This is a genomic window from Kribbella yunnanensis, from assembly GCF_039529655.1.
Lineage (GTDB): Bacteria > Actinomycetota > Actinomycetes > Propionibacteriales > Kribbellaceae > Kribbella > Kribbella yunnanensis.
The window spans coordinates 156248-213918 of sequence record NZ_BAAANF010000027.1 but is presented as its reverse complement, the minus strand read 5'-3'; the positions used below and the strand labels follow the sequence as shown (position 1 = coordinate 213918).

Genomic DNA, 57671 nt, shown 5'->3' with positions numbered 1-57671 from the left:
GCACATCGAGCTGGTCAGCGTCCTCGTCACCATCCCCGACCGCCCCGGCCAGCTGGCCCGCCTCTTCAACGACGCCGCCGCCTCGGGCGCCAACGTCGAAGACCTCCGCATCGACCACAGCCCCGGCCGCCCCGTCGGCGAAGTCGAACTCCTCGTCAAACCCGGCTCCGACGACCAACTAACCCAAACCCTCACCGACCGCGGCTGGGTCGTCCACCGCTAGATGGCCGCGGACCCGCGCCTCGAGCTGGTGGCCGAAGTCAACCACCACATGGGCAGCGGCCTACGGCTCGTCGGGATCGCCGACCACGGCCAGTCGGGCGGCGCGGCCTTTGTCGAGTGGCCTGACGGGCGACCCGGGGTGGTGACCCGTTCGTCGCTTCCAATGGCAGACCTGGCCCGAACGGCGGAGGTGCTGGGCGCGGCGCGGTCTGCGGGGGTACTCGTTCCCCGGCACGAGGCATTCGTCGAACTCACCGATGGCGTCGCAGTTGTCCAAGAGCGCCTGCCGGGCCGACCTGCTCGCCGTACCGACGTCGAAGTGATCGATGCTCTGCTCGCGGTGACCGACGAATTCGTCGGCTTGCTCGCGGAGCGAACCGACGTACCGCCCCCATCGCCCCACCTGTACGAGAGTGGGCTGGAGCAACACAGCCCACGAAGCCGACGGCTGCTGAGGCGGATCCACGAGCTCGGCGACTACGAAATGACCGGAACAGATCTGGTGCATCCGGACTTCACCGTGCCCAACGTCCTGTTCGATGACCACGGTCAGCTCAGCGGCGTCGTGGACTGGAACCTCGGTGCCTTTCGCGGCGATCGGCACTGGGCGTTGGTCAAGCTCCGCTTCGATCTCGCGTGGGCCGCGGCCCAACCGGGAGACGAGCAGCCGGACACTCGACCAGAAGCGATAGAGCGACTGGACCGCGCGCTCGAAACACGCCTCGAGCCGGAGGTGCTGCTGGCGTACTGGGCGCACTGGACCCTTACCCAGCTGCACTGGGCGGTCCTCCACGACGACACCGCAGTGATCGACCTGCATCTCGAACTCGGCGAGAGCCGGCTGCTCGAGTGGCGCTAAGGACAGGACATGTCGGCTACGTACATGCCCCCGCACGCCTGGGCATCGGCTGAAGTCCGCTGATTTGGCCAATACCTCCTGTCCTTCGGGCGCTGTGAAGCAGGCGTGGCGGGATTCAGCCTCGGCGGCGGATATTCTCGGGGCATGATCATCGCTGTGGACGGGCCGAGCGGGTCCGGTAAGTCGAGTACCGCTCGGGGCGTGGCCGACCGGCTGGGACTGCGGTTCCTGGATACCGGGGCGACGTACCGGGCGGTGACGTGGTCGGCGATCGAGCACGGGTTGGATCTGGATGACACCGCGGCGGTTGCGCAGCGGGCGCGGGAGTTGCGGCTCGAGCTCAGCACCGATCCGCTGAACCAGTTCGTGATCGCGGACGGGACCGACGTGACCGCGGCGATCCGGGAGCCGCGAATCAGTGAGCGGGTCAGCAAGATCGCGACCAACCTGGATGTCCGCAAGGAGCTGATCCGGCGGCAGCGCGAGATCATCGACGAGGCTCAGCCGAGCGGCGGGATCGTGGTCGAGGGGCGCGATATCGCGACCGTGGTCGCGACCGACGCTGAGTTGAAGGTGTTGCTGACCGCGGACCAGGAGGCCCGACTGGCCCGCCGGGGTGCTGAACTGGCGGTGGGGTCGGTGACCGCGGAGCAGTTGCGCGACCAGATCGTACGGCGGGACGCGGACGACTCGACGGTGGCCGACTTCCAGGTCGCGTCGGACGGCGCGGTCACCATCGACTCCACCGATCTGTCCCTGGAGGAGGTCATCGACGTGATCAGCCGGCTCGCCAAGGAGGCCAGTCCCCGGAGCCATGACAGCTGAGCTGACGAGGCAGCGGGAGCTGCCGTTCACGGGGGATCTGCCGAAGCTGCCGTATCGGCTCGCTGTGCCGGTGCGGGCGGTGGCGAGCCGGTATTTCGCGCGGAAGTACGACCTGCGGGTGCACCACGAGGAGCTGTTCCCGCGGCGTGGGCCGGTGCTGATGACGCCGAACCATCTGAGCCTGCTCGACGGGCCGTTGCTCGGCGCGATCGCACCTCGGATGCTGCATCAGCTCGGCAAGATCGAGGCGTTCGGCGGCCTGCAGGGGCTGTTCCTGCGCCGGATCGGCCAGATCCCGATCGACCGTACGTCGTACGACCCGCTCGCGATCCGGCAGTCGATCAAAGTTCTGCGCGACGGCCGGGTGCTGAACATCTACCCCGAGGGCACCCGCGGCACGGGCGACTTCACCCGGATCCGGCTCGGTACGGCGTACCTGGCGATGGTCACCGGGGCTCCGATCCTGCCCGTGGCGCTGCTCGGGACCAGGCTGCCGCACGGTGACGTGGAGGGTTTTCCGCCATCCGGGAGCCGCGTCGACGTGGTGTACGGCGAACCGTTCACGATCGACCGCGTATCCTTTCCTAGGCGGCACTCCGACGTACGGGCGGTTGCCGACCAGATCGGCGACATGCTGCGTGCCCACATCAAGGCCGCCGTCGCAGCCACCGGTCACCCACTCCCGGGTGCGCCAGACAAGAAGGACCCTGATGACTGACCTGCCCTTCGGCTTCGCCGAAGCCGACGAGCCGACGCACGACGTAGAGACTGCGTTTGATTTTGAAGACGCCGGTCCGCTGCCCGTGCTCGCCATCGTCGGCCGGCCGAATGTGGGCAAGTCCACGCTCGTCAACCGCATCATCGGCCGCCGCGAGGCCGTCGTCGAGGACACCCCGGGCGTCACCCGGGACCGCGTCTCGTACGACGCCGACTGGGCCGGCCGGAGCTTCACCGTCGTCGACACCGGCGGCTGGGACCCGGACGCGGTCGGGATGGCCGCGCTGGTGGCCGCCCAGGCCGAGGTCGCGATCAACGCCGCCGACGCGGTGCTGTTCGTGGTCGACGCGACCGTCGGGATCACCGACGCCGACGAGGCCGTCGTCCGCGTGCTGCGCAAGTCCGGCAAGCCGGTCGTGCTCGCGGCCAACAAGGTCGACGACCAGCGGGTCGAGTCCGAGGCGATGAACCTGTGGGGTCTCGGCATCGGCGAGCCGTTCCCGATCTCGGCCATGCACGGCCGGGGGACCGGTGACATGCTCGACGCCGTCCTGGCCGCGCTGCCCGAGGCGCCGCCGGAGCGCGACCCCGCCACCGGCGGTCCGCGCCGGATCGCGATCGTCGGCAAGCCGAACGTCGGCAAGTCCTCGCTGCTGAACAAGGTCGCCAAGGAGGACCGGGTCGTCGTCAGCGACGTCGCCGGTACGACGGTCGACCCGGTCGACGAGCTGATCACGCTGGTCGGCAAGGAGTGGCGGTTCATCGACACCGCCGGTATCCGCCGCAAGGTCAAGAACGTCCAAGGCCACGAGTACTACGCCTCGTTGCGGACCAACGCCGCGATCGAGCGGGCCGAGGTCGTCGTCGTGGTCGTCGACGCGTCCGAGCCGATGACCGAGCAGGACATCCGGATCATGAACGCGGTCGAGGAGGCCGGTAAGGCCCTCGTCATCGCCTACAACAAGTGGGACCTGGTCGACGAGGACCGGCGGTACTACCTGGAGAAGGAGATCGACCGGGACCTGGTCCAGTTCCGCTGGGCGCCGCGGGTGAACATCAGCGCGCTGACCGGCCGGCACATGGAGAAGCTGGTCCCCGCGATCGAGGCTGCGCTCGAGGGCTGGCAGACCCGGGTTCCGACGGGGCAGCTGAACGCGTTCCTCGGTCGGCTGGTCGCGGCCCACCCGCACCCGGTGCGGTCCGGCAAGCAGCCGAAGATCCTGTTCGGTACCCAGGCGACCACGATGCCGCCGACCTTCGCGATCTTCACCTCCGGCGCGATCGAGCCGTCGTACCAGCGGTTCATCGAGCGTCGGCTGCGCGAGGACTTCGGGTTCGTCGGTAGTCCGGTGCACGTCCAGATCCGGGCCCGCAAGAAGCAGAAGCGCTGACCGAAGGGCCCTTTCGACTGCCCTGGAACAGATAGCGGCGCGGTCCGGCTTCCGGCAATGTGCGTGTCTCCGACACGCTCTCCGGAGGCCGCCCCGTGCGTATCGCGTTCACGTCTGCCCTGGTGGCGGCCCTGCTGGCCGCGCCGCTCACCGCCGTACCCACCGCTGCCGCGGCTGATCCACCCGGCGTGACCCGCTCATACGAGGTCGAGGCCGTCGGTGGTGTCCCGTCCGGCTGTACGACGCCCGCCGGTAAGGGCGCCGCGGTCGTCAGCGCAGAACGCGGCGTGAACGCGAGTGAGCGCTCTCTCGTGGTCAACGACGTGTCGGCCTCGTCGCACACGGTGATCACCTGCCCGCTGGATCCGGCGCCGAGCACCTCGCTGTCGTTCGCGACGTACCCGGCCAGCGTGCCCAACGGGTTCCTGATCAGCCTCCTCGGCCGCTGGCAGGGCGGCGCGTCCGGCGTGATCTACCACCTGAACGTCCAGTCCAACGGCGCGATGCAGTGGTACGACGGCACCCGTTGGTCGCCGTTGGCGCCGGCCGGAACCGTGCAGCTCGCGACCTGGAACACCTTCCGGATCGACGGGGGAGCGCTCTCTGCCCAGATCTTCGTCAACGACTCCTTGGCCGGTACGGCGAATCGCGCCGGGACCGGGGGAGTCCTCGACCTGACCGGCTACCAGTTCGCCAGCAACGGCACGGTCCCGCAGGGCGACAAGGTCTTCTTCGACGACGTCCGCACCACGGCCGGCCGCGGATTCGAGTCCGAACCGGTCGACGCCGTACCGACCGGGTGCAGCACACCCGCCGGGAAAGCCGCGGCCGTGGTCAGCGCGTTGCGCGGGAACACCGGAGAGCGCTCTCTACGGATCAACGACCGGGCCACCGACCGGCAGACCGTGATCTCGTGCCCGGTGGTTCCGCAGCGCGGGATCGATCTGCGGCTCGCGGTCTACCCGGTCGCACTCGCGCAGGGGTTCCAGATCTCACTGCAAGGTCACATGGAAGGGTTTACCGACCAGCGACTCGTCTTCCACATCGCAGTCGGCGCCGACGGAAGCCTGCGCTGGTACGACGGCTCGTACTGGACGACCGTGAGCCCGGCCGGCGCCGTACGGATCGGGGCATGGAATCAGATCGCCGTGAAGGTTGCCGCGGACCAGGAAGAAGCGCAGGTGTCGGTGAACGGCGTTCGGCAGTCGGTCGGTGGGCCGATCGGAATGCGACGGGTCACCGACCTCACCACGTTCGAAGTGTCCAGCAACGGGACCGTGCCGACCGGCGACGAGCTCTTCGTCGACGACATCTCCGCGCTGCCGGCTCCCGACGTACCGGCGCCCGGGCCGGTCACGGTCGGCGCTGCCGTCACCGTCGACTCCGTGACCAACGACCTGCTGCAGATGCCGCACTCGGCGGTCAACACCGGCTCCGAGGCGCTCGTGACGTACGGCGCCCACCCGGACGTGACCGCAAGCAACGGCACCCGCATCGCCACGTCAGCCGACCACGGCACCACCTGGCGCCCTGAGCCAAGCCGGAACCCGATGCCGAACGAACAGTCGTACGCGCTGTCCAAGCTGCGCAACGGCGACCTGCTCGCGGTCATGTACCACACGTTCATGCGCACCGGGAACCGCAGTGCCGACGTGGAAACCAAGCTCTCGCACGACGGCGGCAAGACCTGGGGCCCGGTTCGCATCGGCGCGATGACGACGCCGGTGAACATGAAACCGATCAGCTCCACCAGCAGCCGACCCGGCCGCACGATGGGCGGCTTCGTCCTCGTCCACAGCGTCGTCGAAGACCCCGACGGCACCCTCTACCAATCCGGCTACGGCTACTACGACGGCGACGCCCGCTACCGCCAGCTCCTGCTCCGCTCCACCGACGGCGGCCTCAACTGGACGACCCAATCCACCATCGCCTACAGCGCCACCATCAACGGCGAAGGCTTCTGCGAAGCGGGCCTCGCCCGCACCTCCGACGGCGCCCTGATCGCCATCATGCGCACCGGCTCCTACCTGGTCATGTACCAGTCCCGCTCCACCGACAACGGCAAGACCTGGTCAACCCCCACCCCCATGGCCGCCACCAACGGCGTACCGATGACCGGCGTCTACCCGAGCCTCGTCCTCCTCCCCGACAACCGCCTCCTCCTGTACTACGGCCGCCCCGGCCAGTCCCTGGCCGTCTCCACCGACGGCACCGGCACCACCTGGTCCCCACCCACCTACGTCGACTACCGCAACTCAGCCAACGGCTCCCTCATCCAAACCGGCCCCACCACAGTCCTGACCTTCGGCGACCGAGGCGCCAACTGGAACCTCAACAAACCCCCCACCTCCACCATCTGGTCCCGAACCATCACCCTCCCACCCCGGTAAAAAGCACTCCCCGGAATGGGGTAAGGTTCTTCCTGTTCGGCTCCCTTGGAGCCGAACTGCGGGCTGTGGCCTAGTGGTTAGGGCGCTAGTCTGGGGGACTAGAGGTCGCGAGTTCAAATCTCGCCAGCCCGACATTGAGGAGCACCGATTTTTGTCGGTGCTCCTCTTTAGTTTTAGCTCCATGAAAATCCTGGGGGATCGACGCAGCTGGACCGACGACGACCTTCGTTCGGCGGTGCAGAACAACCATTCCTGGCGCGGAGTCGCACGAGCAGTCGGACTCAAGAGCGCATCTGCGGGCGCTATCCGAACCGTGCAGAGACACGCCACTCGCCTTGAGCTGGAGACTTCGCATTTCACCGGACAACGCCGATGGTCGGATCGTCAGTTGCGGGAGGCCGTCGCCGCGGCAAGCACCTGGGCGGGTGTACTGGCCGCCCTCGATGTGATCGACAGCGGCGAGAACCGAGTGCGCGTCAAGGGTCATGCGGTTCGGCTCGGCGTGGACTACGCCCATCTCAAGGCGCCGTGCGAACTTGGCCAGGCTGACCAGGTGTTCGAGGAGCCGGTGCGGTTGGAATCCCTCCGGTACGCGGCTTCCGCGGTGGCCATGGCCTGGTTCACGCTGCGCGGCTGCGCTGTCGCATTGCCCATCGAGCCCCAGAAGTACGACCTGCTGGTCACCACGGCAAAGGGCACCCAGCGTGTCCAGGTCAAGACGTGCTCTGCCCGAAATAGCAGGGGTTACTGGGATGTCGGCATTGGGCGCCGTCCGTACACGCTCGACAAGACTGCGAGCAAGATGCCCTACGACCCCGACGCGATCGACATGTTCTTCATCCTGCTCGGAGACGGCAGCATCTACGTCATCCCCAGTCTGGTGCTCGCTGGGCGAAAGTCGATCTCGGCCGACAACTACGCGCCGTACCGGGTGGGGGATGCGTCGAGCTTGTTGCGGTGAGGTCAGCCGGCGCAGATGACGGAGACGCCGCGGTCGGCTTGCTGGGGCCAGCCGGCCCAGACGGTGAAGGCTGAGTAGGTCGGATCCGCGGGGTAGGGGCGGGAGGCCGAGGTGGCCATCAGGCCGGGGCCGTAGCCGCCGCCGCTGATCGGGATGGTTCCGGGCTGGGGGCAGCGGACCGTGATGTCCATGCCTTCGGAGGTGGGTGTCGTCGACGTCGTGACGGTTCGGTTGACGGTGCCGTTGGCACAGATGGCGTGGGTGTTGACGATGCGGGTGACAGGGTCGTTGTTCAGGTAGCCGGCGTTCCAGCCGCTGCGGCCGCCGATCGTGTTGTGGAACACCGTTGATCGCTTGAGGATGACATTCAGGTCGGAGGCCGAGGCGCCGCCGCCGACGACCTCACCGGTGCTGCAGAAAGCGATCCGCGTGCTGTCCACTCCAGCTGTCACCGGGGCGTTCTCGGTCTGGATGTTGTAGTCGGTCAGGCCCGGGACGCAGATTGCTCCGACGTTGTAGTGCATGCCGTAGTCGCGCGACCGGACGGCTCCCCGCCATCCGCTCCCGTCGCCGTGCGGATAACTCGAGTGCAGTTCCGCTCCGCCGCCGACCCAGCCGCCGGTCACCTTCGTCCCGGGCGGGCACCACGCCGACTGGGCCGCGAACTGGTTGGGCCCCAGTTCGAACGTGTCGGACAGGACGTAGATGATCCGGTCCGACGAGGCCGGTACGGCGGCGACCGCCGTACCGGCTGTGAGCAGGAGCGCGGCCAGGACGGTCAGTACTCCACGAATGACGCGCATCAGGTTCTCCTCCGGAAGGCTGGTGGGAGCCCGACCGTAGGAGTGCTGCCTTTCACGGCTGTCTCATGCGCGTCTCGCTGGATCAGTGCACGTCGACCAGTTCCCGCTGCTCGGGCTTGTCCTCGACGCGCAACGACTCGCCCTCGATGTCGACGTTCGGGGTGATGCGGTCGAGCCACTTCGGGAACCACCAGGCCGCCTTGCCGAGGAGGCTGAGGACGGCCGGGACCAGCGTCATGCGGACGATGAAGGCGTCGATCAGTACGCCGATGGTGAGGCCGAAGCCGATGGCTTTGATGATGGGGTCGTGGACGAGGATGAAGCCGGCGAAGACCGAGGCCATGATGAGGGCGGCGGCGGTGACGACGCGAGCGCCGTGGCCTAGGCCTTCGACGGTGGCGGGGGTGGCGGGTTTGCCGTGCACGAACTCTTCGCGGACGCGGGAGACGATGAAGACCTCATAGTCCATCGCGAGGCCGAACAGGATGCCCATCATGATGATCGGCAGGAAGCTCACCATCGGGCCCGGGTTGTCGATGCCGAACAGGCTCGCGAGGTGGCCCTGCTGGAAGACCGCGACGGTGATGCCGAAGGTCGCGCCGATCGTGAGGACGAAGCCGAGGGTCGCCTTGAGCGGGACCAGGATCGAGCGGAAGGCGAGCAGCAGGAGCAGGAACGACAGACCGACGATCAGCAGGAGATAGATCGGCAAGGCGTCGGCGAGCTTCTGCGAGACGTCCACCCCGACGGCCGTGTTGCCGGTCACCGAGATCGTCGCGCCGTTCTTGGCGAGCGGCTCGACCGTGGCGCGGACGTTCTTCACCAAGTCGCTGGTCGCCTCGGAGGCGGGGCCGCTCTTCGGGATGATCTGCAGCAGTTGCGTCTTCCCGTCCGGGCTGGCCGCTGCGGGCTGCGCCGCGATCACATCCGGCAGACTCGGAACCTTCGCCAGCACCTGCTGCACCAGCGCACCGGACTGCTGCGGGTCGTTGCTCTTCACAACAACAATCAGCGGACCGTTCGCGCCCGGGCCGAAGGCCTCGGCGGTGAGGTCGTACGCGACCCGCTGGTGACTGCCGGCCGCGGCCGAAGCGCCGTCGGGCAGCGCGAGCCGCATGTCCTTGGCCGGGATCGCGAGCAGCCCCAGTCCAATGATGCCGAGAGCAACGATCGGCACGCGGAAGCGCGTCACGAACCGGCCCCACCGGAAGCCGAAGCCCTCAGTCGGCGCGACCGCGGCCGGTGCCTTGCGGAGCTTGCGCGGCAGCACCCGGTTGCCGACGAAGCCGAGCATGGCGGGCAGCAGCGTGAGGGCGACCAGTACGGCGGTCAGTACGGTCGCGGCGGCCGCGATTCCCATCGCGGTCAGGAACGGTACGCCGACCACCGACAACCCGGCCAGTGCGATCACCACGGTCGCCCCGGCGAACAGTACGGCGGAACCTGCGGTCGCGGTCGCCCGCGCCACGGACTCCTCGGCATCCATCCCTTCAGCGAGCTGACTGCGGTGTCGCGAGCTGATGAACAACGCGTAGTCGATCCCCACCGCGAGTCCCAGCATCAGCGCCAGGATCGGCCCGGTCGACGACACATCGGTGAACGCGGTCACGATGAACAGACCGGCCATCCCAGCCAGTACGCCGAGAAGTGCGGTCAGCAACGTCATTCCAGCCGCGACCAGCGAGCCGAAGGTGATCACCAGCACGAGCGCGGCGACGACGACCCCGATGACCTCGGTCGCGCCGATTTCCGGCACGCTACCGACGACCTGGCCGCCCGGCACGACCTGCAGCTCACTCGTGCTGAGTCCGGACAGACCGTCGTACCCCTCGGTGCTTGCCTTCGACAACTCGTCGGCCGGCTTGGCGAACTGGACGCTGATCAGGCCGGTCCGTCCGTCGGGGCTGATCGCCTTGCTGGTGAACGGGTCGATCGCGGCGATCACCTCGGGCACCTGCGCGGCCTTGGCGACGGTCGCGCCGACCGCTGCCTTCACCGCCGGGTCGGCCAGCGTCTTGCCGTCCGGTGCCTTGACCACGACGGTCGCCGACGCGCCACTCGCGGCCGGCAGGTCGGTCTTGAGGGCGTCGAGCGCGCGCTGCGACTCGGTGCCGGGGATCGAGAACGTGTTCGTCGTCGAGCCGCCGAGGGCCAGCGCACCGACGCCGAGCGCGACGATGATCACCGCCCAGATCGAGGCGACCAGGCGCCTGCGCTGGTAGGAGAACCGGCCGAGCCGGTAGAGGAGGTTGGCCATCGGAAAGGCATCCGTTCTGACGTGCGGGCAGAAGCCGGCCGCCCCTCATGACGGCAGGCCGGTGAAACAAAACCTTGGTCGGATCAGCTGGGTCTGAGCAGCCGGCGCAATCCGATATCGCAGAGCCGGCGCATCTCCTCGTCGGACCGCTCACCGGGATGCCGGCACTCGCCGAGCAACCCGTTGATCGCGAACCCGGCCAGGTCCAGCTCCAGCGGCTCATCGGAGCCGGCCAGGAACTCCTTCATCCGGATGCCGTCGGCAACGAGTTGCGCGACCTCCGGCATCTCCTCGATGACCGGGATCAGCTCCTGCAGTACGTCGATGACTCCGCGGTACTGAACAGCCATGTCGGTGAACCGGCCGATCGTGTACTCCTGCGCCTCGTCGCGCTCCATCTGAGCGGCGGCGGCAACGAGCTCCGCCAAATCGGCTCCCGCGGGCTCCAGGACAGCCGCAAGCACCGCCGGCTTGCCGTTGAAGTGGTAGAGCACGGTCGCCTTGGAACACCCGGCGGCCGTCGCGATGTCCTGCAGCGACACCGCGCTGTACCCCCGGCCCTGGAACAGCCGCATCGCCTGCCGCACGATCTCGTGCCGGGTGCGCTCACGGGCCGGAGTGGTCATACCCATAGCTTGCCTGACCGATCGGCCAGTTTTCAACCGATCGGTCAGGATTGTGCGCGGCGTCATACTTCAGGCATGCCGCAGATCACCGTTGAGTACTCAGAGTCCCTCGCCGACGCGTTCGACCGCCGTGGCTTCGCGCTCGCCTTTCACCCGGCCGCGGCCGACCTGATCGGCAGCTCGGTCCCCGGCTTCAAGACCCGCTTCGTGAAGCTGGACGATGCCGTGATCGGCGCCGGCGACGCCGCCGAGGCGATGATTCACGTCGGCATCGCCCTTCTGCCCGGCCGCGACGCAGCCCTCAAGGACCGCCTCGGCGAACTCACCCTCGCCACCGTTGCCGACCACCTCAAGCCCACGCCCGACCTCAACACCCAACTCACCGTCGAGATCCGCGACCTGGCGACGTACCACAAACTGGCCCGATAGCCTGGCGGGCACCACGCGCTGCCGCGCTGACCGCCGCGTTTGCCGCAGAAGCCGACCTGGCGGGGCGCGAGCCGGCCGTCGATGTGCTGGACCGAGACGAGCTTGTCGACCGGGACGTGCTGGTCGACGCGGCCGCCGAAGTCGATCTTGCCGCTCTCTCCGTCCAGGGCGGACTTGCCGTGGATCGCGCTCAGGCCGTGCCAGACGGCGGCTGGGGTGAGCGGGAGCCCGGGGGCCGAGTCCTGGAGCTGGCCGATCGCTTTCAGGAACAGGTTGACCGCGTCGAAGGCGAGGGCGGCATGGCCGTCGAGTGAGGAGTTCTTGACCTTCTCGCACTCCTCCGGGAACAGCTCCCGCAGCGTGCTGTAGAGATCGCTCGCGCTGTCGCAGGACGCCGTACCGGGAGTGAAGTCAAGGAACTCGAACGGCACGCGGGGGAACGTCGTCCGCTGCTGCGGGTCCGCGGCGAAGCGGGCGACGTCGTCGCCGCCCAGGATCCGCGGTGGCGTCGAGCCGCAGACGTCGTTCGCTCCCTCGAGCACCTTCGCGAAGTCCTCCGAGCGCCCGGCGAAGAACATCAGGCCGGGATATCCACAGGCCGCCTCGCCGACGCTGCGCGCACCGACCCCGGTCAGCCCGGCCGGCGCCGGCGACGGTACGAGCGGCACGTCCTGTACGGCGAACCCGGCCGACCTGAAGGAGGTGTCGGCGTCCGCGCGGAGGTTCTTGCTGTATTCGTCGGTCGGGTCGGAGGAGTAGACCACGCGCACCGAGCGCTGGATCAAACGCTGCTTCGCGAGATGTTCGGCGTACGCCGCAGCTATGGCGGCCTCACGGCGGTTCTGCGGTCCCACCTGGTAGTACAGCGGTGACTGATCAGCCAGTACGTCGGCCGACAGCGTGGTGGCGACCATCGGCAGCCCGATCCGGGTGATCGCATGAATCGTGGTGATCGTCGCCTGCCGGCTCTGGTCCAGCCCGGTGACACCGACGATCGTCGGGTCGTCACGCATCAGCTCTGCGACCAGGTCGACGACCGTCGGACCGAAGCGCATCCCGGAGCCCGCACTGGCCGGGAGGATGCGCAGTACCGGATCGGTCTCGCCGTTCTTGTCCAGCTGCCGCCGCTGCGCACTCGCCACGCCCTGCAGAGCCTCCCGCGCGTACTGGCGACCGCCGCCACCGAGCAACGCGGAGATGTGGACCAGCGTGACCACCGGGCGCCGCGGTGAGTCCTGGTGAATCTGTTCGGCCTCTGCGTTCAGCTTGGCGATCGTGGCGAGCGTTCGTCGCACGTCCTCATCCGGGATGCCGAACGCGTAGCCGTGCGGTGCGATCCCCACGCACTCGCCGGTGACCTCTCGCCGCAGGGTGTGCGCGTCCGGATCGGACCTGCTGAGATCGCAGTGCGCGCGCTTCCAGTCGCTGCTGCTGTCGAGAGCGACCAGTCCGCCACAGCCGGCCAGTACGGCGACCAGGGCGAAGGCGCCGACCGTGACGCCGCGCCTGCTCCAGCGGGGTGCGTCCGGGACTTCGAATCGCTGCGCTGCCTCGACCTGCTGCACGAGTGCGTTGAAACCCGTGCTGCCGACCGTGAGTGGGTTGCGGATCTGCAGCGGAAGGTACCAGTCGTCAGCTCGGCGACGCCGCCCGGCCTTCTCGAACTGCACCCACCAGAACTTGTACGCCCGCTCCGGATCCGGCTGCGCCACCGGTCCGCGGTACCGGGTGGCCGGCGTACTCGCGACCAGCAGCAGGGGATCGAACAGCCCGGTCTCGTTGCGGACGTCGATCAGCGACCGGATGAATGCGTTCCCGCAGTTGTCCTCGGTCACACCCTTCAGAAACGCGACACAGTACGTCGTACGACGCCACGCACGCCGTCGCCAGAACCTGCGGCGGTAGGCGGAGCGCAGGTCGGCCAGGAAGGCGTTGATCATCAGCTTGCTGATTTGGTCGGGGTTCTCGCGCTCCTTGCGCGGTTGCGCCAGCCGGAGCGCGAATCCGGCGAACGTGCCTGGGTCGCCCGGTGCCATGTAGGGCTGGCGCAGCAGCCAGCGGTACTCCGGCCCGAGCAGGCGCCATGCCCGGAACCAGGCGGCCGGGAAGACGTAGAACGCCAGCACCTTCGCCCACCACGGGATCTTCGCGTTCGCCAGCACCTCACTGCCCGGACTGCGCAGCGCCTCCCACAACCGGCCGCGCAGCACCTCCCGGTCCCGCAGCCGCTGCATCAGGCGCCGCTCGTGTGGGTCGTCCAGCCCCTGCCGGGTGTGGGATGACTCGAGCAGCCAGTTGACCAGACCGAACCGGCGGAACTCCACCCTGGTGTCGGGTGGGTTCCTGGGGGAGGAGAACTCCTGTGCGAGCTCGACCAGCATCCGCCGGTACGTCTCGGCCCGCGCCCAGCCGATCCCGTCCGTCATCAGGTCGCGGCGCTGCGACCGCACCTTGTCGCTGACGCGCGACACCACGACTGTCTCGTGCGGAACACGCAGCGGCCGGGCCTGGGTCAGGAAGCGCCCCAGGTCGTCCGCGAGCGCCTCCTGATCGTCACCGACCAGGACAACGACCGGCAGCCCGTCCCGGTCCTTGACCTCCGCCGGCGCTTCCCCCTTACCCGGCCGCGCGACCAGCTTGCCGAGCAACTCGAACAGTTCGTCGCACTTCTCGAACACAGCTGTAGGCATGGTCTCCCCACTGACGCCTCTTTACAGCCCTGGCCGAAAAGAATGCGTCACGCTGCGCGATCAGTCCAGCACTTGGCAGCTACCAGCCACGCGCCCGCCACTCCGGCAGGCTCGGGCGCTCGGTGCCGAGGGTGGTGTCGGCACCGTGGCCGGGGTAGACCCAGGTCTCGTCGGGGAGGGTGCCGAACAGTTTGGTGTCGACGTCGTTGATCAGGGACTCGAAACGCTGCGGGTCCTTCTCGGTGTTGCCGACACCGCCGGGGAACAGGCAGTCGCCGGTGAAGACGTGCGGGGCGCCGTCCGGGTCGTCGTACACGAGGGCGATGGAGCCAGGCGTGTGGCCGTCCAGGTGGATGACGCGCAGGCGGCAGTCGCCGACGGAGATCTGGTCGCCCTCGTCGGCGAGCTGGTCGGTCGGTACGTCGATGCCTTCGGCGTCGAACCGGCCGGCGACAGTCGTGGCACCGGTGCGGGCGACGACCTCGGCCAGCGCCTGCCAGTGGTCGCCGTGGCGGTGGGTGGTGACGATCCGGGCCAGCCCGCCGTCGCCGATCAGGGTCAGCAGGGTGCTCGCGTCGTTCGCGGCGTCGATCAGGACCTGTTCGTCGGTCTGCCGGCAGCGCAGCAGGTAGGCGTTGTTGTTCATCGGGCCGACCGCGACCTTGGTGATCATCAGCTTGGCCAGCTCGTGGGTCTGGGCGGGGCCGCCGACCTCGACGTTCCCGTGGTACTCCGGCATGCGCCATCTCCCTGGATTCTCATCGGTGATGACTCGATCCTCGCACCTGCACCGATTTGCACGACAGTGCCGATTTGCGCGGGACGGCGGTTTCGATCGAATATACTTTCGAAACGGCTGCTCCGCTCGGCGGCCGGAAGTTTTTGTCGGTGGGCCTCGTTAGCATCACGGGGCATACCCGGACAACCCACGAGAACGTCTGAGAGTGAGCTTGTGTCTGACCGTCTGATCGTGCGCGGAGCACGTGAGCACAACCTGAAGGACGTCTCGGTCGAGCTGCCCCGGGACGCGATGATCGTGTTCACCGGGCTGTCCGGCTCGGGGAAGTCGAGCCTGGCCTTCGACACCATCTTCGCCGAGGGCCAGCGGCGGTACGTCGAGTCGCTGTCGGCGTATGCACGGCAGTTCCTCGGCCAGATGGACAAACCCGACGTGGACTTCATCGAGGGGCTGTCACCGGCCGTCTCGATCGACCAGAAGTCGACCTCGCGCAACCCGCGCTCGACGGTCGGCACGATCACCGAGGTCTACGACTACCTGCGACTGCTGTTCGCCCGCGCCGGGCGCCCGCACTGCCCCGAGTGCGGCGAGGCGATCGCGCGGCAGACGCCGCAGCAGATCGTCGACCGCGTGCTGGAGCTGGAGGAAGGCATCCGCTTCCAGGTGCTCGCCCCGGTCGTCCGCGGCCGCAAGGGGGAGTACGTCGATCTGTTCCGCCAGCTCAGCGGTCAGGGGTTCGCGCGGGCCCGGGTGGACGGCGAGATCATCCAGCTCACCGAGCCGCCGAAGCTCGACAAGCAGAAGAAGCACACCATCGAGGTGGTCGTCGACCGGCTCGCGGTGAAGAGTTCGGCCAAGCAGCGGCTGACCGACTCGGTCGAGACCGCGCTGAACCTGGCCAGCGGTCTGCTCCTGCTCGACTTCGTCGACCTGCCGGAGAAGGACCCGGGCCGCGAGCGCCGGTTCTCCGAGAAGCTCGCCTGCCCCAACGATCACCCCCTCGCCATCGACGAGCTCGAACCGCGGTCGTTCTCGTTCAACTCGCCGTACGGCGCCTGCCCGGTCTGCACCGGTCTCGGCACCCGGATGGAGGTAGACCCGGAGCTGCTGGTCCCCGACCCGGAGAAGTCGCTCGACGAGGGCGCCATCCAGCCCTGGTCCGGGGCGAACGTCTCGCAGTACTTCGAGCGGCTGCTCGCGGCGCTGGCCAAGGACCTGAAGATCAAGACCACCACGCCGTTCGCCGAGCTGCCGGCCAAGGCGAAGAAGTCGCTGCTCACCGGGCACGACAAGCAGGTGCACGTCTCCTACCAGAACCGATACGGCCGCGAGCGCTCCTACTACACGACCTTCGAAGGTGTGATCCCGTATGTCGAGCGCCGGCACGCCGAGGCGTCCAGCGACACCGGCCGGGAGCGCTTCGAGGAGTACATGCGCGAGGTCCCGTGCCTGGCCTGTAACGGCGCCCGGCTGAAGCCGATCTCGCTCGCGGTCACCCTCGGCGGGAAGAACATCGCCGAGATCAGCGCGATGTCGATCGACGAGGTGCACGACTTCCTGCGCGGGATGGAGCTGTCACCGCGCGAGAAGCAGATCGCCGAGCGGGTGGTGAAGGAGATCGGCGAGCGGCTGCGGTTCCTGCTCGACGTCGGTCTGGACTACCTGGCGCTGAGCCGGCCGGCCGGCTCGCTGTCCGGTGGTGAGGCGCAGCGGATCCGGCTCGCGACCCAGATCGGGTCCGGTCTGGTCGGCGTGCTGTACGTGCTGGACGAGCCCTCGATCGGTCTGCACCAGCGCGACAACCGGCGGCTGATCGACACCCTGGTCCGGCTCAAGGACCTCGGCAACACGCTGATCGTGGTCGAGCACGACGAAGACACCATCGACCACGCCGACTGGGTGGTCGACATCGGCCCAGGCGCGGGGGAGCACGGCGGCCAGGTCGTCGTCTCCGGCACGGTCGAGGACCTGCGCAACCACCCGGACTCCATCACCGGCGCCTACGTCTCCGGCCGCAAGGAGATCCCGATCCCGGCGATCCGCCGGCCGCTCACCGAAGGCCGCGAGCTGACGGTGTACGGCGCTCGTCAGAACAACCTCCAGGACATCGACGTGACCATCCCGCTCGGGGTGTTCGTCGCGGTCACCGGGGTGTCGGGTTCGGGTAAGTCGACGCTGGTCAACGACATCCTCTACACGTCTCTCGCGCGGCAGATCTACGGCGCCCGCGCGGTCCCCGGCCGGCACACGAAGATCTCCGGCATGGACCAGGTCGACAAGGTCATCCACGTCGACCAGTCACCGATCGGGCGGACCCCGCGATCGAACCCGGCGACGTACACGGGGGTTTGGGACCACGTCCGCAAGCTGTTCGCGGAGACGCCCGAGGCGAAGGTCCGTGGGTACTTGCAGGGCCGGTTCTCGTTCAACGTCAAGGGCGGCCGCTGCGAGGCGTGCTCCGGTGACGGCACGCTGAAGATCGAGATGAACTTCCTGCCGGACGTCTATGTCCCGTGCGAGGTCTGCCACGGCGCGCGGTACAACCGCGAGACGCTCGAGGTGCACTACAAGGGCAAGACGGTCGCCGACGTACTGGACATGCCGATCGAGGAGGCCGCGGAGTTCTTCGCCGCGATCCCGGCGATCTCGCGGCACCTGACCACCCTGGTCGAGGTCGGTCTCGGGTATGTCCGGCTCGGACAGCCGGCGCCGACGCTGTCCGGTGGTGAGGCGCAGCGCGTCAAGCTGGCCTCCGAGCTGCAGCGACGCTCGACCGGCCGTACGGTCTACGTGCTGGACGAGCCGACCACGGGTTTGCACTTCGAGGACATCCGCAAGCTGCTCGGCGTCCTCGGCGGGCTCGTCGACAAGGGCAACTCGGTGCTGGTCATCGAGCACAACCTCGACGTGATCAAGACCGCCGACTGGATCATCGACCTCGGCCCCGACGGCGGTCGTCGCGGTGGCACGCTGGTCGGGGAGGGGACTCCGGAGGAGATCGCGGCGAACCCCGCGTCGTACACCGGTGAGTTCCTCCGCGAGATCCTGGCCGGCCGCGCCGCGAAGCCGAGCGCCAAGGTGCTGGCTGCCGAAGCAAAGGCTCTTCCCGCCAAGAAGACCGTCGCCAAGAAAGCCCCAGCCAAAGCAACCGCACCAAAGACAGCCGCCGCCAAGAAGGCACCGGCCAAGAAGGCGGCCGCGACCAAGACAGCTGCGGCCAGGACAACTGCCGCGAAGACCGCTGCGACCAAGGTCACCGCAAGTAAAGCGGCGGCCAAGAAGGCACCGGCGCGGAAGCGCGCGGCCGGCTGAGGCCTGCTGGGTGGAAAGCGGTCGCCCGACAGGCGGCCGCTGCCCGAAACCGGGTGCCGGAGCGGGCGGCAAGAACTTGTTGTGGGCAACCAGTTTCGGGAGTGCCGTCCGGGCGAAGGTTTGCATCCGGACGGAAAGGTGCGGATGACCGCCCGGCGGTGCCGAAGTGACCCGTAGGTCCGACTAAGGTTGCGGTCGCGGCGCAACCATAACTTCGGAGGAGACACCGTGACAGGACGCTGGGACATGGGCCAGGACACCCTGAGCCAGTTGGCGAAGAAGACCGGCACCGGGACGCAGGACCTTGGCGGCCTGGTGAAGCAGCTGGTCGCTGCCGCCCAGCCGTTGGAAGGCAAGATGAACGGTGCCGGCAAGCAGATGTTCGACGGCTTCAAGGCGCAGGTCGACGGAATCGCGTCCGACCTGAACGCCGGGCTCGCGGCGATCAACCAGGGCCAGTCCGGGATGGACGCCGCGTTCCGCGGTGGTGACAGCGAAATGGCCGACCAGGCGAAGAAGGCCCAGGGTTCGGCGGACTTCAACGCCGCCAAGTTCGGCAAGCGCTGAGAGAGGAACTGACATGGCAAACCGCAACAGTTACGACACCGGCGCCTCGGGCGAGGTCCAGGGCACCATCAACAACCTCGCCGGTCAGATCTCCGCGCTGATCGCCACCCACAAGCAGAACGTGACGGCCGCGCTGGCCGACGCGTCCGCCAGCGGCGTGACCGAGAACTACCGTGGCGTCGAGGACCGCTTCAACAAGGCGGCCGACCAGACGCTCGCGATCATCAAGACGCTCAAGGACACGATGGCGCAGAACGACGCGACCGCCGCCGCGACCCTGAAGAAGGCGTCGTCCGCGGTCGACGGCATCGGCGGCTGACCGTACGCACAGCTTCCCCCGGCTCTGGGCACCTCGGCACGAGGTGTCCAGGCCTGTTGTCGCCCGGGCCAGGTCCCGGCAGACCTGAGGAGTGACTGAGTGGACTGGGATATCAATGTCGAGGCCGTGAGCAAGGTCCTCCAAGACACCAGCACCGCGGCGACGCCGTTCGACCAGCTGGCCAAGGACTACGGCACCAAGCTGCAGACCGTCGCGGACGGCCTGAACTACAGCACCTTCACGGTCGTCGCGGGTGCGCTCGGCGAGTACGCCACGCACTGGTCGCCGACCCTCGAGGCCGCGGCGAAGCAGATCGGTGCGTCCTTGACCGGCGCCCAGAACGCTGTCAAGGCGTACATGGAGGGCCAGAACGAGATGGCTCTCAACGCGCAGCGCGCAGCCGGACGCGGCGAGATGCCGCAGGTGCCCGGCGTGAACAGAGGGGCGAACAGAGCCGTATGAGCGAACAAGAATCCGCACTGGCGCCGGACGACGTCGCGCAGGCCGGGCGGGTGCGGCTGGCCGAGTGGCTGACCGCCGAAGCCGGGAACCCCGAGCTCGCCACGGCCGTCGAAGACCTGGCGGCCTGGCCCGCGTACCAGGCCGAGGAGTTCCTGGTGTTCGTACCGCCCGGTTTCGCCAACCGGATCTACCTGCTGGCCGAGCACGGCATCACGTCGTTCGCGCCGAGTGAGCAGACGCTGGACCAGGCGATGACGGCGGCCCGGCCGCAGTCCTGACGCTGCCCCGCACGACCGCCGTACCTGAACTTGATCGTCGACCCCCGTGTGACCCGAGGACTGAGCTGACATGATCCAACCCGAAGGCATCCCGATCGCGGACCTGGACAAGGTGGTCTCTGCCCTCGACCGCAACGTGTTCGGGCTGGGTCCGCTCGGGCAGGGGTTCACCGACGTCGGCAACAACGTCCACAACACGTTCCAGCGGCTGAACGACCACTACCACGCGCCTGAGCGCGAGATCCTGGTCAACTCGACGCGGAAGGTTCAGAAGAACCTCACCGAGTTCGGGCCCAGCCTGCCGAAGATGTCGGTGCACCTGGAGACCCTCGCCAACGAGGTCCGCGGCAAGCTCGGCACGCTGAAGAACATCCGGGACGAGGCGCACACCTGGCACAAGCGCAAGAACGGCAACCCGGAGTGGCAGAACGACCAGGACATGATCGACGACAACAACCGGATGGTTGCTGACGTCACCCGGATCGTCAACGAGGAACTGCCGAAGCTCTGCTTCGACACGGCCAACGCGATCGTCAGACTGCACGGCGGCAAGCCCTGGGACCCGAAGACCGGTCTCAAGGAAGGCGAGAAGCCGAAGGAGCAGCCGAAGCAGGAGGGCGACCCGCCACCGCCGGCCTGGGGTACGCCGGAGGAGCGCGACCGCCCGCTCTGGCAGGACGTCCTGATGGCGCCGGTCGACTTCGTCGTCGGTGTCGCGACGGTGGTCGGCGAGACCATCGAGGGCATCCTGACCCTGATCCCGGTGCTGCCGCTGCTCGGCATGATCCCCGGGCTCAAGGACTGGGCCAAGGACACCCTCGGGTACGACATTCCGACCTGGTCGGACGCCGGGGCCGCCTGGGTGGGGCTCGGCACGATGGTCGGGCAGATAGTCACAGCGCCGTACCAGCTCGCCTGGTGGGGCTTCGACAAGCTCACCGGCCAGGACACTCGCCCCGACTGGGTCAAGGAGTGGGGCGAGACCGGCCTCACCATGGGTGAAGGCATGCTGAAGGGCTTCGTCGCCTGGGACGAGTGGGCGAAGAACCCGGCCAAGGCGTTCGGTATGGCGCTCACCAACGTGGTCGCGACCGTGGCCAGTGGTGGTACGGCGGGCGCGGTGAAGACGGCTGCGATGGCCGGCAAGTTCGGTGCCGCGAGCATGGCGGTGACCAAGGTCGCCGGCATGGCGGAGAAGCTGCAGCTCGGCCGGATGGCGATGCACGACGGCGCACTCGGCCTGGTCAACAAGATCCCGAAGGTCGCCGACGTCACCGGCGGACTCTCGAAGATCCCGATCGTCGGCGACACGTTCAAGATGCAGGGCGTCCCGAAGGTCGACGTCCCGTCGGTAGACACCCCGAACGTCTCAACCCACGCCCCTTCGGTCGACACCCCGTCCGTCAACACGCCGTCGGTCGACACCCCCTCGGCAAACACCCCGTCGGTCGACACCCCGAACACCCCGGCAGCCCACACCGACACGAGCCCGTCGACTCCGGCAGCCCACACGGACACCGCTCCGTCCACCCCGGCCTCACATGCCGACCCGGTCACCTCAACCCCGGGCTCCCACGCCGATCCAGGCACAACCACGCCCCAGGCCCCCGCAGCCCACGCGAACACGCCAGGCACGACGACCACCCCGGGCTCCACAAACACGCCGGGCACGACGAACACCCCGGGTACGACGAACACCCCGAGCTCTACGAATACGCCTTCGTCGCAGACGACGCCGAGTTCGACGAACACGCCGAGCTCGACCAACACGCCGAGCTCCACGAACACCCCGAGCTCGACCAACACGCCGAGCTCCACGAACACGCCGAGCTCGACCAATACCCCGAGCTCTACGAATACGCCTTCGTCGCAGACGACGCCGAGTTCGACGAACACGCCGAGCTCGACCAACACCCCCAGCTCCACCCACACGCCGACCTCGACGAACACGCCTTCGTCGCAGACGACGCCGAAGCTGGACTCGCTCGAGCCCACCCCGGGCCCGACACACGCGCAGGGCACGCCGACCTCGACGCATACGCCGACGTCGACGAACACGCCGTCTTCGACCCACACGCCGACGTCGACGAACACGCCGTCTTCGACCCACACGCCGACGTCCACCAACACGCCGAGCTCGACGCACACGCCGACGTCCACGCACACCCCGTCGTCCACGCACACGCCGGGGACGACGACGCCGAATGCGCCGTCGACACCCACGCACACACCCGACACCGTCTCGCCGCAGACGCATGCACCGGAGACGCCGGCGGCGCGGGCAGGCGACCCCACGGTCGCGCCGATGCCGATGCACGCCGGTACGCCGCCGCACGGCACCCCGAACACGGGTACGCCGAACGCGGGCACGCCGCACACCGGTACGCCGGACGCACGCCGTACGCCGGATGCGCCGCGGACGCCCGATGCACCGCGCACCCCGGACGCGGTTCGCCCGGGCCGGACGCCGGATGCGGACACGCCGCGCACGCGTGGCGACTACGACGCGGACGCACCACGCCGTACCGACGCCGACGCGGATGCTCCCCGTCGTACGCCGGATGAGCCGCACGCGCCGAAGCAGACGATCGGCGAGCGCCTCGACGGCAAGGAGCCGACGATCGCGCAGCGCCTGGAGCCCGATGGCCCCGTCCGCCCGACGCCGCGCCAGTCGATCGCCGACCGCCTGGACGGCAAGGAGCCCACCATCCCCGAACGCCTCGAAGGCGTTCAGCCAGTAGGCTCCCGCACCCCCGACGCACCCCGCACCCCGGACGCCCCCCACAGCCCGGATGCCCCACACACGCCCGACGGCACCCGCACCCCGGACGGCACCCGTACGCCGGACGGCACCCGTACGCCGGATGGCACGCGCACTCCCGATGGGACGCGCACGCCGGATGGCACGCGTACCCCTGACGGCACGCGCACACCCGACGGCACACGTACACCCGACGGGACGCGTACGCCGGACGGGACGCGCACGCCTGATGGCACGCCTACCCCGGGCACCGGGCGCACGCCCGACGGCACGCGTACCCCGGACGGGACTCGCACGCCCGATGGACAGCCGGGGCGGGCTCGGGGGGAGGACCCGTTGCATCCGACGGGGGATCGGCGGCATGAGGGGTATGACTCGCCGGACTACCGCGACCCGTCGGGGCTGAACAACACGCCGGGGCGGCCGCATCAGCCGGACTTCCGGACGGACTTCGACCCGAACGACCCGAAGAACAAGCCGTTCGACTACGACCCGGACAACCCGACTCCGCAGCCTACGCTGTGGGATCGCCGCGACCCCGCGTACGACCCGGCTGCGGTACGCCGCACGCCGGATCACCCGGACGGCGGGAACGACCCGCACTGGGACAGCCCGCTGAACCGTCAGCGGGAGATCGACGCGATGAAGCCGGAGTACATGCAGCCGGCGCCGGGCAAGCCGCGGAACCAGGTCGACCCGAATGCGTTCGTGGATGCGCACCCGGCGGACCCCCGTCGCGGCGAGCTGCGCGACTCCGTCGGCGACCCGCCACACAGCAACCCCGAGGACTGGGCTGACAAGATCAACCCGGACCACCTGCGCAGCCCGCAGTACCAGATGAACTGCGCGGATGTGTCCCGCCGGGTCGCGGACACGTTCAACGGCGACACCCCGGACCTCGCCTCCGGCCGCAAGATGGCGCGCGGCGAGGACCCCGAGGGCACGCTCGAGTGGATGGACCTGGAGAACTTCCCGGCCGAGAACCAGATGCGGGCCGATCCGTCGCGCCCGCCATCGGAGTTCACCAACGCCGCCTACCAGCGGCTGCACGACGCGTTGGCCGGCCGCAAGCCGGGTACGCACGCGAACGTCTTCGTGGAGTGGGCGTCGCCGATGCCCGGCATCCCCGGTGGTGGGCACGTGCTGAACGCGTTCGTGGATGGTTCGGGGAACGTCAAGTTCCTGGACGCGCAGCCGAAGCCCGCGCGGATCATGGACGCGTACCCGCCAGGGCACAACGGTCCGCACCCCGCGAACCCGTACCCGGGTGACATCACGTCGATCCAGTTCGCCGTCCGCGAGCCGGGTGGTCGCTGGGAGGGGCCGCCGCGCCCGTCCAACATGCCGCCGGCCTCGCAGATGTCGCACCTCCGGTCGACCACGTTCCGCGGTACCGACCCGGTGGTGCCGGGCCACGCCAGCGTCAACACCCCGGACCTGAACCCGCCCGGTACGCACCGGCCGGACACCAGCCAGTTCGGAACCGACGGCACCGGCCAGTCGCCCATCTCAGCCCGCCTGGATGGCATAGATCAGCCCTCCACCCCGCGCCACGCCGCCGACGCCCCGAACACCCCGGACGCGCCCAACACCCCGGACGTGGATGCACCGGACGCACGTACGCCGGACGTGGATGCGCCAGACGCGCGCACGCCAGACGTCGACGCCCCCGAGGCTCGCACGCCGGACACGCACGCTCCGGATGGACGTACGCCGGACGTCGACTCACCGCACACCGAGCCGACCTCCCCGCGGAACCCGGACCAGCCGTCGCTGGCCGACCGCCTGGACGGCCGCGACCACCCGGCCCCAGGCCGCCACACCCCGGACACCCACGCACCCGACGGCCGCACGCCCGACACGCATGCACCTGACGGTCGTACGCCGGACACCCGCGTGCCGGATGGTCGTACGCCGGACACGCAGGCACCGGACGGGCGCACACCGGACACCCATGCACCCGATCGTGGTACCCCGGACACCCGCGTGCCGGATGGTCACACGCCGGATACCCATGCACCTGACGGGCGCACGCCCGACACGCATGCACCGGATGGGCGCACGGCGGACGCGCACGCACCTGACACGCATGTGCCCGACGGTCGTACCCCGGACACGCGTGTGCCGGATGGTCGTACGCCTGATACGCATGCACCTGACGGGCGGGCGCCTGCGGGGCGGGATCAGTTTGGGTCGCATCCGACGGCGGATGACGGGCCGTTCCGGGGGTCTGAGCTGGCTCGGCCTGGCTATCGGGCTTCGGATGCGGATGTTGCCGCGTTGCGTGCCGAGGGCGAGATGCATCCGGGCAAGCTGGCGGAGATCCGCGAACGCGGACGCCAGCAGCTCGGTGACCAGATCGACGAGTTGTCGCCGGCGGAGATCACCTCGCTCGAGCGGATGCTGATCGGTCACGACCACCAGGACGTGAACGACGCTTACCGTGCGGGCGACCGCTCGGTCGAGCAGAAGCCGGTGGTTCGCGTCGCGGCGTCGGTGCTGAACAAGCTGCCTGACTTCCACGGCGAGATCCACCGCGGGATCAGCTTCCGTTCGGCGGATGACCTGGAGAAGTTCCTGAACCGGTACCGCCCGGGTCAGACCGCGACCGAGCCGGCGTTCACGCACTCTGCGAAGGCGCAGAACGGCGCGGACGACTTCAGCGGCGGACAGTACGACGCCGGTCGCGTCGTACTGCACATCGACGCCCAGCACGGCAAGGACCTGTCGTTCATGCGCGACCCCGCCGTCGGTATCGACGAGGTCATGCACGGACCGCACACGCCGTTCTACCCGACGAAGATGGAGCAGGACGCGGACGGCGTCTGGCACATCCACGTTCGTGACCACGGTGGTCCGGTCGAGCTGCCGCCGGGTCACACGCCGGAACCGATCGTTGTGGAGCGGCCGCAGCAGTCGCCGAACTCGTACTGGGCCGACAAGATGGCCGGCCAGCAAACCCCGACCGGCCCGTTCGGCCCAGGTGGTCAGCCGCTGCACCACACTCCGCCCCAGACCGACTTCGTGCCCGACTACGGCCCGCCGCCGGGCCACCCCGGCTACGGTCCGTCGCAGAGTCACCCGACCCCTGACTACGGTCCGCCGCAGACGCACCCAACCCCGGACTACGGTCCGCCGCAGGGCCACTCCACGCCGGATTACGGTCCGCCGCAGACGCACCCGACGCCGGACTATGGGCCGCCGCAGGGGGAGTTCGACCCCTCGCAGGGCTTCGGTCCGTCGGGGCACCACGCGGATCAGAACCCGCAGGGGCAGTTCGGTCCGGGCGGTAACCAGCAGGGCTGGGATCCGCAGCGGCCGGCTAACCCCGGACGCCCGGGCGAGCCCACCTACAACCCGCAGCAGCCGCACGACCCGCGGAACCCGCAGGCGGGCTATGACCCGAGGCAGCAGCCTGGTTACGACCCACGTCAGCAGCCGGGGTATGACCCGCGGCAGCAGCCTGGGTATGACCCGAGGCAGCCGAACCCGTACAACCAGCCGGGGCAGCCGCATAACCCGCAACAGCCTGGCTACGACCCGCGCCAGCAGCCGGGGTATGACCCGCGCCAGCAGCCGGGCCATGATCCGCGTCAGCCGCAGCCGGGGTATGACCCGCGCCAGCAGCCTGGTCACGATCCGCGGCAGCAGCCTGGGTATGACCCGCGGCAGCCGAACCCGTATAACCAGCCGGGGCAGCCGTATAACCCGCAGCAGCCTGGCTACGATCCGCGGCAGCCACATGACCCGCGGAACCCGCAGCCTGGCCATGACCCGAGGCAGCAGCCGGGCTATGACCCGCGGCAGCCGAATCCGTACAACCAGCCGGGGCAGCCGCATAACCCGCAGCAGCCTGGCTACGATCCGCGGCAGCCACACGACCCGCGGAACCCGCAGCCTGGGTACGACCCGCGGCAGCAGCCGGGATATGACCCGCGGCAGCAGCCCGGGTATGACCCGAGGCAGCAGCCGGGTCACGATCCGCGGCAGCCGCAGCCCGGTTACGACCCGCGCCAACAGCCTGGGTATGACCCGAGGCAGCAGCCGGGTCACGATCCGCGGCAGCCGCAGCCCGGTTACGACCCGCGCCAACAGCCCGGGTACGACCCGCGGCAGCCGAACCCGTACAACCAGCCGGGGCAGCCGCATAACCCGCAGCAGCCTGGGTTTGGGCCGGGGCAGCGGGATCCGTACCACCAGCCGGACTTCGGGCCGCAGGCGCGGAACACGCCGGACGAGCCTCAGTACGGCGGTCAGCCGCACGGTGGGCCGGATCCGCAGGGCGGGCAACCGTCGTACGGAGGCCAGCCGCATGGCGGTCAGCCGACCTCCGGTGGGCAGCCGCACGGTGGGCCGGATCCGCATGGTGGACAACCGTCGTACGGTGGTCAGCCGCCGCATGGGGGACAGCCCTCGTACGGTGCTCAGCCGCCGCATGGTGGTCAGCCACCGAGCGGACAACCGTCGTACGGCGGTCAGCCGGGGGAGCGGCCGTACGGGCAGCCGGATCCGTTGGCGGAGGGTGCGCCGGCGGACACGGTGATCCGGCAGGGCACCGGGGCGAACGCCGGGTACGACGTCCGGACGCCGAAGGTGAACGAGTTCGTGTCGAACGACGATCCGCACCTGGAGCCGCTGTACCGCCGGATCCGGGAGGCGACGGACGACGTACCGAAGGTGGCCGACGAGCTCGATCTGCACGACTTCGACGATGCGAAGCTCGCCGAGATCGAGGAGGTCGTCGAGATCGCGAAGCGGAACATGTTCGTGAACAAGCACGACGTCGCGGTCGGGCCGGGCGACATCCGGCACGGCAACTTCTCGCCGCTCGACGGGATCGGCGAGATGTGGAAGAAGTGCATGGACGGACGCTCGCTGGACCGGTTCGAGCGGAGCTATCTGCGCTCGATCGTCGCCCACGAGTACGTCGAGGCGAAGTTGCTCGAGCTCGGGCAGCCGTACAAGCTGGCCGATCCGCGGATGTGGGATGCCGACGGGACCTACCTGGGCGGCGACCGTCCGGGTCCGCACGAGCTGGCCCCGGCGGCCGGTGAAGGCGGGGAGGTCGATCTGCTGAACATCTGGGACCAGTACGGTTTGACCTCACCGATTCCCCGCCCGTTCAAGTCGGGGACGATGTCGAAGGCCGATCTGGATGCGATCGTGCAGGCTGCGAAGGAGCAAATGGGATGGTGACCGATACGGCCGCCGCGGAGGCGATGGTCGAGCGGCTGCTCGCGGTGAAGTGGGACGGCGACACGGCGTTCGCGCGCCGGAAGTCGCGGGCCCGGTTGGGTCGCGAGTTCCTTCGGCGTACGGCGCAGTGGGCGGTGGCGGTCGGTGCCGAGGAGCGCTGGCCGTTCAGCGACCTGGCCGGTGCCCTCGACCCGGAGCTCACCGTCGATCCCGAGTTGCTGGCCCGGCTCGCACCGGACGACATGTCCAGCGACCCGTTCCCGGTGCCGCCGGTTGTGGGCGAGGCGATCGTGCGCTGGGCGGCACTCGGCAACCTGCCCAAGGAGCGATTCCCGGAGCTGGATGATCCCTACGAGCCGATGCTCGCGCTCTTCGATCGCGGCGGCGCCTACAAGCGCGCTCCGGGCGAGCTGAACCTCGGCTTCAGCTCGATCCAGGTGCGTACTGTCGCCGATCGGGCTGCGCTTGAGCCGTTGCCGATTGATGTGGCGGCGTTGGACGCGTTGGATCAGGAGAGCTGAGTGTCGGGCACATATGGGACTCAGGTCATCGAGTCCGTTGCGGTACGGCGTCGCCGGTTGCGCGAGGCTTGGTTGTTCGGGGCCGAGCGGGCCAAGAACACGTTGAACGAGCAGACCGGCCGGGTGCTGGCCAGTGTGATGATCGGTGCACTGGCTTGCGCCGGCTGTGCGGGTGTCGCGTACTTCAAATCCGCGCAGGCGAAGGAAAAACAGCCGACGCCGAGCTCTTCGACGACCGGCCCGGTCAACCCTTCGCCAACGAAGTAGCTACCGCCCGAAGAGATGCCGCAGCCACGTCCGTCGTGGCTGCGGCTTAAGCGCAGCCGGCAGTACGGCGGCCGGTGGAGTGGCCAGCGTCACAGGCACCTGAACCATGTGGTCACCCTGCAACCAGAACAAGTCGGGCGAACACTGGTCGGGCGCACCGCGATAGCTGTCCGCAACCCAAGCAGCCAACGCATCGGCCCGCGCCTGACCGGCATCGGCCGGGCAATAGGCAACTGTGCTCAGCCGCGGTACGCCGATCAGTACGCCGGCCCCGATCGATGCCTGAGGCAACAAGGTTTCGCGGTCGACGACCGCCATCGACACCAGCGGATCCCCGTCCCGCTGCAGGATCGAGATCCCGTTCTGCTCCACCGGCACGAGGTCCGCGATCTCGTGCAGACTCAGCTGTACCGGGGACGGTCCGCCGGGATCACCGAGGCCGAGCATTGATCGCCGTACGACGGTCAATCGGCGCAGCTCGCTGCCCGTGCGGACGAACACGACGACCTCGAAGTGATCACCGAACGGAAGCAGCGCGTCGGCGACCGGACCCGCCGTACGCGCCGACCAGCCGCGCTGGACGAGCAAGGCGCGTTGACGTTCGGCAACATCGCCGAAGCGGTGTTCGTCGGTGGCGAGCTCACCCTCTGCGACGACGGCGCGCAGCCAGGCCTCGATCTGTTCGGCCCAGCGGGCCTGTGGTAGCTGTAGGCAACGATCGACGATCTCGCCGACGCCTACCACGGCCGACATCTGCAGCGCGCCGCGTCCCCAGCCGACCTCGACGGTTCGCTCGGCGGGGTCGACGACGCAGCCCGGCAGCCAGATCGGCGCGAGCTCCGCAATCACGTCGACTATCGCGGAATCGTTAGTCCCTGTCATCGGTTGACCTCACCCACCACTACAGTGTCTCGCACGTCCGTCGGTAAGAAGTACGAAGTCTCCCCGCGCAACCGCGCGGCACGCCCAGCGGAGGAACACCTTAGTGGCAAGCCGGATCGTGCACCGCCCGGCGCGGCGCACACCTCCACCCGGGGTACAGCAGCAGCGCGTGATCGAACCCGCACCACACCTCGGCGGAGGTGGTGGCGGAGGTGGTGGTGGCGCGATGCAGATGCTGATGCCGCTGGCGGGCAGCGTCGGCTCGGTCGCGATGATGACGATGGGCCGCTCCGGCCCGATGGTGATGGTCGGTGTCGGCCTCCTCGGGCTGACGCTGGTCGGGTCGGTCGGCGGCATGCTGTCCTCGCGTGGCAAAGGCGGTAAGGACCGCAAGAGCCAGCGGACCCGCTACCTGGACTATCTCGAGCGGATGCGCGACGAGTTCGTCAAGGAGGAGCGCAAGTCGCGGGCCGAGGCGCTCGAGCTGAACCCGCCGCCGGACGCGCTGCTGGACTGTGTGGCGGACGTCTCGCGGCTGTGGGAGCGGCGCCGGACCGACAGTGACTTCCTGCAGCCCCGCTGCGGTAGCGGCCGGGTTCCGGTCGTGCCGGCCCGGGTGGGTCAGGGCGGTTCCGCGATGGAGCCGCCGGACCCGTTCATGACGGCCGAGGCAACCGCGCTGGTACGGCGTTTCACCGAGATGCCGGATATGCCGCTGACCGTCCCGCTGGACCACGTCGGCAACGTGAGCATCGTCGGCGACCGCGAAGGCGCCGTACGGGTTGCTCGTTCGTTGCTCGTGCAGACCGCGGTGTTCCACGCGCCGGAGGATGTCGCGATCGCGGCCAGTTTCCCGCAGCGCGCGCTGCCGGACTGGAGCTGGATGGCGTGGCTTCCGCATGTGCAGGACCCCGAGCGCAAGCAGGGCGCGATGCCGTTCCGCCGGATCGCCGAGACGCCGTACGAGCTGTCGCAGCTGCTGTCGGCCGATCTCGCCGAGCGTGTTCAGTGGGCGACCGAGTCGCGTCGTGGGTCGGTCGCCTTCGAGGACCGCAAGAAGCTGACCAAGCGGCTGCTGGTGCTGCACGACACGTACGGCGACGTCGCGGCCGAGGTCCGTCCGGGCGCCGACGACTCGATCCTCCCGGGTGAGCTCGGGGTGACCGTGCTGCACCTGGTCGCCGACCGGGTCCAGGAGCCGAGTTCGGTGACGATGCGGATCACCGTGTACGGCGACGAGGTCCGCATCGAGGATCTTCGGGGCGCGTACCCGATGGCGGCCAGTGGCCGTGTCGACCGGATGGAGGCCGCGGTCGCCGCCGGCATCACCCGCGAGCTGACTCCGCTGCGGTTGTCCGCGGAGTCGCTCGAGGAAGAAGGACACGTCGACGACGTCGACTTCATGGGCCTGATCGGCATCTCCGATGTGGGCCAGCTGGACTTCAAGCGCCTGTGGAAGGAGCGGTCCGACCGCGCGTTCCTGCGGGTCCCGCTCGGTGTCGACGACACCGGTGCCGTGGTGCAGGTCGACCTCAAGGAATCGGCCCAGCTCGGTATGGGCCCGCACGGCCTGTGCGTCGGTGCGACGGGTTCGGGTAAGTCCGAGGTGCTGCGGACGATGGTGATGGCGCTGATGGCCACCCACAGTCCTGAGGATCTCTCGTTCGTTCTGGTCGACTTCAAGGGTGGTGCGTCGTTCGCGCCGTTCGAGCGGGTGCCGCACGTGTCCGGCATCATCACCAACCTGCGGGACGACGCGAGCCTGATCGAGCGCGCGTACAAGAGCCTCGAGGGCGAGGTGCAGCGGCGTCAGCAGGTCCTGAAGGACGCGGGCAACATCGCGAACATCACCGACTACCGGCTGCACCGTAAGCAGAAGCCGGAGATGCCGCCGCTGCCGCACCTGTTCGTGATCATCGACGAGTTCGGTGAGCTGCTGAACGAGCGGCCGGACTTCATCGACCTGTTCCTGTCGATCGGCCGCATCGGCCGTTCGATCGGTATCCACCTGCTGCTGTCCAGCCAGCGGGTCGAGTCCGGCAAGCTGCGCGGACTGGAGACCTACCTGTCGTACCGGTTCGGTCTGCGGACGTTCTCCGAGGAGGAGAGCCGCACGGTGCTGGACACCACCGACGCGTTCCACCTGCCGCCGCTTCCGGGTTTCGGGTTCCTCAAGGTAGACACCAGCGTCTACCAGCGGTTCCGCGCGGCCTACGTGTCCGGCGCGTACGTCCCGCCGACCGACGTGATCGTCGAGGACGAAGGCACCGAGGCGCGGCCGATGCTGCTCCCGACGTACCAGCAGACCGAGGCCGAGCTCGAGGCGGCGCGGGAGGCCGGGAAGCCGGAGCCGGGCAGCAAGGCGACGGAGCGTACGACGGGTCCGACCGAGCTGACCGTGTTCGTCGACCAGGTCCGCAAGGCCGCTGACCAGGTCCTGAAGATCTGGCTGCCGCCGCTGCCGACCGCCTGCACATTGGACGCGCTCGGCGGCCGGACCGACTTCGTCGACGGACGTGGCCTGCAACTCGCAGTCCGGGTGCCGCCGATGCAGCCGTCGGTCGGTGTCGTCGACGACCCGACCAACCAGACCCAAGAGGTCTTCCGGCTGGACCTGACTCGCGCCGGTGGTCACGCGGCCATCGTGGGCGGTCCGGCTTCCGGGAAGACGACCGCGCTGCGCACCATCGTCACCTCGCTGGCCCACACGCACACCCCGCTCGAGGTCGCGATCTACGCGCTCGACCTGGCCGGCGGCGGTATGCAGGCGCTGTCCGAGCTGCCGCATGTCGGTGGGGTCGCGCTGCGGACCGACCGCGAGCGGATCCGGCGGACGGTCGAAGAGATCCGCGGGATGATCGACCACCGCGAGCGGGTGTTCCGCAACCACGCGATCGACACCATGGAAGGTCTGCGCCAGGAGCACGCGGCGGGCCGGATCCCCGAGCTGCCGTCGGCCGACGTCGTACTGATTATCGACAACTACGGCGCGATCCGGACCACGTTCGACGAGCTGGACGAGCCGATCACCGACATCCTGCAGCGTGGCAGCAGCTACGGCATCCATGTGGTGACGTCGATGATGCGCTGGAACGACGTCCGGATGCAGAACCAGGCGATGTTCGGCACGATGCTCGAACTGCGGCTGAACGACCCGACCGAGTCCAACATCGACCGGCGGCTGCAGGAGGTCCTGCGCAAGGCCGGTCCGGGCCGGATGCTGGTCCCGGGCGGCAAGCTGTACGGGCAGTTCGCGCTGCCGCGGATCGACGGTGTCGCCGACGACGAGAACCTGTCCGGCATCCTCGAGGCGCAGGCGGTCACGGTGCGCTCCACCTGGCAGGGCCCGCGGGCCCCGCAGGTCCGGATCCTGCCGCTGCAGCTGCCGCGGCACCAGGTGGGCGACGACATTCGCCAGCCCGCCGTGGTGCCGATCGGCGTGGACGAGCGCGGGCTGGCGCCGGTCTACCTGGACCTCGCCGGTCGCGACACCAACCTGGTCGTGTTCGGTGACAGCGGCTCCGGCAAGACGAACATCGTCCGGCTCATCGTGCAGCAGCTGATCGAGCGGCACACGTCCGAGCAGCTGGTCTTCGCCGTACTCGACCCGCGACGCGGTCTGCGCGAGGTCGTCCCCCAGGAGTACGTCGGTGGTTACGCACCGACCGGCCGGGTCGCGGCAGGTCTCGCAGCCGGGGTGTCGCAGGAGTTGGCCAAGCGGATGCCGGACGACAGCGGCGCGATCCCGGAGACCGGTCAGGGTGGCCCACGGATCGTCGTACTGGCTGACGACTACGACCTGCTGACGTCCGGCGGTCAGTCGCCGATGGACCCGTTCCTGCCGTATGTCGCGGCCGGCCGCGACATCAAGCTGCACTTCATCGTGACCCGGCGCGCCTCGGGTGCGTCGCGGCAGATGTACGAGCCGTTCCTGTCCGCGGTGATGGAGTCCGGAGCAGCCGGTCTGGTGTTGTCCGGTGACCGCGCTGAGGGGCAGCTCTTCACCGGCGCGTACCCGGGCGACTACCCGCCCGGCCGCGGATTGTTCGTACGACGAGGCGATGGACCGGAGCTGGTCCAGACGGCACTGGCCGACCCGGTCCAGGCTGCCGCCCAGAGCAGTGGAGGAACGACATGAGCGTGCATGTTGCCGCGCTCCGCGCGGCGGGTCCTGAGGCCTGGTTCCATTTCTTCCCTCGTCTCTTCAGTCGCTTCGCTCCCTACGTTCCTCAGTCCAGAAATGGGGCCTCATGACCTACGACCTGGTGGCGCTTGTCGACGGGCGCCCGTCGAGTGATGACGTCATGGCCGGCCTCGCCGCCGCGGGTAACGAGCTCGGCGTGCGCGCGGTCAGCGGCGGTGCCGTCGTCCAGCTGTGCGACGACGACAACCTGCCGTTGGTGTCGGTCGAGCTGCCGCTGCTGATCCAGGTGCCCGGTGAGGTCGAGCGGATGCTCGGCGCGACCGTCGGCGTGGTGGACACCCCGGCCTGGTGGGTGGAGATCCGCGCGACCGCCCAGGACGGCGCGCGCGAAGTCGCCGAGAAGTACGCGTACACCCTGATCGATCGGCTGGGCGGCAAGGTCTGGACGGCCGAGGGAATCCGGACGTCCGAGGCCGCGAACGAGGAGACCCACTGAGATGCCGAACGACCTGATCTTCAGCCCCGGCGTCGACCTGATCACCGAGAAGGTCGCCGTCGTCATGCAGGACCGCCCGGTGATCGGGATGTCGGCCTGGCTGGGCGACGCGCTGGCCTCGGCCAAGATGGCCGGCCGCGACCTGCAGCTGGTCACCCCGAAGAGTTCCGCGCTGACCTACCCGGTCCGGGCGAGCATCTTCAAGGGCGCGTACTCCAAGTGGGTCGTCACCGACGACGACGGCGAGTACTTCGACGGCCTGAACGGCGTCCGGCTGAAGTGGAACGGCGAGATGTTCGTCGCCCGCGCGGCCGCCACGAAGGGTGAGCCGACCTCGGACCTGCACCCGGACTACGTGGTCAAGGACGAGATGTTCGGCCAGCTCCAGTTCACCGTGCGGGTCCGGCACCGCGCGGTCGACAGCCTGCTGATCGGCAAGATGACCGAGCGGCTGTTCACCGCGGCGACCGGGAGCGGCCCGGCCGGCTGGTCGACGTCCGAGCCGGTCACCCAGCCCTGGAGCCCGCAGGCGCTCACCGAGTACTGCCGCGACCGCGCGCCGCAGCCGACCTGGCTGGTGCTGTCCGGTCAGCCGGGCAAGGAGTTCCCGCCGTCGGTCGGCACCCTCGAGGTCCGCCGGACCATGTCGGGTGTGGACGAGACGGTGACGCTGGCCGTCACCCAGCCAGGGATGGACTTCCCGGACGTGAACAAGGTCGGTGAGTGGATCGACGAGATCGCCGACAACTACGAGCTGATCTCCGCGATGGTGATGGGCGCGTACGGCGAGGCGGACGGCAGCTACCGGCCGCGCTTCGTCGGCATGGCCTGCCCGATCGGCGTCGGCGCCGGCAACGAGGCGGTCCGCTCGTCCAGCGTCGCCGAGATGGTCAAGGTCCCCGGCATCAGCCGCGCGCTCGCGATCGGCCCGGCCCACGCGCCCGCGATCTGGTACCCGATCGGCAACGGCCGCGAGCCGCGCGACTGGGAGGCCTACGCGCAGCTGATGAAGAAACTGATCCCGGCCGAGGCTTTGGCAGGTAAGCAAGGGAGCTTTGGAGTATGAGCACGTACAGCCGGGTGACGGTGATCGGTCAGCGGCGACGGATGGACGCCGTCCTGCCCGCCGATGAGCCGCTCGGTGTCCTGCTGCCGGATCTGCTGCGGATGCTCGACGAGCCGCTGCAGCAGACCCCGCAGCGCCGGTTCCTGACCACGGCGAGCGGTGTCCTGGTGCCGCCGGAGGGCACGCTGTCGTCCGCGCAGATCATCGACGGCGCGGTCCTGCGGCTCGCTGCCGAGGGTGAGCTGCCGCCGCCCCCGACCGTGTACGACGTCACCGAAGAAGCCGTCGAGGACCTCAAACGGCGCGGTACGACGTTCAAGCCCGCCCACCGCCGTGTCCTGGCCGGGACCGGGCTGGTGTTCTCGCTGATCGCCGGCGGGATCTCGCTGCTCGTCGCCGCGCCGAACGCGATCGCGGCCGCCGCACTGCTGGTGCTTGCCGCGATCTGTGCGTTCGTCGGGATCGCCCTCGGGCGGTCGGGCAACAAGGTGATCGCGGTCCCGCTGGTCCTCGTCGCGACCGTGCTGCTCGCATTGTCGATCGGCTTCTGGGTGTTGAATGCCGGCTCGAGTGTCGGTCTGACCGTCACGGTCGGCGCATTGTGTCTGGCGTTCGGCCCGTTCTTCTTCGCGGCGGCCGGGTTGGCCGGTGGCGGTCTGGTCGCCGGCGCGACCTCCGTGCTCTTCGTCCTGGTCTGGATGGTCGGTGTCGGCACCGGTCTGGCTGTGGACCACGTCGGTGCGCTCGCTGCGCTGCTGGCCGTGCTGCTGCTCGGCCTGCTGCCGCGGATGGCTCTCGCACTGTCCGGTCTGTCCGGTCTGGACGACAAGCGGGCTTCCGGCCAGGAGATCATGCGCGGCGACGTGCAGGCCGCGCTCAACGCCGCGCACCTCGGTCTGGCGCTGGCGACTGTGCCGATCGCGGTGTCGTCGGGTGTGGCGGGCATCATGCTGCTGAAGGCCGGTGGACCCTGGGCTGTCGCGTTGGCGCTGGTGCTGGCGTTCCTGCTGGCTTCGCGGTCCCGGCTGTACCCGCTGGTGCAGGAGGTCGCGGTGCTGTTCGCGGCCGCGTTCACGGTGGTTTCCGGGTGCGTTCTGATCGCCGCTGTGAACGGTCAGGGCGGTGCGTTCATCGCGCTCGGGCTGCTGGTGCTGGTGGCGATGTTCTGCGCCTTCGGTCTCGGTTTCGCACCAGCGGAGCATGTCCGTGCGCGGCTGACGCAGCTGCTCGACTATGTTGAGGTTGGCGCGATCATCGTGACGGTCCCGCTGGCGCTGGGAGTCTTCGGCGTCTACACCAACCTGCTGAACGCATTCTGACGACCGGATGGAATGACTGAATCTGACTGGCAGGGTGACATGCTGCGCCGGATGGCGGCGGAGCAGTCACCGGCCGAAGAGCCGTCCAACACCGACACACCGCCCCCGGCCGACCAGCCGGTAGCGGAGGTGCCGCCCGCTCCGCCTGCGCCCGAACAGCCTGCTCCCGGGCCTGGGCAGCAGCCGTACCAACAGCAGCCGCCTCCGCCTGCGCAGCAGCCGTATCCGCAGCAGGGCCCGCCGCAGCAGGGCCCGCCGCCGCAGTACCAGCAGGCGCCGCAGTATCCGCCGCCAGGGCAGCCGGGCTACGAGCAGTACCCGCCTCAGCAATACCCGCCGCAGCAGCCGCCCTACCCGCCTGCGCCCCAGCAGCAATATCCGCCGCAGCAGTACCCGGAGCAGCAGTACCCCCAGCAGCCGCCGTATCCGCCGCAGCAGGGCTACCCGCCGCCGCCTCCGCCACCGCAGCAGTACCAGCAGCCGCCGCAGTACGGGCAGACGCCGCCGGTCGAGCCACCGCCGTACGCGGTACCGCAGTACCCGCCGGCGGAGCAGTACCCGCAGCAGCCGCCGTACCCGCCTGCGCCCCAGCAGCAGTACCCGCCGCAGCAGTACCCGGAGCAGCAGCAGTACCAGCAGCCCTATGCGGATCCGCAGTACCAGCAGCAGCCCCCGCCGTACCACCAGCAGCACCCGGGGCAGCAGCAGTACCAGCAGGGCCCGCCGCCGGCGCCGCACACCGGTTGGGGACCGCCGCCGACGCCACAGTCCGACCAGCTCGGTACGCCGATGGCCGAAAGCGACTCGGTCTTCCGGCGCTTCCGTCGGTTCGCCTCCGAGGCTGCCTACCTGGTCGGCGCCTCCGGCCGGATCCAGCGCGACGTCGACAACATCGCGATGATCCGCCGCCCGATCGCGATCATGCGCCGGGTCGGTGTCCTCAGCCCGGTCACCAACGGCGGTACGTCGACAGTCAGCGCCCTGCTCGCGATGATGCTCGCGACCCAGCGGTCGGACCGGGTCGTCGCCATCGACGCGGATCCGGGCGGCGCCGAGCTGTCGCGCCGCTTGGAGCTCACCATCGGCGCAGGCCCGATCGAACGCGTCAGCCTGGTCCGCAGCGAAGGCAACGCCGAGGCGGTACGCCGATCACTCGCCGAGGCCCAGAGCCAGGGTGCACGTGATGTCGGGCTCGCCGTGGTCGACTGCCCGGGCAGCATGTACGACGAGATCAGCATGGAGATGGCGTCGTCGGCGCACTGCGTCGTACTGGTCGTTCCGTCCGTGCAGCATGTCGCGAACTACTGCCTGCAGCAGCTCGACCAGCTCACACCGGACGGCCAGAACGTGCTTCTGACCCGTGGCGTCGTGGTGATCACGATGGTGCAGCGTGCGGAGCCGAGCACGGTGGACTGGCTGCTGGAGGAGTTCCGGCAGCGCGGTCTCGAGCCGCTCGTGCTTCCGTACGACGCCCACATCGCGCAGTCCTGGCCGGTGCACGCCGAACAGGTTCAGGACGAGACCCGCCGGGCAGTGCTCGATCTGTCCGCCCGAGTGGTTCAGACAGTGACCGGGGCGACCTAAAGTCTCAAATCGCGGTTCAATCCTGCAGAGGATTGAACCGTTCGGGCCGCCCGGCCGTTTGTCAGAGCGTTCAACTATTTTGCCGGCAAGCTCCTGGAGGTCCAGATTCATGAGCGATGACACATTGGCACCAACTGACGGCCAGATGCGGGACCGGAGGTCGGTGCTCCGCTGTGCGGCGATCGCCGCGATGGTGGGTGCCAGCGCCCCGATCCTCGCCGCCTGCGGTGGCGGTGAGAGCACAGGTTCAGCCCCGACGACGACCGGATCCAGCTCCGGCCCGACCAGTGCCCCGACCACGGGCGGCAGCACCGGTCCCACCTCCGCGCCGACCACCGGAGGCGCGACCGGCAAGGTGCTCGGCCCGGTCTCCGACATCCCGGTCGGCGGCGGCAAGGTGTTCACCGACGCCAAGGTCGTCGTGACCCAGCCGACCGCCGGTCAGTTCAAGGGGTTCTCCGCGGTGTGCACGCACCAGGGCAACCCGATCGGTTCGGTCGAGGACGGCCAGATCATCTGCCCGTTCCACCAGAGTCACTTCAGCATCGCCGACGGCTCCCCGGTCAGCGGCCCGGCCCAGACCGCGCTGCCCGCGGTCAACGTCGCGGTCAGCGGCACGAACGTCGTACAGTCCGCCTGACCTTTGGCAGAAGGAAGGGCCCGGCCAGGCGGCCGGGCCCTCCAAAATGACTTCTACTGCTGTGCCGGGTCCGCCTTGCCGGCGAACAGCAGCTTGTTCGGCGAACCGGTGCCGGGCTCGCCGACCTTGTCCGGTGTGGCCGCCCCGACCAGCGCGGTGGCGACGTCAGCGGGCTTGGCGTCCGGGTGGTCGGCCAGGTAGAGCGCGATCGCTCCCGCGACGTGCGGGGTGGCCATCGACGTACCGCTCATCTTCGCGGTCGAGTCCGGTGCGGTGATCCCGACCGACACGACATCGACGCCCGGTCCGAAGATGTCGACGCACTTGCCCCAGTTCGAGAACGACGCCTTCTGGTCCTGGTCGTCGGTCGCACCGACCGTGATCGCGGACGCCTCCCGGGCCGGGGAGACCGTGCACGCGTCCGAACCTTCGTTGCCAGCGGCAACCGCATAGGTGATACCGGCGCCGACCGAGGCCTTCACGGCCGCGTCGAGCGCGTCGTCGGACGGACCGCCGAGACTCATGTTCGCGACCGCCGGCTTCTTGGCGTTCTTGGTCACCCACTCGATCCCGGCCACCACGGTCTCGGTCGTACCCGAGCCCTTGCAGTCGAGCACCCGGACCCCGAAGATCTTCGCGCTCTTCGCGACACCGAACGTCGTACCGGCGATGGTCCCGGAGACGTGGCTGCCGTGACCCATGCAGTCGACGCCGTTCTGGCCGTCGCCGACGGTGTCGGTGCCGACCGACGCACGGTCACCGAAGTCCTTGTGGGCCGCGTAGATACCGGTGTCGATCACATACACGTTGACCTTGTCCGCGGGCGACGACGGCGTGTACTTCTTGTCCAGCGGCAGGTCCCGCTGGTCGATCCGGTCCAGGCCCCACGGCGGGTCGTCCTGTTTCACCGTGATCTTCTGGTTCTGCTGGACGAACGCGACTCGCGAGTCACCGGCGACCTTCTTCGCCTGCTCCTCGCTCATGTTCGCCGAGAAACCCTTGATCGACGCGTCGTACTGGTCGCGGACCTTGACGTCGTACTGGCTCGAGAGACTCTGGTTCGTGGCGCGCGTCTCGCCCTGGGTGCGCTGGCCGGCCAGCACCACGATGTAGCTACCCGGTACGGCGTTCGCGCTGCCGGCACCGCGGATCGCAACACCGGTCTGCTCCGGCTGCGCCGCCGTACTGGTGGCTGCGATACCGGTGACGGCGAGTCCTGCTGCGGCGAGCGCACCGAGTGCGGCGCGCGGTCTGATCAAGTTCGGGAACATGGGCGGAAACTCCCTCGAGTCGACGCAAGGCCTGGTTGCCTCACGCAAAGGACCTGCGCATCTACCCTGGGTGACAGGTTACGGACCGCGCTCATCCCAATCGGGGGTCAACTCCGCCTTATGACCCAACCCGCAACACGACCGCAAGGTTCAGCCTGTGTGCCGGGCCGCCTGGTTGGCGTACTTGCGGGCGGCGAAGTCGTGCGCCTCGGTGATCAGGGGGAGCAGCGGCGCGAGGGTGCTGGGGGAGACGATCGCGACCCAGTACTGCGAGGCGTAGAAGGGGTGCGGCATCAGCAGGTCGCGGGCGGCGTAGTCGTGGCCAGAGGCGAGCACCCAGTCGGCGTCGCGCTCGGTCGGGGGCGAGCCGAACAGACTCGTGTACGTCGCCTTGGTCAGACCGAGGTTGAGTCGCCAGGCACCGGGTTCGTCGAGCCGCGACACCTGCTCGTAGTGGTCGCCGGTGACAATGGTGGCGAAGGGTTGCTGCCGTTCCGGCGGGAGGTCGGCGGCCGGGTCGTACAGATAGAAGAGGTCGTCCTGGGCCTCGAGGACCCGAACGCCCGGTTGCTCACGGATCAATCGATCCAGTTCGTCAGCAGTCATGCCTTCAAGTCTGTCATTGAACAAGCAGTAGAGACTTCGGCAGAATTCCGGTTTTGTCGGCGGCCCGAACTAGGGTTGTCGAGTGGCTGATCCATCGTCCTACCGACCCGCCCCAGGGTCGATCCCTGACTCACCCGGTGTCTATCGCTTCAGCGACTCCGCCGGGCGGGTGATCTACGTCGGCAAGGCGAAGAACCTGCGGGCGCGGCTGTCGTCGTACTTCCAGGACCTGGTCAACCTGCACCCGCGCACGCAGGCGATGGTGACGACCGCGGCGAAGGTCGAGTGGACCGTCGTCGGCACCGAGGTCGAGTCGCTGCAGCTGGAGTACTCCTGGATCAAGGAGTACGACCCGCGCTTCAACGTGAAGTACCGCGACGACAAGTCGTACCCCTGGCTCGCGATCACGCTTGATGAAGACTTTCCACGAGTGATGGTCGGCCGCGGCCAGAAGAAGAAGGGCGTGCGGTACTTCGGTCCCTACAGCCACGCCTGGGCGATCCGGGAGACCGTCGACCTGCTGCTCCGGGTCTTCCCGATGCGTTCCTGCAGCAAGGGCGTGTTCAACCGGCACCGCCAGATCGGCCGGCCCTGCCTGCTCGGCTACATCGGCAAGTGCGCGGCGCCCTGCACCGGTCAGGTCACCCAGGACGAGCACCGCAAGATCGTCGACGATTTCGCCGCCTTCCTCTCCGGTCAGACCGCGACCTACGTGCGCCGGCTGCAGCAGGAGATGAAGGCCGCGGCCGCCGAGCTGGAATACGAGCGAGCAGCCAAGATCCGCGACGACCTCGCCGCCCTCGACAAGGCACTGGCCAAGAACGCGGTCGTCCTCGGCGACGGCACCGACACCGACGTGATCGCGCTCAGCGAGGACCCGCTCGAGGTCGCCGTCCAGATCTTCTACGTCCGCGGCGGCCGGATCCGCGGTGAGCGCGGCTGGATCGCCGACAAAGCCGACGGTACGGCGACCACCGGCGACCTGGTCTCGCAGTTCATCACGCAGACGTACGCCGGCGATTCGGGCGACGCGATTCCGCGCGAGATCCTGGTGCCGGTCATCCCGGACGATGTCGACGCGCTGACCGAGTGGCTGGAGCGGACCCGTGGTACGCGGGTGGCGATCCGGGTCCCGCAACGCGGTGACAAGAAGGCGTTGATGGAGACCGTCGAGCGCAACGCGCTGCAGACGCTCACCATGCACAAGACCAAGCGGGCCAGCGATCTGACCACCCGCAACCAGGCGCTGGAGGAGATCCAGGCCGGTCTCGACCTGCCCGAGGCGCCACTGCGGATGGAGTGCTACGACGTCTCGAACCTGCAAGGCACCGAGGTGGTCGCCTCGATGGTCGTCTTCGAGGACGGTCTGCCGCGCAAGAGCGAATACCGCAGGTTCGTGATCAAGGGCGTCGAAGGGCAGAACGATGTCGCCTCGATCGCCGAGGTGCTGACCCGGCGGTTCAAGCGGATGATCGAGGACCGCGCGGACATCCCGGAGGGGGAGGACCCGACGGCGTACCTGGTCGATCCGGAGACCGGCCGGGCGAAGAAGTTCGCCTACACCCCGGGCCTGGTCGTGGTCGACGGCGGTCCGCCGCAGGTCGCGGCTGCCCGGCAGGCGCTCGACGAGCTGGGGCTGGGGGACATCCCGATCTGCGGTCTGGCCAAGCGGCTGGAGGAGGTCTGGATCCCCGACGACGAGGATCCGGTGATCTTCTCCCGGACCTCCGAAGGGCTGTACCTGCTGCAGCGGTTGCGCGACGAGGCGCACCGGTTCGCCATCACCCACCACCGCAACCGGCGCTCCAAGAGCATGGTCGAGAGCGTGCTGGACGACGTACCGGGGCTGGGGGAGGTGCGGCGCAAGACGCTGCTGCGGCACTTCGGGTCGCTGAAGAAGTTGCGGCAGGCCACGATCGACGAGGTGGCCGAGCTGCCCGGATTCGGGCGCCGGACGGCGGAGTCCGTCGTACTGGCGGTGAACGCTGCCGCAACGACGGCCGAATCCGGCCGGGCGCCGTCGGTGAACACCGCCACAGGCGAGATACTGGGAGAAGACGTCCCGGTGGCCGGGACGGCGCCACACGGGGACCCAGGGAGAACTGAGAACTGATGGACGACACGAACGGCAACCTGATCATCGTGACCGGGATGTCCGGCGCGGGGCGGAGTTCGGTCGCGGACGTGCTGGAGGACCTCGGCTGGTTCGTGGTCGACAACCTGCCGCCGATGTTCCTGACCACGATGGTCGAGCAGACGATCGGCACCGGGACGCAACCCCGGCTCGCGGTCGTCGTCGACGTCCGGACCGGGATGTTCTTCGACGAGCTGAGCTCCGCGCTGCACGACCTGCGGATCAAGGGCTACCGGCCGCTGACCCTGTTCCTGGAGGCCTCCGACGACGTCATCGTGCGCCGGCAGGAGGGTGTCCGCCGGCCGCACCCGTTGCAGGGCGAGGGCCGGCTGCTGACCGGGATCCAGCGCGAGCGCGAGTTGCTCGGCGACATCCGGGCCGGCGCCGACCTGGTCATCGACACCTCGAACATGAACGTCCACCAGCTCGCCGCGAAGATCGTGAACGCCTTCGGCGAGGAGGAGAACGCCGAGCTCCGGGCGACCGTGGTGTCGTTCGGTTTCAAGTACGGCATCCCGGTCGACGCCGACGTGGTCGCGGACATGCGCTTCATCCCGAACCCGTACTGGCAGCCCGACCTGCGCCCGATGACCGGGCAGGACAAGCCTGTGTCAGACTTCGTGCTCGGCCATCCGCTGGCCCAGCAGTTCCTGCAGAACTACGTGGACGTGCTGGACACCTTGCGGACCGGCTACCTGAACGAGGGCAAGCGCTTCGTCACCGTCGCGATCGGCTGCACCGGGGGTAAGCACCGCAGCGTTGCGATGTCCGAGGAGATCGCCCGCCGACTGCGCGAGAAGGGGTCACCCACCTTGGTCGTCCACAGAGATCTCGGGCGCGAGTGACGCGGAGCCCCTCGGTCGTCGCACTCGGCGGGGGACACGGCCTGGCCGCTTCTCTCTCCGCACTTCGACACGTCACCGATCACCTCACCGCGATCGTCACTGTTGCCGATAACGGCGGCTCCTCGGGCCGGCTGCGCCAAGAGCTGGGCGTGCTTCCGCCGGGTGATCTGCGGATGGCGCTGGCCGCGCTGTGCCGCGACGACGAGTGGGGCCGCACCTGGGCCGACGTACTGCAGCATCGCTTCCGCAGCAACGGCGAGCTGCACGACCACGCGGTCGGCAACTTGCTGATCGTGGCGCTCTGGGAGCTGCTGGGTGAAGCGGTCGACGGCCTCGATTGGGTCGGCCGCCTGCTCGGCGCTCAAGGCCGCGTGCTGCCGATGTCCGCCGTACCGCTGGACATCACTGCCCGCGTGATCGGCCTCGACCCCGAGCACCCGGAGGCGATGACCGAGATCCGCGGCCAGGCCGAGGTCGCGACCACCGAGGGCCATGTCGTCGACGTGGCTCTCGACCCGGCCGACCCGCCGGCTTGTCCCGAGGCTCTGGTGGCCGTCGCGGAGGCCGACTGGGTCGTGGTCGGTCCGGGCTCGTGGTTCACATCGGTGATTCCGAACCTGCTGGTGCCTGCGTTGTGCCGCGGTCTCGAGCAGACCAGCGCCCGTCGCCTGCTGACGCTGAACCTGGGGGAGCAGAAGGGCGAGACCGACGGCTTCTCACCCGAGACCCACCTCGAGGTGCTCGCCGCTCACGCGCCCGATCTGCGGATCGACGTCGTACTCGCCGACGAAGGCCACGTGCCGGACCCCGAGTCCCTGCGCCGTACGGCGGAGTCACTCGGGGCCGAGGTGGTCATCGCCGACATCGCCGACGACGACCAGCACCTCCATCACGCTCCCGACAAACTCACGAAGGTCTACCGGGAGCTCCTCGTCTAGCTGGCGTCGACGGTGATCTTCTTGTCGTAGACCAGCTTGGCGTCCGCGTCGTACCCGCGGACCCGCACCTTCTTGAAGTTCTCGCTGCCACCGGTGGTGCCCCACAGGTAGTAGCCGTTCGAGATCGCCGCACGCACCGGGCCGGTCGGCAGATCCACGATGATCTGGGCAACACCGTCCGGAACCATCGCCCAGTTTCTGAACAGGTCCTTCGCGGGATCACCGAACGTCCCGTCGGCGTGCACCCCGCTGCGCGTGTAGTCGTAGGCGGTCTTCCCATCCCGATAGCACCAGGCGACGACGTTCTGGCCGGGGGAGACGACCAGCGCGGTGAAACGCTCGGCGCTCCCGACCTTCAGCGCAACTACCCAGTCGGGGCTGATTCGGCCGGCGGCGTCCACCCGTGGGTCAGAGCCTGGCCCTGGCTTCGGCAACCCGTTGCCCGGGCCGTCGAAGTACGCGTCGTCAGGTCGCTTGCACTCGGCGCGGACCTGCTCGTCGCTCAACGGACTGAACGGTACGACGGCCAGCGGCTTACCGGTGTCGGGATCCTTCGTCAGCAAGGTCCGTGGCTCGATCGGACTCGCGGTCTTGATCTTCACATCCGGGGGAACCGGCTGCTCGGCCGCGGGCGGTTCGTACTTCCAGTCGTACACGCGCTTGCCGGTGGCGTCGTAGGCCCGGATCCGCCGGATCGTGGGGGCGCCGTCCACGGGCTCGTAGGTTTCGCGCCAGGTCGGCGGGCCGAGGGTGAAGAACCTGCCCTCGGCGACCAGCGCCTGTCGCGGTGCGGACTCGCCGTCCAAGGTCGCCAGCACGTGGGTGACGCCGGTGGCTGGGATCATGGCCTTGGCCAGGACCGCCTTCGGCGATCCGTCGGTCGACGTGGTCGGGAAGCGTCCCATGCTGTCGATCTGGGTACTGGATTTCATCGTGCAACCGAAGACGACCGATCGATCGGGGGAGAGGAAGAGCGCCTGCAGGCGCTGCTGGTCACCGCTCTTCAGGACGACCTTCCAGCGGGCGTCGACCGGGCCGGCCTCGTCCGTGGCCGAATGGCGCATCCGCTGGTCGGCGGGCTCGCAGCGCTTGAGGACCTCGGCGTCGGACAGTGGGCTGACCGGCGGCAGCGCCTGCGCCGTCAGCCCGGTCTCGTTGTCGACGACCTGCCCGGTCTTCGGGTCGACGGTGATCGTCTCGCTCCGCGGTGAACCCGCCGGGCCGTCCCCGCGGTGCAGACTGTTCGACCAGACGGTGGCACCGCCGATGATCGCCAGGGTGGTCACCGCAGCGGTCGAGGCGATGCCGATGCGGCCACGGCGGACCGATCGGCGTCCTCGGGCGAGGATGTCGTCGATGTCCGTGTGCAGTGGCTGCTCGCTGTCGTCCGCGGCAGTGTTCAGCAGGTGTTCGATGTCGTTGCTCACGAGGCGCTCCTTTCGGTGTGGCCGAGTAGTTCGCGGAGCCGGTCGAGTCCGCGGGAGGTCTGGCTCTTCACGCCGCCCTGGCTGACGCCGAGGATCTCGGCGGTCTCTTCGACACTGAGGTCGTTGTAGTAGCGCAGTACGACGCACGCGCGCTGGCTCGGAGCCAGTTGCGCGAGGGCCTTGATCACGAGCAGCCGGTTGTCGACCGGTCCGCCGATGTCGGGCATCACCAACGCGGCCTCGTCGGTCTCGTCGGGTCGTTCGCGCCGCCATGGCTTGCGGGACTGGTCCAGCACCGAGGTCACCACGGCCCGGTGCGCATAACTCTTCACGCCCTCCCGCCGTTCGATCCGGTTCCACCGGCGGTACACCTTCACCAGGGCGTCCTGGGCGGCGTCCTCCGCGCGATGCCAGTCACCGCACATCAAGTACGCCGTACGGCGTAGTGGGCGGATCATCATCGCGGCGAACTCGGTGAACTCGGCGTCGTCTCGTGCTCTCATGCCCCTCCTCTCGTGCTGTCGCGGAAGGAACGCAGCCGACCGGGTGTTGGGTTGCAGTGGTGCGTAACGCAGTTCGCCCGGGCGGAGTTGGAGGTTCGGGTGCGAGGGTCTTTGACAACGGTGGGAGGATGCACTCTATGGCGATGACAGCACAGGTGAAGTCCGAGTTGACCAGCATCCAGGTCACGAAACCCTGTTGCCGCAAGGCCGAGGTGTCGTCCGTGCTGCGCTTCGCGGGTGGGCTGCACCTGGTCTCCGGCCGGATCGTCGTCGAGGCCGAGCTGGACAGTGGTGCGGCCGCCCGCCGGCTGCGCAAGGACATCGCGGAGATCTTCGGGCACCCGTCGGACGTCGTGGTGATCTCCCCGTCCGGAATCCGGAAGCAAACGAAGTACGTCGTCCGGGTCGTTCGCGACGGTGATGCGCTGGCCCGCCAGACCGGGCTGGTCGACAACCGCGGCCGTCCGGTCCGCGGCCTGCCGCCGGCCGTGGTGTCGGGTGCGTCCTGTGACGCGGTGGCCGCTTGGCGGGGTGCGTTCCTGGCTCACGGTTCACTGACCGAGCCGGGCCGCTCGTCGTCGCTCGAGGTGACGTGCCCTGGTCCGGAGGCTGCGCTGGCGCTGGTGGGTGCAGCCCGTCGGCTGGGCATCGGCTCCAAGGCCCGTGAGGTGCGCAACGTCGACCGCGTGGTCATCCGCGATGGTGACGCGATCGGCGCGCTGTTGACCCGCCTCGGTGCCCACGAGTCGGTCCTGGCCTGGGAAGAGCGCCGCATGCGCCGCGAGGTCCGCGCCACCGCGAACCGCCTGGCCAACTTCGACGACGCGAACCTGCGCCGTTCCGCCCGCGCCGCGGTCGCCGCGGGTGCACGGGTCGAGCGCGCACTCGAGATCCTGGGCGACGACGTACCGGATCACCTGCAGGTGGCCGGCAAGCTGCGCCTCGAGCACAAGCAGGCCAGCCTCGAAGAGCTCGGTCAGCTGCACGAGCCGGCCCTCACCAAGGACGCCGTGGCCGGCCGCATCCGCCGCCTGCTGGCGATGGCCGACAAGCGCGCCAGCGACCTCGGCATCCCGAACACCGAGGCCAACCTCACCCCGGAAATGCTCGACCCCGCCTGATCCTTCGTACTCAGCGTTCAACGGCCCTCGGTCTCGACCGGGGGCCGTCGCTGTTGCGCGGGGCGCCGGCCCAGGACTGAAGGTTTTCCCGGGACTTCCGGCCTTTTCCGGGCCGATCGATTCCCTTTCGCCAAGGGGTGGCTGAGGGTGTGCGTGCCCAATCGCGCACGACATGTCCCGGTTCGTGCGCGTCTTCCCGCCCAAGGGAGTACGCATGAAGCGCATCCATCGCGCCGGTCTCGCCGCGACGGCGATCGCCGGCCTGGCCGTCCTCGCTGTGACGGTCCCCGTCCAGGCCGCCCAGCCGAGCAGTGGCCCGGCGGCCTCGCCGGTCGCTGCCGCCCGCGCCAACGCCGCCGGCCTCGGCCTCGGTGACGGCGGAGACCTCGTCGTCCGCGACGTGGTCGTCGACGGTGACGGCAGCAGCCACGTCAGGTTCGACCGCGCCTACCAAGGCCTGCCGGTCGTCGGCGGTGACGTCGTCGTCCACCAGGACAAGGCCGGCAAGGCCCGCTCGTCCAGTGGCGGTATCGGCAAGCTCGGCCTGTCGATCAAGCCGACCGTCTCCGCGGCAGCTGCCGGCGCGGCCGCCAAGCAGAAGTCCGCCCGGCAGCAGCTGGTCGTGTTCGTCACGAACGCCGGCCAGTCCAAGCTCGCCTACAAGGTCGTCTCCGAGGGCCGCAACGCCAAGGGCGAGCCGACCGGCACCGAGACGTACGTCGATGCTCAGACCGGCAAGGTCCTCGACAGCTGGAGCACGGTCGCCGACGACCTCGGCAGCGGCTCGGGCCTGTACGTCGGCACGGTCGGCCTCGACACCACCAAGTCCGGCACCAGCTGGACGATGGTCGACCCGGTCCGCGGCGGCAACTCGACGTACAACGCCGGAACGCTGTTCTCCGACGCCGACAACGTGTGGGGGACCGGTAGCAACTCCAACCCGCAGTCGGCCGGTGTCGACGCCCACTACGGCATCGCCAAGACGTGGGACTACTACAAGAACGTGCACGGCCGTAACGGCATCGCCAACGACGGCAAGGGTGCGAAGTCCTACGTCCACGACGGCGCGTACGTGAACGCCTCGTGGAGCGACTCGTGCTTCTGCATGCGGTACGGCGACGGCGACCCGAGCCAGGGGATCGGCCCGCTCGTCGAGCTGGACATCGCAGGCCACGAGATGAGCCACGGTGTCACCAGCCGCTCGGCCGGTCTGCGCTACAGCGGTGAGTCCGGCGGCCTGAACGAGTCCACGTCGGACATCTTCGGTACGGCGGTCGAGTGGTACGCCGCCAACGGTTCGGACACTCCGGACTACGTGCTCGGCGAGGAGATCTTCACCGACTACAACCCGGCCACCAACTACATCCGGCGGCTCGACAAGCCGTCGATGGACGGCGCCAGCGCCGACTCGTGGTCGAAGGGCGTCGGCCGGCTGAACGTGCACTACTCGTCCGGTGTCGGCAACCACTTCTTCTACCTGCTGTCCGAGGGCAGCGGCGCGAAGACGATCAACGGCGTCGCCTACAACAGCCCGACGGTCAACGGCATCACGGTGACCGGCATCGGCATCAGCAAGGCCGAGAAGATCTGGTACCGCGCACTGACGACGTACATGACGTCGCGCACCGACTACAAGGGCGCCCGCACGGCCACCCTGAACGCCGCCACCGACCTGTACGGCGCGAGCAGCCCCGAGCGGGCCGCGGTCGACAAGGCGTGGGCCGCGGTGAACGTCGTCGGTTGATCCGGTGAACCGGCGGTTTCCGCAGGAACACTGCGGAAACCGCCAGGTTCCAGACCAGCAAGTGGTCTGGTCTGAAACCTCGTCGCGATGGGCGGTGGTCTGCTGTGGATAGCACCAGTTGGCCGAGTGGGCGGTTGGGTTAGTGTTCGGGGTGAAGAGCAGTGCTGGAACGCTAGTTCGAGGAGACGTAGTCCCGTGACCGTACGCGTAGGTATCAACGGCTTCGGCCGGATCGGCCGTAACTTCTTCCGCGCCGTCCAGGCGTCCGGTGCCGACATCGAGGTCGTCGCCGTCAACGACCTGACCGACAACCAGACCCTGGCCCACCTGCTCAAGTACGACTCGATCCTGGGCCGTTTTCCTGGTGACGTGTCCGCGACCGACACCGACATCTCGGTCGGCGACCACAGCTTCAAGGCCTTCGCCGAGCGCGACCCGGCCAACCTGAAGTGGTCGGACGTCGGCGCCGACATCGTGATCGAGTCGACCGGCTTCTTCACCGACGCCACCAAGGCCAAGACGCACGCCGACAACGGCGCCAAGAAGGTCATCATCTCCGCCCCGGCGAAGAACGAGGACCTCACCGTCGTCATGGGTGTGAACCACGAGCTGTACGACGCCGAGAAGCACACCGTGATCTCGAACGCGTCCTGCACCACGAACTGCCTCGCCCCGATGGCCAAGGCCATCCACGACGAGTTCGTCATCCAGCAGGGCCTGATGACGACGGTGCACGCCTACACCCAGGACCAGAACCTGCAGGACGGCCCGCACAGCGACCTGCGTCGCGCCCGCGCCGCCGCGCTGAACGTGGTCCCGACCTCGACCGGTGCCGCCAAGGCGATCGGCCTGGTGCTGCCGGAGCTCAAGGGCAAGCTGGACGGCTACGCGCTGCGCGTCCCGGTCCCGACCGGCTCGGCCACCGACCTGACCGTGAACGTCGGCCGCGAGACCTCGGTCGAAGAGGTCAACGCCGCCGTCAAGGCCGCTGCCGAGGGTGCGCTCAAGGGCTACCTGCGGTACACCGAGGACCCGATCGTGTCGAGCGACATCGTCACCGACCCGGCCTCCTGCATCTTCGACGCCGGCCTGACCAAGGTCCTGGGCAACCAGGTCAAGGTCGTCGGCTGGTACGACAACGAGTGGGGCTACTCCAACCGCCTCGTCGACCTCGTGAACTACGTCGGCGCCTCGCTCTGACGATCGCCTGATCCCGTCACGTCCGGGGAACCGAGGTCCTGCCCCGGTTCTCCGGACGTTGTCATGAAGGAAGCCTTAACGTGAAGACCATCGAAGACCTCGGCGACCTGGCCGGCCGGCGGGTACTCGTCCGCTCCGACCTGAACGTGCCGATCAAGAACGACGTGATCGGCGACGACGGCCGCATCCGCGCCTCGCTGCCGACGCTGGTGAAGCTGGCCAAGGCCGGCGCCAAGGTGATCGTGACCGCGCACCTCGGCCGCCCGAAGGGCACCCCGAACCCGGAGTTCACCCTCGCCCCGGTCGCCAAGCGGCTCGGCGAGCTGCTGTCCGCCGAGGGCATCACCGTGCACTTCGCGACCGATGTGACCGGCGATTCCGCCCAGTCCGCCGTACAGGAGCTGGACGAGGGTGAGGTCCTGCTGCTCGAGAACGTGCGCTACGACCCGCGCGAGGAGAGCAAGGACGAGGCGCAGCGTGACCAGTTGGCCGACGAGCTCGCCGCCCTGGCGGATGTCTTCGTCAGCGACGGCTTCGGTGTCGTGCACCGCAAGCAGGCCAGCGTGTACGACGTCGCCCGCAAACTGCCGCATGCCGCCGGCGGCCTCGTGCTGGCGGAGGTCGACGTACTGAAGAAGCTGACCGAGGAGCCGGCCCGTCCGTACGTCGTCGTGCTCGGCGGCGCCAAGGTGTCGGACAAGCTCGCGGTGATCGACAACCTGCTGGCCAAGGCCGACAAGCTGCTGATCGGCGGCGGCATGGTCTTCACCTTCCTGAAGGCGCAGGGACACGAGGTCGGCAAGAGCCTGCTCGAGGAGGATCAGCTCGACGTCGTCCGCGGCTACCTGAAGGAGGCCGGCGACAAGATCGTGCTGCCGACCGACATCGTGGTGGCGCCGGAGTTCAACGCCGACGCGCCCGCGACTGTGGTCGCGGCCGACGCGATCCCGGCCGACCAGCTCGGCCTGGACATCGGTCCCGACTCGGGCAAGGCGTTCGCCACCGAGGTCGCGGCCGCGAAGACGGTGTTCTGGAACGGCCCGATGGGCGTCTTCGAGATGGCGGCGTTCGCGGCCGGAACCAAGGCTGTGGCGCAGGCGTTGACGGAGGTAGATGGCCTGAGTGTCGTCGGTGGCGGTGACTCCGCGGCCGCCGTCCGGCAGCTAGGCTTCGCCGACGATGCGTTCGGCCACATCTCCACCGGTGGTGGCGCATCCCTCGAGTACCTGGAGGGCAAGGAGCTCCCGGGACTCGCCGTACTGGAAGAGGACTGACCCATGGCAGAAGCTGCCCGTACGCCATTGATGGCGGGCAACTGGAAGATGAACCTCAACCATGTTGAGGCCGTGCACCTGCTGCAGAAGCTGTCGTGGACGCTGCAGGACAAGAAGCACGACTTCGAGCGCGTCGAGGTGGCGGTGCTGCCGCCGTTCACCGACATCCGCAGCGTGCAGACGCTGGTCGACGGTGACCGGATGAAGATCAAGTACGGCGGCCAGGACGTGTCGACCAAGGACTCCGGCGCCTACACCGGTGAGATCTCGGCCGCGATGCTGAGCAAGCTCGGCTGCACCTACGTGCTGACCGGACACTCGGAGCGCCGGCAGTACCACGGTGAGGACGACGCGCTGGTCAACGCCAAGACCGCCAAGGCACTCGAGGCGGGCCTGATCCCGATCATGTGCGTCGGTGAGGGTCTCGAGATCCGCAAGGAGAACGGCCAGGTCGAGCACGTGCTGGCCCAGGTTGATGCGGGACTGGCCGGTCTGAAGCAGGACGACGTCCGCAAGGTCGTCATCGCCTACGAGCCGGTCTGGGCGATCGGGACCGGCGAGGTCGCGACCCCGGAGGACGCCCAGGAGGTCAACTCGGCGATCCGGGCGCGGATCGAGGAGACGATTTCACCCTCGGTGGCCGACTCGGTACGGATTCTTTACGGCGGATCGGTGAAGATGGCCAGCGCAGGTGGCATCATGGCCCAACCGGATGTCGACGGCTGTCTCGTCGGGGGTGCGAGCCTCCAGGTGGACGAGTTCGCCGGCATCTGCCGTTACCTGGACCTTCAGTTAGGCTACTCCTCGTGATCCTCGCTTTCTCTATCGTCGTGCTCATCTGCAGCCTCATCCTCACGCTGCTCGTGCTGCTGCACAAAGGCCGTGGTGGCGGCCTGTCCGACCTGTTCGGTGGTGGAGTGTCGTCCAGCCTGGGCGGTTCCTCGGTCGCCGAGCGGAACCTGGACCGCATCACGATCGGCGTCGGCCTGATCTGGTTCGCCTCCATCGTCGCGCTCGGCCTGCTCTACAAAATCGGCTGAGGGAGGTAGGTTCCCGTGGCTGGTGGTGGTAGTGCTATTCGTGGCAGCCGGGTCGGTGCCGGCCCGATGGGCGAGGCGGAGCGCGGCGACACCGCGCCCCGCCAGCGTGTCGTGTTCTTCTGTGCCAACGGGCACGAGACGGCGACCGTCTTCGCGGTCGAGGCAGCTGTCCCGGAGGCGTGGGACTGTCCGCGGTGCGGTCTGCCGACCAGCACCGATGTGAACAACCCCCCGCCGCCGACGAAGATCGAGCCCTACAAGACCCACCTGGCCTACGTGAAGGAGCGGCGCTCCGAGACGGAGGCGGCCGAGATCCTCGAAGAGGCCCTGGAGAAACTCCGCGCGCGGCGTGCCCGCGGCGAAGTCATCTTCTGACCGTTTGTGGTTGTGGCCGGTGCAGCACTGCGTAGGACAGCAGCGCGACACCGGCCACTCCGGCGATCCCGCCGGCCACGTCGAGCAGCCAGTGCTCGGCCAGCGCGATCCGGCTGGCGCTGACCAGCAGGATCGCCGTACCGCCGAGCGCTGATATGCGGCGGCGCCAGCTGGTTCCGATCAGCAGGGTCACTGCGACCGCTGTCGTCACGACCGTCACGTGGCCACTCGGATAGGTGCCGGCCTCGGGTTGCTGTGGCGGTCCGCCACGGTTCAGAAGTCCCTGTAATGCCAGCAGGGAAAGGCATACCGGCACCACTGCGAGCGGCAACAGGCCTTCGCGTGGGCCTCGTCGTCGCCAGGTGAGTGCGGCCACAACCAGTAGGCCGACGATGGCGGCGAGCGTGCCGACTCCACTGGCTATGGTGGCGACCGCTGCCGGTATCGAACCGGGTGCGGCATACGCATGCGTGACCAGCCAGTGGTCGGCAGGCGGAATGGTTGTCCGCAGCAGGTAGCCGGCGGCGGCCATTGCCACGAGCGAGGTGACGCCGACGACGGCCAGACGAGATCTCGACCAAGGTTCCATCTCGACAGCGTCCGGCGACGCCACCCCGAGCCGCATCGGTGATCAACCCTGGAACGTCCCCGGACGCTAGGGTCGGCTCATGAAGTCGTCGATCGCTCCTGTGCGCTGGAACCCGCCCCCGGCCGACCCCGTTCGGCACCCGACGAGCCTGCAGGTCAGCACGGTCGCCGTACCGGGTCACGGGCCCGAGGACGCGTTGATCGATGAGGACGGCAGTGTCCTCACAGGTCTCGTGGATGGCCGCATCCTGCGGGTCAGCCCCGACGGTACGGCGATCAGCGTGCTCGGCGACACCGGCGGCCGGCCGCTCGGGCTGGAGTGGCTTCCGGACGGCAAGGTGCTGGTCTGCGACGCCAACCGCGGCCTGCTCACCCTCGACAAGGACGGCCGGGTCACCACCCTGCTGGCCGAGATCGACGGCCGCCCAATGCGCTTCTGCAACAACGCCGCCGTCGACCCCGACGGCACCATCTACTTCTCGGACTCGTCCACCCGCTTCGGCTTCGAGAACTGGAAGGGCGACCTGCTCGAGCACTCCGCCACCGGCAGCGTCTACCGCCTCACCCCCGACGGCACAGTCACCCGCCTGGCCGCCAACCGCGCCTTCCCCAACGGCGTGGCCCTCAGCGCCGACCACCAAACCCTCTACTGGGCCGAAACCGCGACGTACGCCGTCTACAAACTCGACCTCAGGACGCCGGACGCAGAGCCCGCCGTACTGGCCCGTGTCCCCGGCCTGCCGGACAACATCGCCCGCGGCTCCGACGGCCTCATCTGGGTCACCATCGGCTCACCCCGCAACGCCCTCCTCGACCTCCTGCTCCCCAAGCCCCCCATCCTCCGCAAACTCGTCTGGGCCCTCCCCGACGCCCTCCAGCCCGGCCCCGCCGACATCATCGAGGTCCAGGCCTACGACGAGTCCGGCACCCTCATCCACGACCTCCGCGGCAAACACCCCGACTTCCGCATGCCCACCGGCGTCCGCGAACACAACGGCAAAGTCTGGCTAGCCAGCATCGGCACCACAACGATCGCGAGCTTCCCAACGCCTGCGCATTAGGGTTCGAGAAGCTCCGCCGGGTCGAAGCTCATTGGAAACGGCTCCGCGGTCTCGAACAGCTCACCGGAGCGTGCCCGCGCCTGCGTGATGTACCGCCCGCTGGAGCCGAGACGTAACAGCTCCAGTTCCACCTCACCTCGCCAAACCTGCACGTGCAGATAGAACGGAATGCCGAGCGCGGCGCAGATGGCCGGCTTGTCGATCCGATCCCGGTGATGGGAGGACGGAGAGATGATCTCGATTGGGCACAGCACCTGCTCGGGCTCGAACCAGGTCTGATTCCTGGCCGGGCTCTTGAGAAGCACCAGATCGGGCTCGATCCATCCCTTGATCCCGGTCCGAACATTAAGCGCCGTGTACAGCGCATGTCCCGCGGATAGCGCCGCCGGGTCCAGTAGACGGATCAGTCGGGATGTCGCCCAGCTGTTTGCGCTGCCCTCGCGGGGACTCATCCGGAGCCTTCCCTCTACTGCCTCGTACCGCGTGGGCGGCATTCCGTCGATCGGCAGGTGACGCGCCGCCATCTCCACGGTCCACAGACCGTCCAGGTCGACCATCGGATCGAAATAAGGCTCATATTCAACGGCTGACATACCTACCTCCTTCTCAGCAGGATGATACTTCTTTTGTCTCAGCCGATTTGCCAGGAGCGTTTCGACAAGCCGTACCAGAAGCCGTCGATGATGGTTTCGGCGGTGGGGAGTTGGTTGGCGGCGGCGCCCAGGGTGACGAACAGTGGGGCGAAGTGTTCGGTGCGGGGGTGGGCGATGGTGGCGGCTGGGGCCTTGTGGAGGAAGTCGATCAGGGCGTCGACGTCTTGGGACTGCAGGGCGTGGCGGGTCCAGTCGTCGAACTCGATCGACCAGTTCGGGGCGGGGGCGTCGACGCCGGCGGCGAAGTTCATTTCGCGCAGGTTGTGCGTGGTGAAGCCGCTGCCGATGATCAGGACGCCCTGGTCGCGCAGGGGTGCGAGCTTCTGGCCGATGCGGAAGAGCTCGGTGGGGTCGAGGGTCGGCATCGAGACCTGGAGGACCGGGATGTCGGCCTCTGGGTACATCTCCTTCAGCGGGACGTAAGCCCCGTGGTCGAGACCGCGAGTCGGGTCGTCATAGACCGGCGTACCGGGGGAGTGGAGCAGTTTGCGGACCTGGTCGGCGAGCTGCGGGGCGCCGGGGGCGGCGTACTGGACCTGGTAGTAGCGCTCCGGGAAGCCGCCGAAGTCGTAGAGCAGCGGCACGGTCTCGGTGGCCGCGAGGGTGAGCGGGGCGGCTTCCCAGTGGGCGGAGACGATCAGGATCGCGGTCGGGCGCTCGAGCGCGGCCGAGACACCGGCCAGCTCGGCGGTCCAGCGGCGGTCGTCGGCCAGCGGGGGTGCGCCGTGGCTCAGGTAAAGCACCGGGGTAGTCATGCTCATCCGAACCTAGTTGAACACTCAATCTATTCCCGAGTCGATAAGGTGCACCCATGCGATTCGGGATCACGATCCTGCCGGAATACCGGTGGAAGGAAGCAGAGCGGCGCTGGCGGCGGGCGGAGGAGCTCGGGTTCGACCACGCCTGGACCTACGACCACCTGACCTGGAGCGGCTTACAGGACTCACCCTGGTACGGGACGACGCCGACCCTGACCGCGGCTGCGCTGGCGACGTCGACGATCAAGCTCGGCACGTTCGTCACCTCACCGAACTTCCGGCACCCGCTCGCGCTGACCCGCGAGATCCTTGCCCTCGACGACATCTCTGACGGCCGCTTCCTCTGCGGTCTCGGCGCCGGCGGTGGCATCGACACCACGATCCAGGGCGGCGCCGATCTGTCTCCGAAGCAGAAGGTCGACCGGCTCACCGAGTTCGTCGAGCTGCTGGACACGCTGCTGACGACCGACGGCGTCGACTACAAGGGCGAGTACTTCGAGGTCCGCAACGGCCGCACGCTCCCGGGCTGCATCCAGCAACCGCGCGTGCCGTTCGTGATGGCCGCCAACGGCCCGCGTTCGCTCCGCCTGGCCGCCAAGTACGGCGCGGGCTGGGTCACCACCGGCGGTCGCGCCGACGACCTCGACAGCTGGTTCGCCACGGTCACCGAGCTGTCCCACCGCCTCGATGACGTGCTCACTGCCACCGGCCCTTTCGATCGCTACCTCTCGATCGACAACAGCGTCTACGCGCTGTCCAGCATCGCCGCCTTCGAGGACATCGTCGGCCGGGCGGCCACCCTCGGCTTCACCGACGTGATCACGCACTGGCCGCGTGCGGAAGGCATCTACGCCGGCAACGAGGACGTGCTCGAGCAGATCGCCGCAGAGGTCATTCCGCGCTTCCGTTAGGCGTGCGACGCCGTACCCACTCGGGGATGGCGTACCAGAAGACGATGAACCAGAGCAGGACGATCGCGGCGACGACGATCGCGATCGGGCGGGACACCACGACATCGATCGCCAGCAGGACGCCGCCGGTCATGGCGAGCACCAGGAAGGCCAGGCCGGCGACGGCCATTCGGCTGGCGATCGGGAGCATCCGGTCGCGCAGTTTGTGCCGGTAGACGATCCGGTGGAACGACACCGGCGCGAGGAACAGCCCGACCGCGAGAGCGGAGGCGATCAGCGTTCCGGCGTACACATGATGGGTGAACGCGTCCGCACTCTGGAACGCATTCTGGAATGCGATGCTGAGCAGGAACGCGAACAGGATCTGGGTGCCGGTCTGCGCCAGCCGCAGCTCCTGAAGCAGTTCACCCCATTGCCGGTCCAGACGCTCACCGGCGTCTTCCCCGGGGCGGCTGTATCGCTCGTTCTCGGTCATCGCGACCATTGTCACCCCGGACAA

General features: G+C 68.6%; 47 protein-coding genes and 1 tRNA gene (1 of these 48 cut by a window edge). 35 read left to right on the top strand and 13 right to left on the bottom strand.

Going from position 1 to position 57671, the window contains the following annotated elements; all coding sequences use genetic code 11:
• The 8 genes from ABD231_RS38510 to ABD231_RS38475 all read left to right on the top strand — a co-directional run.
• Positions 1-223, top strand: partial view of a prephenate dehydrogenase gene (locus tag ABD231_RS38510; protein WP_344164110.1) — the 3' end only. The gene continues 842 nt to the left of window position 1, outside the view; 223 of the gene's 1065 nt are visible here — the last part of the coding sequence; the start codon falls outside the window, past its left edge; its stop codon occupies positions 221-223.
• Positions 224-1081, top strand: coding sequence for a phosphotransferase (locus ABD231_RS38505; RefSeq protein ID WP_344164107.1), 858 nt, complete (start codon positions 224-226; stop codon positions 1079-1081).
• Positions 1082-1225: 144 nt separating this feature from the next.
• Entirely contained in the window at positions 1226-1906 is a 681-nt protein-coding gene (gene cmk / locus ABD231_RS38500) for a (d)CMP kinase (protein WP_344164104.1), read from the top strand.
• The gene (locus ABD231_RS38495) at positions 1896-2624 is read left to right on the top strand and encodes a lysophospholipid acyltransferase family protein (protein WP_344164101.1); all 729 of its coding nucleotides are present in this window, start codon (positions 1896-1898) and stop codon (positions 2622-2624) included. The genes cmk and ABD231_RS38495 overlap by 11 nt, the downstream gene beginning before the upstream one ends.
• Positions 2617-4014 carry a ribosome biogenesis GTPase Der gene (gene der, locus ABD231_RS38490; RefSeq protein ID WP_344164098.1) on the top strand — a complete coding sequence of 466 codons (1398 nt, stop codon included), beginning with the start codon at positions 2617-2619 and terminating at the stop codon, positions 4012-4014. Before ABD231_RS38495 ends, der begins: the two co-directional genes overlap by 8 nt.
• Positions 4015-4109: 95 nt before the next feature.
• Positions 4110-6404 (top strand): sialidase family protein, encoded by a 2295-nt coding sequence (locus ABD231_RS38485; protein WP_344164095.1) that lies wholly within the window; start codon positions 4110-4112, stop codon positions 6402-6404.
• 59 nt (positions 6405-6463) lie between these two features.
• Positions 6464-6536 (top strand) — tRNA-Pro (locus ABD231_RS38480).
• A gap of 49 nt (positions 6537-6585) precedes the next feature.
• Positions 6586-7365, top strand: a complete 780-nt coding sequence (locus ABD231_RS38475) for a group I intron-associated PD-(D/E)XK endonuclease (RefSeq protein WP_344164092.1) — start codon at positions 6586-6588, stop codon at positions 7363-7365.
• Between the two features lie 2 nt (positions 7366-7367).
• Here the strand turns inward: ABD231_RS38475 and ABD231_RS38470 are convergent, their stop codons facing one another.
• The 3 genes from ABD231_RS38470 to ABD231_RS38460 all read right to left on the bottom strand — a co-directional run bounded on the left by ABD231_RS38470 (position 7368) and on the right by ABD231_RS38460 (position 11051).
• Positions 7368-8168: a hypothetical protein gene (locus tag ABD231_RS38470; protein WP_344164089.1), complete on the bottom strand. Its 801-nt coding sequence runs from the start codon at positions 8166-8168 to the stop codon at positions 7368-7370.
• A gap of 82 nt (positions 8169-8250) precedes the next feature.
• Positions 8251-10425 (bottom strand): MMPL family transporter, encoded by a 2175-nt coding sequence (locus ABD231_RS38465; RefSeq protein ID WP_344164086.1) that lies wholly within the window; start codon positions 10423-10425, stop codon positions 8251-8253.
• Between the two features lie 83 nt (positions 10426-10508).
• The gene (locus ABD231_RS38460; protein ID WP_344164083.1) at positions 10509-11051 is read right to left on the bottom strand and encodes a TetR/AcrR family transcriptional regulator; all 543 of its coding nucleotides are present in this window, start codon (positions 11049-11051) and stop codon (positions 10509-10511) included.
• Between the two features lie 75 nt (positions 11052-11126).
• Between ABD231_RS38460 and ABD231_RS38455 the strand changes: the two genes are divergently transcribed.
• Positions 11127-11480 (top strand): 5-carboxymethyl-2-hydroxymuconate Delta-isomerase, encoded by a 354-nt coding sequence (locus ABD231_RS38455; protein WP_344164080.1) that lies wholly within the window; start codon positions 11127-11129, stop codon positions 11478-11480.
• A 2769-nt stretch (positions 11481-14249) separates the two neighbouring features.
• Here ABD231_RS38455 and ABD231_RS38450 read toward each other — a convergent pair.
• Complete coding sequence (locus ABD231_RS38450) at positions 14250-14909, bottom strand: MBL fold metallo-hydrolase (protein WP_344164077.1); 660 nt, start codon at positions 14907-14909, stop codon at positions 14250-14252.
• 213 nt (positions 14910-15122) lie between these two features.
• Between ABD231_RS38450 and uvrA the strand changes: the two genes are divergently transcribed.
• From uvrA to ABD231_RS38410, 8 genes are all read left to right on the top strand, one after another.
• The gene (gene uvrA, locus ABD231_RS38445; RefSeq protein WP_344164074.1) at positions 15123-18221 is read left to right on the top strand and encodes an excinuclease ABC subunit UvrA; all 3099 of its coding nucleotides are present in this window, start codon (positions 15123-15125) and stop codon (positions 18219-18221) included.
• Positions 18222-18449: 228 nt separating this feature from the next.
• Positions 18450-18788, top strand: coding sequence for a hypothetical protein (locus tag ABD231_RS38440; RefSeq protein ID WP_344164071.1), 339 nt, complete (start codon positions 18450-18452; stop codon positions 18786-18788).
• Positions 18789-18801: 13 nt separating this feature from the next.
• On the top strand, positions 18802-19107 hold the full coding sequence (locus tag ABD231_RS38435) for a pore-forming ESAT-6 family protein (RefSeq protein ID WP_344164068.1): 306 nt from the start codon (positions 18802-18804) through the stop codon (positions 19105-19107).
• 99 nt (positions 19108-19206) lie between these two features.
• A complete protein-coding gene (locus ABD231_RS38430; protein ID WP_344164065.1) occupies positions 19207-19569 on the top strand; it encodes a DUF6507 family protein in 363 nt (120 codons plus the stop codon).
• The gene (locus ABD231_RS38425) at positions 19566-19847 is read left to right on the top strand and encodes a hypothetical protein (protein WP_344164062.1); all 282 of its coding nucleotides are present in this window, start codon (positions 19566-19568) and stop codon (positions 19845-19847) included. The genes ABD231_RS38430 and ABD231_RS38425 overlap by 4 nt, the downstream gene beginning before the upstream one ends.
• A 70-nt stretch (positions 19848-19917) precedes the next feature.
• On the top strand, positions 19918-27804 hold the full coding sequence (locus ABD231_RS38420) for a toxin glutamine deamidase domain-containing protein (RefSeq protein ID WP_344164059.1): 7887 nt from the start codon (positions 19918-19920) through the stop codon (positions 27802-27804).
• Positions 27798-28325: a hypothetical protein gene (locus ABD231_RS38415; protein ID WP_344164056.1), complete on the top strand. Its 528-nt coding sequence runs from the start codon at positions 27798-27800 to the stop codon at positions 28323-28325. The genes ABD231_RS38420 and ABD231_RS38415 overlap by 7 nt, the downstream gene beginning before the upstream one ends.
• On the top strand, positions 28326-28592 hold the full coding sequence (locus ABD231_RS38410; RefSeq protein ID WP_344164053.1) for a hypothetical protein: 267 nt from the start codon (positions 28326-28328) through the stop codon (positions 28590-28592).
• Here ABD231_RS38410 and ABD231_RS38405 read toward each other — a convergent pair whose 3' ends face one another.
• Positions 28593-29474: a hypothetical protein gene (locus ABD231_RS38405; protein ID WP_344164050.1), complete on the bottom strand. Its 882-nt coding sequence runs from the start codon at positions 29472-29474 to the stop codon at positions 28593-28595. It abuts the gene before it with no gap.
• A gap of 169 nt (positions 29475-29643) precedes the next feature.
• On the opposite strand from ABD231_RS38405, the gene eccCa reads away from it, so the two are divergent.
• The 6 genes from eccCa (at position 29644) to ABD231_RS38375 (ending at position 38723) form a co-directional block, all read left to right on the top strand.
• On the top strand, positions 29644-33612 hold the full coding sequence (eccCa, locus tag ABD231_RS38400; RefSeq protein WP_344164047.1) for a type VII secretion protein EccCa: 3969 nt from the start codon (positions 29644-29646) through the stop codon (positions 33610-33612).
• 112 nt (positions 33613-33724) lie between these two features.
• Positions 33725-34114: a hypothetical protein gene (locus ABD231_RS38395; RefSeq protein ID WP_344164044.1), complete on the top strand. Its 390-nt coding sequence runs from the start codon at positions 33725-33727 to the stop codon at positions 34112-34114.
• Between the two features lies 1 nt (position 34115).
• Complete coding sequence (locus ABD231_RS38390) at positions 34116-35180, top strand: DUF6177 family protein (protein WP_344164041.1); 1065 nt, start codon at positions 34116-34118, stop codon at positions 35178-35180.
• Positions 35177-36499, top strand: coding sequence for an EsaB/YukD family protein (locus ABD231_RS38385; protein ID WP_344164038.1), 1323 nt, complete (start codon positions 35177-35179; stop codon positions 36497-36499). Before ABD231_RS38390 ends, ABD231_RS38385 begins: the two co-directional genes overlap by 4 nt.
• Before the next feature lie 12 nt (positions 36500-36511).
• Positions 36512-38083, top strand: coding sequence for a hypothetical protein (locus tag ABD231_RS38380; RefSeq protein WP_344164035.1), 1572 nt, complete (start codon positions 36512-36514; stop codon positions 38081-38083).
• 109 nt (positions 38084-38192) lie between these two features.
• The gene (locus ABD231_RS38375; protein WP_344164032.1) at positions 38193-38723 is read left to right on the top strand and encodes a Rieske (2Fe-2S) protein; all 531 of its coding nucleotides are present in this window, start codon (positions 38193-38195) and stop codon (positions 38721-38723) included.
• A gap of 53 nt (positions 38724-38776) precedes the next feature.
• On the opposite strand, the gene ABD231_RS38370 is transcribed toward ABD231_RS38375, so the two are convergent.
• On the bottom strand, positions 38777-39994 hold the full coding sequence (locus tag ABD231_RS38370; protein ID WP_344164029.1) for a S8 family peptidase: 1218 nt from the start codon (positions 39992-39994) through the stop codon (positions 38777-38779).
• Between the two features lie 150 nt (positions 39995-40144).
• Entirely contained in the window at positions 40145-40600 is a 456-nt protein-coding gene (locus ABD231_RS38365) for a DUF6194 family protein (RefSeq protein WP_344164026.1), read from the bottom strand.
• 82 nt (positions 40601-40682) lie between these two features.
• On the opposite strand from ABD231_RS38365, the gene uvrC reads away from it, so the two are divergent.
• The 3 genes from uvrC to ABD231_RS38350 are packed head-to-tail and all read left to right on the top strand — an operon-like array spanning position 40683 to position 44517.
• Positions 40683-42713, top strand: coding sequence for an excinuclease ABC subunit UvrC (gene uvrC / locus ABD231_RS38360; RefSeq protein WP_344164023.1), 2031 nt, complete (start codon positions 40683-40685; stop codon positions 42711-42713).
• Complete coding sequence (gene rapZ, locus ABD231_RS38355; protein ID WP_344164020.1) at positions 42713-43579, top strand: RNase adapter RapZ; 867 nt, start codon at positions 42713-42715, stop codon at positions 43577-43579. The genes uvrC and rapZ overlap by 1 nt, the downstream gene beginning before the upstream one ends.
• Positions 43576-44517, top strand: a complete 942-nt coding sequence (locus ABD231_RS38350; RefSeq protein WP_344164017.1) for a gluconeogenesis factor YvcK family protein — start codon at positions 43576-43578, stop codon at positions 44515-44517. The genes rapZ and ABD231_RS38350 overlap by 4 nt, the downstream gene beginning before the upstream one ends.
• On the opposite strand, the gene ABD231_RS38345 is transcribed toward ABD231_RS38350, so the two are convergent.
• The gene (locus ABD231_RS38345) at positions 44514-45944 is read right to left on the bottom strand and encodes a hypothetical protein (RefSeq protein WP_344164014.1); all 1431 of its coding nucleotides are present in this window, start codon (positions 45942-45944) and stop codon (positions 44514-44516) included. The genes ABD231_RS38350 and ABD231_RS38345 overlap by 4 nt on opposite strands.
• The gene (locus ABD231_RS38340) at positions 45941-46447 is read right to left on the bottom strand and encodes a SigE family RNA polymerase sigma factor (protein ID WP_344164011.1); all 507 of its coding nucleotides are present in this window, start codon (positions 46445-46447) and stop codon (positions 45941-45943) included. Before ABD231_RS38340 ends, ABD231_RS38345 begins: the two co-directional genes overlap by 4 nt.
• 137 nt (positions 46448-46584) lie before the next feature.
• Between ABD231_RS38340 and whiA the strand changes: the two genes are divergently transcribed.
• The 7 genes from whiA (at position 46585) to ABD231_RS38305 (ending at position 53201) form a co-directional block, all read left to right on the top strand.
• Positions 46585-47568: a DNA-binding protein WhiA gene (whiA, locus tag ABD231_RS38335; protein ID WP_171673147.1), complete on the top strand. Its 984-nt coding sequence runs from the start codon at positions 46585-46587 to the stop codon at positions 47566-47568.
• A 214-nt stretch (positions 47569-47782) separates the two neighbouring features.
• Positions 47783-49312 (top strand): M4 family metallopeptidase, encoded by a 1530-nt coding sequence (locus ABD231_RS38330; RefSeq protein ID WP_344164007.1) that lies wholly within the window; start codon positions 47783-47785, stop codon positions 49310-49312.
• Between the two features lie 195 nt (positions 49313-49507).
• Positions 49508-50512: a type I glyceraldehyde-3-phosphate dehydrogenase gene (gene gap / locus ABD231_RS38325; RefSeq protein WP_344164004.1), complete on the top strand. Its 1005-nt coding sequence runs from the start codon at positions 49508-49510 to the stop codon at positions 50510-50512.
• An 80-nt stretch (positions 50513-50592) separates the two neighbouring features.
• Entirely contained in the window at positions 50593-51786 is a 1194-nt protein-coding gene (locus tag ABD231_RS38320; protein WP_344164001.1) for a phosphoglycerate kinase, read from the top strand.
• Positions 51787-51789: 3 nt separating this feature from the next.
• Positions 51790-52596: a triose-phosphate isomerase gene (gene tpiA, locus ABD231_RS38315; protein WP_344163998.1), complete on the top strand. Its 807-nt coding sequence runs from the start codon at positions 51790-51792 to the stop codon at positions 52594-52596.
• Positions 52593-52826 (top strand): preprotein translocase subunit SecG, encoded by a 234-nt coding sequence (gene secG / locus ABD231_RS38310; RefSeq protein WP_132403979.1) that lies wholly within the window; start codon positions 52593-52595, stop codon positions 52824-52826. The genes tpiA and secG overlap by 4 nt, the downstream gene beginning before the upstream one ends.
• Positions 52827-52841: 15 nt before the next feature.
• Positions 52842-53201 carry an RNA polymerase-binding protein RbpA gene (locus ABD231_RS38305; RefSeq protein WP_344163993.1) on the top strand — a complete coding sequence of 120 codons (360 nt, stop codon included), beginning with the start codon at positions 52842-52844 and terminating at the stop codon, positions 53199-53201.
• Here the strand turns inward: ABD231_RS38305 and ABD231_RS38300 are convergent.
• Positions 53191-53826: a phosphatase PAP2 family protein gene (locus ABD231_RS38300; RefSeq protein WP_344163990.1), complete on the bottom strand. Its 636-nt coding sequence runs from the start codon at positions 53824-53826 to the stop codon at positions 53191-53193. The genes ABD231_RS38305 and ABD231_RS38300 overlap by 11 nt on opposite strands.
• Before the next feature lie 43 nt (positions 53827-53869).
• Here ABD231_RS38300 and ABD231_RS38295 point away from each other — a divergent pair, with 43 nt between their 5' ends.
• A complete protein-coding gene (locus ABD231_RS38295) occupies positions 53870-54850 on the top strand; it encodes an SMP-30/gluconolactonase/LRE family protein (RefSeq protein WP_344163987.1) in 981 nt (326 codons plus the stop codon).
• Here ABD231_RS38295 and ABD231_RS38290 read toward each other — a convergent pair.
• Positions 54847-55443, bottom strand: coding sequence for a Uma2 family endonuclease (locus ABD231_RS38290; protein WP_344163984.1), 597 nt, complete (start codon positions 55441-55443; stop codon positions 54847-54849). The genes ABD231_RS38295 and ABD231_RS38290 overlap by 4 nt on opposite strands.
• A 38-nt stretch (positions 55444-55481) precedes the next feature.
• The gene (locus ABD231_RS38285; protein ID WP_344163981.1) at positions 55482-56258 is read right to left on the bottom strand and encodes a dioxygenase family protein; all 777 of its coding nucleotides are present in this window, start codon (positions 56256-56258) and stop codon (positions 55482-55484) included.
• Between the two features lie 56 nt (positions 56259-56314).
• On the opposite strand from ABD231_RS38285, the gene ABD231_RS38280 reads away from it, so the two are divergent.
• Positions 56315-57172: an LLM class flavin-dependent oxidoreductase gene (locus tag ABD231_RS38280; protein ID WP_344163978.1), complete on the top strand. Its 858-nt coding sequence runs from the start codon at positions 56315-56317 to the stop codon at positions 57170-57172.
• On the opposite strand, the gene ABD231_RS38275 is transcribed toward ABD231_RS38280, so the two are convergent.
• Positions 57153-57671 (bottom strand): DUF6328 family protein (locus ABD231_RS38275; RefSeq protein ID WP_344163975.1); only part of this gene is annotated, 519 nt, incomplete at its 5' end. The genes ABD231_RS38280 and ABD231_RS38275 overlap by 20 nt on opposite strands.

Coding starts and splice junctions, on each gene's coding strand:
- ABD231_RS38505 (WP_344164107.1), top strand. CDS start 224: ATGGCCGCGGACCCGCGCCTCGAGCTGGTGGCCGAAGTCAACCACCAC.
- cmk (WP_344164104.1), top strand. CDS start 1,226: ATGATCATCGCTGTGGACGGGCCGAGCGGGTCCGGTAAGTCGAGTACC.
- ABD231_RS38495 (WP_344164101.1), top strand. CDS start 1,896: ATGACAGCTGAGCTGACGAGGCAGCGGGAGCTGCCGTTCACGGGGGAT.
- der (WP_344164098.1), top strand. CDS start 2,617: ATGACTGACCTGCCCTTCGGCTTCGCCGAAGCCGACGAGCCGACGCAC.
- ABD231_RS38475 (WP_344164092.1), top strand. CDS start 6,586: ATGAAAATCCTGGGGGATCGACGCAGCTGGACCGACGACGACCTTCGT.
- ABD231_RS38470 (WP_344164089.1), bottom strand. CDS start 8,168: ATGCGCGTCATTCGTGGAGTACTGACCGTCCTGGCCGCGCTCCTGCTC.
- ABD231_RS38465 (WP_344164086.1), bottom strand. CDS start 10,425: ATGGCCAACCTCCTCTACCGGCTCGGCCGGTTCTCCTACCAGCGCAGG.
- ABD231_RS38460 (WP_344164083.1), bottom strand. CDS start 11,051: ATGACCACTCCGGCCCGTGAGCGCACCCGGCACGAGATCGTGCGGCAG.
- ABD231_RS38455 (WP_344164080.1), top strand. CDS start 11,127: ATGCCGCAGATCACCGTTGAGTACTCAGAGTCCCTCGCCGACGCGTTC.
- ABD231_RS38450 (WP_344164077.1), bottom strand. CDS start 14,909: ATGCCGGAGTACCACGGGAACGTCGAGGTCGGCGGCCCCGCCCAGACC.
- ABD231_RS38435 (WP_344164068.1), top strand. CDS start 18,802: ATGGCAAACCGCAACAGTTACGACACCGGCGCCTCGGGCGAGGTCCAG.
- ABD231_RS38425 (WP_344164062.1), top strand. CDS start 19,566: ATGAGCGAACAAGAATCCGCACTGGCGCCGGACGACGTCGCGCAGGCC.
- ABD231_RS38420 (WP_344164059.1), top strand. CDS start 19,918: ATGATCCAACCCGAAGGCATCCCGATCGCGGACCTGGACAAGGTGGTC.
- ABD231_RS38415 (WP_344164056.1), top strand. CDS start 27,798: ATGGTGACCGATACGGCCGCCGCGGAGGCGATGGTCGAGCGGCTGCTC.
- ABD231_RS38405 (WP_344164050.1), bottom strand. CDS start 29,474: ATGACAGGGACTAACGATTCCGCGATAGTCGACGTGATTGCGGAGCTC.
- ABD231_RS38395 (WP_344164044.1), top strand. CDS start 33,725: ATGACCTACGACCTGGTGGCGCTTGTCGACGGGCGCCCGTCGAGTGAT.
- ABD231_RS38390 (WP_344164041.1), top strand. CDS start 34,116: ATGCCGAACGACCTGATCTTCAGCCCCGGCGTCGACCTGATCACCGAG.
- ABD231_RS38385 (WP_344164038.1), top strand. CDS start 35,177: ATGAGCACGTACAGCCGGGTGACGGTGATCGGTCAGCGGCGACGGATG.
- ABD231_RS38380 (WP_344164035.1), top strand. CDS start 36,512: ATGACTGAATCTGACTGGCAGGGTGACATGCTGCGCCGGATGGCGGCG.
- ABD231_RS38375 (WP_344164032.1), top strand. CDS start 38,193: ATGAGCGATGACACATTGGCACCAACTGACGGCCAGATGCGGGACCGG.
- ABD231_RS38370 (WP_344164029.1), bottom strand. CDS start 39,994: ATGTTCCCGAACTTGATCAGACCGCGCGCCGCACTCGGTGCGCTCGCC.
- ABD231_RS38365 (WP_344164026.1), bottom strand. CDS start 40,600: ATGACTGCTGACGAACTGGATCGATTGATCCGTGAGCAACCGGGCGTT.
- rapZ (WP_344164020.1), top strand. CDS start 42,713: ATGGACGACACGAACGGCAACCTGATCATCGTGACCGGGATGTCCGGC.
- ABD231_RS38340 (WP_344164011.1), bottom strand. CDS start 46,447: ATGAGAGCACGAGACGACGCCGAGTTCACCGAGTTCGCCGCGATGATG.
- whiA (WP_171673147.1), top strand. CDS start 46,585: ATGGCGATGACAGCACAGGTGAAGTCCGAGTTGACCAGCATCCAGGTC.
- ABD231_RS38330 (WP_344164007.1), top strand. CDS start 47,783: ATGAAGCGCATCCATCGCGCCGGTCTCGCCGCGACGGCGATCGCCGGC.
- tpiA (WP_344163998.1), top strand. CDS start 51,790: ATGGCAGAAGCTGCCCGTACGCCATTGATGGCGGGCAACTGGAAGATG.
- ABD231_RS38300 (WP_344163990.1), bottom strand. CDS start 53,826: ATGCGGCTCGGGGTGGCGTCGCCGGACGCTGTCGAGATGGAACCTTGG.
- ABD231_RS38295 (WP_344163987.1), top strand. CDS start 53,870: ATGAAGTCGTCGATCGCTCCTGTGCGCTGGAACCCGCCCCCGGCCGAC.
- ABD231_RS38290 (WP_344163984.1), bottom strand. CDS start 55,443: ATGTCAGCCGTTGAATATGAGCCTTATTTCGATCCGATGGTCGACCTG.
- ABD231_RS38285 (WP_344163981.1), bottom strand. CDS start 56,258: ATGACTACCCCGGTGCTTTACCTGAGCCACGGCGCACCCCCGCTGGCC.
- ABD231_RS38280 (WP_344163978.1), top strand. CDS start 56,315: ATGCGATTCGGGATCACGATCCTGCCGGAATACCGGTGGAAGGAAGCA.